The organism is Sphingomonas sp. CD22 (assembly GCF_034556155.1).
Taxonomy (GTDB): Bacteria; Pseudomonadota; Alphaproteobacteria; order Sphingomonadales; family Sphingomonadaceae; genus Sphingomonas.
Window position 1 is genome coordinate 339,231 of record NZ_JAYDYX010000005.1, and the last position, 51,751, is coordinate 390,981.

The 51,751-nt window shown below is 63.3% G+C and carries 52 protein-coding genes, 2 pseudogenes and 1 riboswitch (1 of these 55 running past the window's edge); of the genes and pseudogenes, 31 read left to right on the plus strand and 23 right to left on the minus strand.

The genetic code is table 11. The annotated features are described in order from the left end of the window. The 8 genes from SFC76_RS12335 to SFC76_RS12370 form a co-directional block, all read left to right on the plus strand. On the plus strand, window positions 1–1,172 hold the 3' portion of the coding sequence (locus tag SFC76_RS12335; RefSeq protein ID WP_322849757.1) for a copper resistance protein B. 49 nt of this gene lie to the left of the window's left edge; the window shows 1,172 of its 1,221 coding nt (coding positions 50–1,221); its start codon lies off the left edge, out of view; it ends in the stop codon at window positions 1,170–1,172. A 39-nt stretch (window positions 1,173–1,211) separates the two neighbouring features. Continuing rightward, on the plus strand, window positions 1,212–1,796 hold the full coding sequence (locus SFC76_RS12340) for a DUF305 domain-containing protein (RefSeq protein ID WP_322849758.1): 585 nt from the start codon (window positions 1,212–1,214) through the stop codon (window positions 1,794–1,796). Between the two features lie 77 nt (window positions 1,797–1,873). Then, window positions 1,874–2,248, plus strand: a complete 375-nt coding sequence (locus SFC76_RS12345; RefSeq protein WP_322849789.1) for a DUF305 domain-containing protein — start codon at window positions 1,874–1,876, stop codon at window positions 2,246–2,248. Between the two features lie 138 nt (window positions 2,249–2,386). Then, a complete protein-coding gene (locus SFC76_RS12350; RefSeq protein ID WP_322849759.1) occupies window positions 2,387–2,755 on the plus strand; it encodes a hypothetical protein in 369 nt (122 codons plus the stop codon). Window positions 2,756–2,845: 90 nt separating this feature from the next. After that, window positions 2,846–4,099 carry a TolC family protein gene (locus tag SFC76_RS12355; RefSeq protein ID WP_322849760.1) on the plus strand — a complete coding sequence of 418 codons (1,254 nt, stop codon included), beginning with the start codon at window positions 2,846–2,848 and terminating at the stop codon, window positions 4,097–4,099. Beyond that, window positions 4,096–5,310 carry an efflux RND transporter periplasmic adaptor subunit gene (locus SFC76_RS12360; RefSeq protein WP_322849761.1) on the plus strand — a complete coding sequence of 405 codons (1,215 nt, stop codon included), beginning with the start codon at window positions 4,096–4,098 and terminating at the stop codon, window positions 5,308–5,310. Before SFC76_RS12355 ends, SFC76_RS12360 begins: the two co-directional genes overlap by 4 nt. Then, window positions 5,307–8,468, plus strand: a complete 3,162-nt coding sequence (locus SFC76_RS12365; RefSeq protein WP_322849762.1) for an efflux RND transporter permease subunit — start codon at window positions 5,307–5,309, stop codon at window positions 8,466–8,468. The genes SFC76_RS12360 and SFC76_RS12365 overlap by 4 nt, the downstream gene beginning before the upstream one ends. Next, a complete protein-coding gene (locus tag SFC76_RS12370) occupies window positions 8,465–8,797 on the plus strand; it encodes a copper-binding protein (RefSeq protein ID WP_322849763.1) in 333 nt (110 codons plus the stop codon). Before SFC76_RS12365 ends, SFC76_RS12370 begins: the two co-directional genes overlap by 4 nt. 365 nt (window positions 8,798–9,162) lie before the next feature. Here the strand turns inward: SFC76_RS12370 and SFC76_RS12375 are convergent, their stop codons facing one another. From SFC76_RS12375 to SFC76_RS12390, 4 genes are all read right to left on the minus strand, one after another. Further along, complete coding sequence (locus SFC76_RS12375) at window positions 9,163–9,801, minus strand: MobA/MobL family protein (RefSeq protein WP_322849764.1); 639 nt, start codon at window positions 9,799–9,801, stop codon at window positions 9,163–9,165. A gap of 150 nt (window positions 9,802–9,951) precedes the next feature. After that, window positions 9,952–10,584 carry a hypothetical protein gene (locus tag SFC76_RS12380; RefSeq protein WP_322849765.1) on the minus strand — a complete coding sequence of 211 codons (633 nt, stop codon included), beginning with the start codon at window positions 10,582–10,584 and terminating at the stop codon, window positions 9,952–9,954. Window positions 10,585–10,690: 106 nt separating this feature from the next. Next, window positions 10,691–11,527 (minus strand): hypothetical protein, encoded by an 837-nt coding sequence (locus SFC76_RS12385; RefSeq protein ID WP_322849766.1) that lies wholly within the window; start codon window positions 11,525–11,527, stop codon window positions 10,691–10,693. Between the two features lie 254 nt (window positions 11,528–11,781). Further along, window positions 11,782–15,249, minus strand: coding sequence for a hypothetical protein (locus SFC76_RS12390; protein WP_322849767.1), 3,468 nt, complete (start codon window positions 15,247–15,249; stop codon window positions 11,782–11,784). A 530-nt stretch (window positions 15,250–15,779) separates the two neighbouring features. Between SFC76_RS12390 and SFC76_RS12395 the strand changes: the two genes are divergently transcribed. The 7 genes from SFC76_RS12395 (at window position 15,780) to SFC76_RS12425 (ending at window position 24,157) form a co-directional block, all read left to right on the plus strand. Further along, window positions 15,780–16,964 (plus strand): hypothetical protein, encoded by a 1,185-nt coding sequence (locus SFC76_RS12395; protein ID WP_322849768.1) that lies wholly within the window; start codon window positions 15,780–15,782, stop codon window positions 16,962–16,964. A gap of 76 nt (window positions 16,965–17,040) precedes the next feature. Next, window positions 17,041–17,997, plus strand: coding sequence for a hypothetical protein (locus SFC76_RS12400; RefSeq protein ID WP_322849769.1), 957 nt, complete (start codon window positions 17,041–17,043; stop codon window positions 17,995–17,997). A 69-nt stretch (window positions 17,998–18,066) separates the two neighbouring features. Next, the gene (locus SFC76_RS12405) at window positions 18,067–18,306 is read left to right on the plus strand and encodes a hypothetical protein (protein WP_322849770.1); all 240 of its coding nucleotides are present in this window, start codon (window positions 18,067–18,069) and stop codon (window positions 18,304–18,306) included. A gap of 1,513 nt (window positions 18,307–19,819) precedes the next feature. After that, window positions 19,820–20,257 carry a DUF202 domain-containing protein gene (locus SFC76_RS12410; RefSeq protein ID WP_056019268.1) on the plus strand — a complete coding sequence of 146 codons (438 nt, stop codon included), beginning with the start codon at window positions 19,820–19,822 and terminating at the stop codon, window positions 20,255–20,257. Between the two features lie 37 nt (window positions 20,258–20,294). Then, the gene (locus SFC76_RS12415) at window positions 20,295–22,070 is read left to right on the plus strand and encodes an SLC13 family permease (protein WP_322849771.1); all 1,776 of its coding nucleotides are present in this window, start codon (window positions 20,295–20,297) and stop codon (window positions 22,068–22,070) included. A gap of 25 nt (window positions 22,071–22,095) precedes the next feature. After that, window positions 22,096–22,377, plus strand: a complete 282-nt coding sequence (locus SFC76_RS12420; RefSeq protein ID WP_132833781.1) for a hypothetical protein — start codon at window positions 22,096–22,098, stop codon at window positions 22,375–22,377. A 1-nt stretch (window position 22,378) separates the two neighbouring features. After that, a complete protein-coding gene (locus SFC76_RS12425) occupies window positions 22,379–24,157 on the plus strand; it encodes a chloride channel protein (protein WP_082445489.1) in 1,779 nt (592 codons plus the stop codon). 28 nt (window positions 24,158–24,185) lie between these two features. Here the strand turns inward: SFC76_RS12425 and SFC76_RS12430 are convergent, their stop codons facing one another. The 3 genes from SFC76_RS12430 to SFC76_RS12440 form a co-directional block, all read right to left on the minus strand. Further along, window positions 24,186–24,407, minus strand: a complete 222-nt coding sequence (locus tag SFC76_RS12430) for a hypothetical protein (RefSeq protein ID WP_056019259.1) — start codon at window positions 24,405–24,407, stop codon at window positions 24,186–24,188. A 299-nt stretch (window positions 24,408–24,706) separates the two neighbouring features. After that, a complete protein-coding gene (locus tag SFC76_RS12435) occupies window positions 24,707–26,125 on the minus strand; it encodes a YncE family protein (RefSeq protein ID WP_056056390.1) in 1,419 nt (472 codons plus the stop codon). Then, complete coding sequence (locus SFC76_RS12440; protein WP_236698803.1) at window positions 26,122–26,697, minus strand: DUF305 domain-containing protein; 576 nt, start codon at window positions 26,695–26,697, stop codon at window positions 26,122–26,124. The genes SFC76_RS12435 and SFC76_RS12440 overlap by 4 nt, the downstream gene beginning before the upstream one ends. A gap of 65 nt (window positions 26,698–26,762) precedes the next feature. Between SFC76_RS12440 and SFC76_RS12445 the strand changes: the two genes are divergently transcribed. The 11 genes from SFC76_RS12445 to arsH all read left to right on the plus strand — a co-directional run bounded on the left by SFC76_RS12445 (window position 26,763) and on the right by arsH (window position 36,376). Further along, window positions 26,763–27,932: a YncE family protein gene (locus SFC76_RS12445; protein WP_056056388.1), complete on the plus strand. Its 1,170-nt coding sequence runs from the start codon at window positions 26,763–26,765 to the stop codon at window positions 27,930–27,932. 46 nt (window positions 27,933–27,978) lie between these two features. Beyond that, complete coding sequence (locus tag SFC76_RS12450; protein WP_056056386.1) at window positions 27,979–28,962, plus strand: malate dehydrogenase; 984 nt, start codon at window positions 27,979–27,981, stop codon at window positions 28,960–28,962. A gap of 88 nt (window positions 28,963–29,050) precedes the next feature. Further along, window positions 29,051–29,923, plus strand: a complete 873-nt coding sequence (locus SFC76_RS12455) for a LysR family transcriptional regulator (RefSeq protein WP_056056384.1) — start codon at window positions 29,051–29,053, stop codon at window positions 29,921–29,923. Next, entirely contained in the window at window positions 29,920–31,071 is a 1,152-nt protein-coding gene (locus tag SFC76_RS12460; protein WP_056056383.1) for a TDT family transporter, read from the plus strand. The genes SFC76_RS12455 and SFC76_RS12460 overlap by 4 nt, the downstream gene beginning before the upstream one ends. A 106-nt stretch (window positions 31,072–31,177) precedes the next feature. Next, window positions 31,178–32,422 carry a molybdopterin-dependent oxidoreductase gene (locus tag SFC76_RS12465; RefSeq protein WP_197983136.1) on the plus strand — a complete coding sequence of 415 codons (1,245 nt, stop codon included), beginning with the start codon at window positions 31,178–31,180 and terminating at the stop codon, window positions 32,420–32,422. A gap of 13 nt (window positions 32,423–32,435) precedes the next feature. Then, window positions 32,436–32,912, plus strand: coding sequence for a hypothetical protein (locus SFC76_RS12470; RefSeq protein WP_031439129.1), 477 nt, complete (start codon window positions 32,436–32,438; stop codon window positions 32,910–32,912). A gap of 331 nt (window positions 32,913–33,243) precedes the next feature. After that, window positions 33,244–33,576 (plus strand): ArsR/SmtB family transcription factor, encoded by a 333-nt coding sequence (locus SFC76_RS12475; protein WP_056056382.1) that lies wholly within the window; start codon window positions 33,244–33,246, stop codon window positions 33,574–33,576. Between the two features lie 10 nt (window positions 33,577–33,586). Continuing rightward, window positions 33,587–34,015 carry an arsenate reductase (glutaredoxin) gene (gene arsC / locus SFC76_RS12480; RefSeq protein ID WP_056056381.1) on the plus strand — a complete coding sequence of 143 codons (429 nt, stop codon included), beginning with the start codon at window positions 33,587–33,589 and terminating at the stop codon, window positions 34,013–34,015. Beyond that, window positions 34,015–35,301, plus strand: a complete 1,287-nt coding sequence (locus SFC76_RS12485; RefSeq protein WP_056056380.1) for an arsenic transporter — start codon at window positions 34,015–34,017, stop codon at window positions 35,299–35,301. The genes arsC and SFC76_RS12485 overlap by 1 nt, the downstream gene beginning before the upstream one ends. Continuing rightward, window positions 35,298–35,621, plus strand: coding sequence for a YnfA family protein (locus SFC76_RS12490; RefSeq protein ID WP_056056378.1), 324 nt, complete (start codon window positions 35,298–35,300; stop codon window positions 35,619–35,621). The genes SFC76_RS12485 and SFC76_RS12490 overlap by 4 nt, the downstream gene beginning before the upstream one ends. Beyond that, entirely contained in the window at window positions 35,621–36,376 is a 756-nt protein-coding gene (arsH, locus tag SFC76_RS12495) for an arsenical resistance protein ArsH (protein WP_056056376.1), read from the plus strand. The genes SFC76_RS12490 and arsH overlap by 1 nt, the downstream gene beginning before the upstream one ends. Before the next feature lie 100 nt (window positions 36,377–36,476). Here the strand turns inward: arsH and SFC76_RS12500 are convergent, their stop codons facing one another. The 12 genes from SFC76_RS12500 to SFC76_RS12555 form a co-directional block, all read right to left on the minus strand. After that, window positions 36,477–36,629, minus strand: coding sequence for a hypothetical protein (locus tag SFC76_RS12500; protein ID WP_156364448.1), 153 nt, complete (start codon window positions 36,627–36,629; stop codon window positions 36,477–36,479). A 69-nt stretch (window positions 36,630–36,698) separates the two neighbouring features. Beyond that, window positions 36,699–36,965: a PepSY domain-containing protein gene (locus tag SFC76_RS12505; RefSeq protein ID WP_056056375.1), complete on the minus strand. Its 267-nt coding sequence runs from the start codon at window positions 36,963–36,965 to the stop codon at window positions 36,699–36,701. A gap of 72 nt (window positions 36,966–37,037) precedes the next feature. Continuing rightward, window positions 37,038–37,424, minus strand: a complete 387-nt coding sequence (crcB, locus tag SFC76_RS12510; protein ID WP_056056373.1) for a fluoride efflux transporter CrcB — start codon at window positions 37,422–37,424, stop codon at window positions 37,038–37,040. A 3-nt stretch (window positions 37,425–37,427) separates the two neighbouring features. Beyond that, window positions 37,428–37,829 carry an undecaprenyl-diphosphate phosphatase gene (locus SFC76_RS12515; protein WP_056056372.1) on the minus strand — a complete coding sequence of 134 codons (402 nt, stop codon included), beginning with the start codon at window positions 37,827–37,829 and terminating at the stop codon, window positions 37,428–37,430. After that, window positions 37,826–39,127, minus strand: coding sequence for a phosphopyruvate hydratase (eno, locus tag SFC76_RS12520; RefSeq protein ID WP_322849772.1), 1,302 nt, complete (start codon window positions 39,125–39,127; stop codon window positions 37,826–37,828). Before eno ends, SFC76_RS12515 begins: the two co-directional genes overlap by 4 nt. Window positions 39,128–39,141: 14 nt before the next feature. Next, the gene (locus tag SFC76_RS12525; protein ID WP_056056401.1) at window positions 39,142–39,765 is read right to left on the minus strand and encodes a 2,3-bisphosphoglycerate-dependent phosphoglycerate mutase; all 624 of its coding nucleotides are present in this window, start codon (window positions 39,763–39,765) and stop codon (window positions 39,142–39,144) included. Between the two features lie 9 nt (window positions 39,766–39,774). Next, window positions 39,775–40,590 carry a universal stress protein gene (locus SFC76_RS12530; protein WP_107963384.1) on the minus strand — a complete coding sequence of 272 codons (816 nt, stop codon included), beginning with the start codon at window positions 40,588–40,590 and terminating at the stop codon, window positions 39,775–39,777. Window positions 40,591–40,750: 160 nt separating this feature from the next. Further along, window positions 40,751–41,329 carry a histidine phosphatase family protein gene (locus SFC76_RS12535; RefSeq protein ID WP_056056368.1) on the minus strand — a complete coding sequence of 193 codons (579 nt, stop codon included), beginning with the start codon at window positions 41,327–41,329 and terminating at the stop codon, window positions 40,751–40,753. Then, the gene (locus SFC76_RS12540; protein WP_107963383.1) at window positions 41,326–43,182 is read right to left on the minus strand and encodes an alkaline phosphatase family protein; all 1,857 of its coding nucleotides are present in this window, start codon (window positions 43,180–43,182) and stop codon (window positions 41,326–41,328) included. The genes SFC76_RS12535 and SFC76_RS12540 overlap by 4 nt, the downstream gene beginning before the upstream one ends. A gap of 22 nt (window positions 43,183–43,204) precedes the next feature. After that, window positions 43,205–43,642 (minus strand): EamA family transporter, encoded by a 438-nt coding sequence (locus SFC76_RS12545; RefSeq protein ID WP_056056364.1) that lies wholly within the window; start codon window positions 43,640–43,642, stop codon window positions 43,205–43,207. 8 nt (window positions 43,643–43,650) lie between these two features. Then, window positions 43,651–44,073, minus strand: a complete 423-nt coding sequence (locus SFC76_RS12550; RefSeq protein ID WP_322849773.1) for a DUF190 domain-containing protein — start codon at window positions 44,071–44,073, stop codon at window positions 43,651–43,653. Next, complete coding sequence (locus tag SFC76_RS12555) at window positions 44,073–45,473, minus strand: voltage-gated chloride channel family protein (RefSeq protein ID WP_056056360.1); 1,401 nt, start codon at window positions 45,471–45,473, stop codon at window positions 44,073–44,075. The genes SFC76_RS12550 and SFC76_RS12555 overlap by 1 nt, the downstream gene beginning before the upstream one ends. Window positions 45,474–45,496: 23 nt before the next feature. Next, window positions 45,497–45,574: riboswitch (Fluoride riboswitch) on the minus strand. Between the two features lie 161 nt (window positions 45,575–45,735). Between SFC76_RS12555 and SFC76_RS12560 the strand changes: the two are divergent. From SFC76_RS12560 to SFC76_RS12570, 3 genes and pseudogenes are all read left to right on the plus strand, one after another. After that, a pseudogene (locus SFC76_RS12560) lies at window positions 45,736–46,068 on the plus strand (chloride channel protein); the annotation flags it as partial. 104 nt (window positions 46,069–46,172) lie between these two features. Next, a complete protein-coding gene (locus tag SFC76_RS12565) occupies window positions 46,173–46,535 on the plus strand; it encodes a DUF190 domain-containing protein (RefSeq protein ID WP_082471096.1) in 363 nt (120 codons plus the stop codon). A 3-nt stretch (window positions 46,536–46,538) separates the two neighbouring features. Beyond that, on the plus strand, window positions 46,539–46,811 hold the full coding sequence (locus SFC76_RS12570) for a CrcB family protein (protein ID WP_201780755.1): 273 nt from the start codon (window positions 46,539–46,541) through the stop codon (window positions 46,809–46,811). A gap of 125 nt (window positions 46,812–46,936) precedes the next feature. Here the strand turns inward: SFC76_RS12570 and SFC76_RS12575 are convergent, their stop codons facing one another. The 4 genes from SFC76_RS12575 to SFC76_RS12590 are packed head-to-tail and all read right to left on the minus strand — an operon-like array spanning window position 46,937 to window position 49,845. Continuing rightward, window positions 46,937–47,062, minus strand: coding sequence for a hypothetical protein (locus SFC76_RS12575; RefSeq protein WP_258191424.1), 126 nt, complete (start codon window positions 47,060–47,062; stop codon window positions 46,937–46,939). A 52-nt stretch (window positions 47,063–47,114) separates the two neighbouring features. Then, window positions 47,115–47,612 (minus strand): MgtC/SapB family protein, encoded by a 498-nt coding sequence (locus tag SFC76_RS12580; RefSeq protein ID WP_051583498.1) that lies wholly within the window; start codon window positions 47,610–47,612, stop codon window positions 47,115–47,117. An 11-nt stretch (window positions 47,613–47,623) separates the two neighbouring features. Then, complete coding sequence (locus SFC76_RS12585; protein WP_322849774.1) at window positions 47,624–48,694, minus strand: sulfite oxidase; 1,071 nt, start codon at window positions 48,692–48,694, stop codon at window positions 47,624–47,626. 59 nt (window positions 48,695–48,753) lie between these two features. Then, the gene (locus SFC76_RS12590; RefSeq protein WP_322849775.1) at window positions 48,754–49,845 is read right to left on the minus strand and encodes a YeiH family protein; all 1,092 of its coding nucleotides are present in this window, start codon (window positions 49,843–49,845) and stop codon (window positions 48,754–48,756) included. A gap of 110 nt (window positions 49,846–49,955) precedes the next feature. On the opposite strand from SFC76_RS12590, the pseudogene SFC76_RS12595 reads away from it, so the two are divergent. Together SFC76_RS12595 and SFC76_RS12600 are read left to right on the plus strand one after the other, a co-directional pair. Then, window positions 49,956–50,833: pseudogene (locus SFC76_RS12595) on the plus strand (LysR substrate-binding domain-containing protein). Between the two features lie 611 nt (window positions 50,834–51,444). After that, window positions 51,445–51,751 (plus strand): hypothetical protein (locus SFC76_RS12600; protein ID WP_322849776.1); only part of this gene is annotated, 307 nt, incomplete at its 3' end.

The following is a 51,751-nucleotide window of genomic DNA, read 5'->3' on the forward strand; positions in this document are numbered from 1 at the left end:
CGGCTCCGGTCGCTGCGCAGTCGATGCAGGGCATGAACATGCCCGGCATGACGATGCCGGCTCAGAAGAAACCTGCGGCCAAGTCGTCCGCGCCAGCTAAGCGCGCCAAGGCGAAGCCCGTTGCTGCGAAGCGCAAGGCGCCCGCGAAAACCACGGCTGACCCGATGGCCGGCATGGCGGGCATGGACCATCCGGCGATGCCGGGCATGGCCATGCCCGGCGATGTCTCACAGCCAGCGCCGGGCGCGTCCCAATCCATGCAGGGAATGGAGATGCCCGCGAGCGGCCAAACGGCTCCACAGGGCGCTCAGCAGGCAATGCCGGGGATGAATATGTCCGGCGAGCAGCACAGCGGCCATGATATGCAGGCCATGCCGGGCATGGTCGGGATGGCAATGTCCGCAATGGAGCAGACCGGCACGGCGCTTTCCGCCGGGAACGCACCGGCTCCCGCGCCGCCGATGGATCATTACGCCGATCGTCAGTTCGCGCCGGCCGATATGGCCAAGGCGCGGCACGACATGATGTTCGAGCAAGGCGGCCAGCCCTTCTACCAGGTCATGTTCAATCTCGCCGAATATCAGGCACGCCAAGGCCGCGACGGATATCGTTGGGATGGCGAGGCGTGGTTCGGCGGTGACATCAATCGCTTGTGGCTGAAGAGCGAGGGCGAGGGCGCTTTACGCGAGGGTGTCGAAAGTGCCGAAGTCCAGGCGCTCTACAGTCGAGCCGTCGGGCCGTACTTTAACCTTCAGGCAGGCGTCCGCCACGACTTCCAGCCGTCACCCAACCGCACCTATGCGACCGTCGGGTTCGAGGGTCTTTCGCCTTATATGTTCGAGGTCGAGGGCGCTTTGTTCCTGTCGACCAAGGGGGATCTGCTCGGTCGCCTCGAGGGGTATTACGACCAGCGCATCACGCAGCGGCTGATCCTTCAGCCGCGGGTCGAGTTCAACCTATCGGCGCAGGACGTGCCCGAAAACCGGCTTGGCGCGGGGCTGACCGACGCCGAGCTGGGGCTCCGGCTCCGCTACGACATCAGGCGGCAGTTCGCGCCCTATATCGGCGTCTCCTATGTCGCACAGACCGGACGTACCGCCGATTTCACACGCGCCGAGGGCAAAGGTCCGACCACTACCAGCTTCGTGGCCGGTGTGCGGGTGTGGTTCTGACGATGAAAGACGCGGGGGCGCAAATAGGGAAACACGAAGATGGATAACCACGAGAAAAGTAGCGGAACGGGTTACGGTCGTTTTGCCGCGATGATCGCGACTTCGACCATCGTGATGTTCGGTCTGATGTATCTGAACACCTACACGTGGCGTCACGTCGAATATAGCCAGACCCGAATGTGGATGGCCGTCGTCATGGGAGCGACGATGGCCGTCATCATGCTCGGCTTCATGTGGTCGATGTATAAGAACCGGACCGTCAATTTGGCGATTCTGGCCGGTAGCGTCGTAGTCTTCGCGCTCGCCTTATGGCTGGTCCGGAGCCAGGAGACGGTCGACGACGTGAGCTATATGAAGGCGATGATCCCACACCACTCGATCGCGATCATGACAAGCGAGCGGGCGCACATCAAAGATCCCGAAGTTCGCCGACTGGCCGATGGGATCATTGATGCCCAGGTTCGCGAAATCACAGACATGAAGCGGATGATTGCGCGGCTGGAAGCGCACCCCACGCCGAACGGCGCGCCGGACCTACCGTCTTACCGCGACAAGCAGGTTCCCCCTCCCCCGCCCGAAACCGACAAGAGCGCCGGGGTGAACACCCTACAGCCGATCCACTGACGGCGTGAGGGATGCGATGCTTTGCCGCGTAGAAGGTTGAGTAATCACCGAGGAGATCGAGAATGCGTTTGATACCGATGTTTGCAGCCTTTGCGATCCTCGCCACCCCCGCGCTCGCGCAGCAGGGCGGGATGCAGGGCATGGATCATAGCCAGATGAAGGGCATGAACCACGACGACATGGCCACGATGATGGCCGGCAATCCGTACGGTCAGGCCGAGATGGACATGCACCAGAAGATGATGGCCGCGAAGCAGGGCGACCCATCGGAAATGTGGACCCGCAAGATGATCGAGCATCACCGCGGCGCGATCACCATGTCGCGTGTCGCGGTGCGCGACGCCAAGGATGCCGAGACGCGGCAGATGGCCCAGATGACGATCACCAAGCAGGAAAAGGATATTGCAGAACTACAGGCGTGGCTTCGCAAGCACGGTAAGCGCCCGCAATAACGGGTGTTGCCCCGCCCTGTTTTCCCAAGCACGGGCAACAGAGCGGGGCTTTCGATTTCATCATGTAACCAAATCGATGATCTCGCGAAGAAGACTTGGCCGATTGACAGGTTCAAAGGCGCCACGCAGGAAGTGCATGTGAAGCGCCTATTCCTTTTCCTGATGCTGATCGGCGTGATGGTCGGACTGGCTGTGCAGCAGTCGGCCGAAGCGCTTGCTGCCCCGGCAGGGGCGATGGACATGGCAGCGATGGCAACCAGCGACATGGCATCCATGCCGGACTGCATGTCGGCGATGGAGAAGGACGCAGCCCACAAGCCGTGCAAGTGCGGCTTGGCCGGCTGCATCGCTATGATGGCGTCGGGCGGATCGATGATGCTGTCCGACGCATCGATGGTTCTCCAGGCTGCGGCCCGCTCCGATCGTGATGAGCAAATCGGTATCTTCGCAGCCTTGCGGGGCCGTTCGACCGCCCCCGAGCCAGAACCGCCTTCGATCCCGATCTGATTTCAAGTCCGCGCGCGTGCCCGTCACGCGACCCGGCGCGCATGCGCCGGGTACGACGCGATGTGAACTCAAGGATCAGGATATGACGAAATGCGAACCTCCTTACGCCGCCGCGCGCCGCGCGCGCTGGTATGGCTCGCGCTCGCGTCGGTCAGTATGCCGGCGATTGCCGGACCGCTGACCTTCGACGCGGCGCTTCAGAAGGCGGCTGCCGACGCGCCGTCCATCAAGGCGAAGTCGCTCGGTGCCGATGCTATGCGTTCGGCGCGAAGCGCCGCAGGACAGTTGCCCGATCCCAAGCTCGCGCTCGGGATCGACAGCTTTCCAATCTCGGGACCGCTCGCGTTCGCGCCACAGCGCGATAATTTCACCTGGGCGCGCGTCGGTGTCTCGCAGGACATTCCCAATCTCGCCAAGCGTCGCGCGCAACGGGGTCGCGCCGAAGCGGACATTGGCGTCGCCGACGCAGAAACCGGCGTGGAGGCGCGCATCGTGAAGGTCCAGGCCGCGCTTGCATGGATCAGTCTCGCATATGCCGAGCGTCGACTTACGGCGCTCGACACGGTGCTCCAACGGCTCGACCGCCTCGTCAAAGCGTCACCCGGTGCGGTCGCGTCGGGTGCATCGCGGCCAGCGCAGGTGCTCGCCGGGCGCGAAGCCGTTGCGAAATTACAGGACCGGCGCGAAGAGTTGGTGTCGATGGTCGGCCGTGCGCGCGCCGACCTCACGCGCTGGACGGGGGAAGTCGACCCCGACATCGCAGGTCCGATCCCGGACTTCACGGTAGAGCCTGCACGCCTGCGCGCATCGCTTCGCGAGCATCCGACGCTGGTATTGGCGGGTGCCACGATCGGTCGCGCGGAAGCCGACCTCCGCATCGCCGAAGCAGAACGGCGTCCCGATTTCGGCGTCGATCTGTCCTACCAACGGCGCGATCCCCGGTTCGGCGATTACGTGTCTGCAGGCGTCACGATCGGCCTGCCGTTGTTCAAAAAGCGGCGTCAGGAACCGTTGATCGCGGCCCGCGCTGCCGACGCCAACAGTGCACGCGCCGGCGCAGATGCCAGTTTGCGCGAACTGACCGCCGATCTCGAAGCAGGTCTTGCCGATCACGCGATGCACCACGCACAATGGTCGCGCGCGCGCGACGTGCTGCAGCCGCTCGCCGAGCAGCGGGTGACGCTCGAGACCGGCAGTTACAGCGCCGGGCGCGCCACCCTCACCGACATCGCCGACGCGCACGCCGCGCTTGCCGACGCGGTTCTCACAATGCTCGATCGCGAGGCGACTGTCGCCGCGGATGGTGCGCGGCTGATTCTCCTGTTCGGGAGCGCCGACCAATGACCACGTCACTTCAACGGTCGCAGCTCGCGGCGACGCTTGCCGCTGTCGCCCTCGTCGCGGGTGCTGGAGGCTATTATCTGGCCGGCTCGCGAAATGGGGCACCTTCCGCAGGGACACCGGATACTCCTCGCAAGCCGCTCTATTATTACGACCCGATGGTACCGCAGGAGCATTACGACAATCCGGATTCCCTCTCGTCGATGGGGATGAAGACAGTCCCCAAATATGCCGACACGAATAGCGGCCCGACGGCAAAGCCAGGCGTCACGGTCGACCCTTCGGCGATGCAGAGCCTCGGCATCCGGCTCGCGACCGCGACCACAGGCACGTTGGCCGGCACGCTCGATGTGACCGGCGCAATCGACTTCAATCAGCGCGACATCGCAATCGTGCAGGCACGTGCCGCAGGCTTTATCCAGCGGGTCTATGGCCGCGCGCCGGGCGATATAATCCGTGCCGGGGCGCCGATCGCCGACGTGCTGGTCCCCGAATGGGGCGGCGCTGAGGGCGAATATGAAGCGGTGCGCAAAACCGGCGACCCGTCGTTGATCGCTGCCGCACGCCAGCGTCTGCGACTGATCGGCATTCCGGGCGGCGTGGCGGGCGGGCGCGGGATGACCACCATTCGAAGCCCGATCGGGGGCGTTATCCAGACACTCGATGCCCGCGCCGGCGTTACGCTCGCACCCGGTCAGACGCTGGCGCAGGTCAATGGCCTCGGCACGGTCTGGTTGAACGCTGCAGTGCCGGAGGTGCGCGCAAGCGCTGTCAAAGTCGGGCAGAACGCGAATGCCGAGCTGGCGGGGTTCCCTGGCGAGCGTTTCACCGGCCGCGTCATTGCCGTCTTGCCGACGACGCAGGCGGACAGCCGAACACTGACGGTACGGATCGAGCTGCGTAACCCCGGTGGTCGCCTGCGCCCCGGCATGTTCGCGACCGTCCATCTGGGCGGCACATCCGACACCGCGCTGCTGGTGCCGAGCGAAGCCGTGATCCGCACCGGCAAGCGCACGCTGGTCATGCTTGCCGACGGCAAGGGTCGTTTCCGACCGGCCGAGGTCCGTATCGGGCGCGAGGCGGGCGGCCAGACCGAAATCCTCGCAGGACTGGCGGCAGGGGAAAAGGTCGTCGCATCGGGCCAGTTCCTGCTCGACAGCGAGGCGAGCCTGACCGGCATCGCCGCGCGCCCGATCACGGGGGACACGAAGTGATCGCGCGGATCATCGAGGCGTCCGTCAAGGCGCGCTTCCTCGTCCTGCTCGCAGCCCTCGCGCTGATCGTCGTCGGGGTGGGCGCTTTGCGCTCGACTGCGGTCGATGCGCTGCCCGACCTGGCCGACGTCCAGGTCATCATCCGCACCACCTATCCGGGCCAAGCCCCGCAGATCGTCGAGAACCAGGTTACGTATCCGCTCGCGACGACGATGCTGTCCGTGCCGGGCGCGCGCGTGGTGCGCGGCTATTCGTTCGTCGGCGACAGCTTCGTCTATGTCCTGTTCGACGACGCGACCGATCTCTATTGGGCACGCAGCCGGGTACTCGAATATCTGAGCCAGGTGCAAAGCCGCCTCCCCGAGGGTGCGAAGGCATCGCTCGGCCCGGATGCAACCGGGGTGGGCTGGGTCTATGAATATGCGCTGGTCGACCGGACCGGGCGTCACGACCTCGCACAGCTCCGCAGCATCCAGGACTGGTTCCTGCGCTACGAATTGAAAACCGTGCCGGGGGTCGCCGAGGTCGCGAGCATCGGCGGGATGGTGAAAGAGTATCAGGTCGTCCTCGATCCGCAGAAGCTGGCCTCTTACGGGATCACCCACGAGGCGGTGACCGAGGCACTGAAGCGCGGCAATCAGGAGAGCGGCGGATCGGTCCTCGAGATGGCCGAGGCGGAATACATCGTCCGCGCGACCGGGTATCTGAAGACGCTCGACGATTTCCGCAGCGTGCCGCTCAAGACGGTTGGCGGCGTCCCCGTGACACTCGGCGACGTCGCCACAATTCAGATCGGTCCGGAAATGCGGCGCGGGTTGGCAGAGCTCAACGGCGAGGGCGAGGTTGCAGGCGGCGTCATCGTGATGCGTCAGGGCAAGAACGCGCGCGAGGTGATCGACGGGGTACGCACCCGGCTCGAGGAATTGAAGAAGAGCCTGCCACCCGGCGTGGAGGTCGTCACCACCTATGACAGGTCGGGCCTGATCGATCGGGCGGTCGACAATTTGCGCAGTAAGCTGATCGAGGAGTTCATCGTCGTCGCGCTCGTCTGCGCGCTATTCCTCTGGCACGTTCGATCGGCGCTTGTCGCCATTCTTACGCTTCCGCTCGGTATCCTCATCGCCTTCATTGCGATGCGCGTGCAGGGACTGAACGCCAATATCCTCTCGCTGGGCGGCATCGCCATCGCCATCGGCGCAATGGTCGATGCGGCCGTCGTCATGATCGAAAACGCGCACAAACATCTCGAGCATTGGGCGCACGATCATCCCGATGAGACATTGGCGGGTGCCGAGCGCTGGCGCGTGATCACCGCCGCAGCGGTTGAGGTCGGCCCGGCGCTGTTCCTCAGCCTTCTCATCATCACCTTGTCGTTCGTGCCGATCTTCTCGCTTCAGGGGCAAGAGGGGCGGCTCTTCGCGCCGCTCGCCTTCACCAAGACCTATGCGATGGCAGGCGCAGCAATCCTGTCGATCACGCTGATCCCGGTGCTGATGGGGTTGCTGATCCGCGGCCGCATCCCGTCCGAAAATGCCAATCCGATCAATCGCGTGCTTACCCGCATCTACCGCCCCGCGCTCGAATGGGTGCTGGCGCGGCCGAAACAGGCGCTGGTCATCGCCGGCCTCGTGTTTGCGACCAGCCTTTGGCCGATCAGCCAGCTAGGCGGCGAGTTCATCCCGCAGATGAACGAAGGCGACCTGCTCTACATGCCTTCCGCGCTTCCCGGCATTTCAACCGCCAAGGCCGGCCAGCTTCTCCAGCTCACCGACCGGCTCATCAAGACCGTACCCGAGGTGGAAAGCGTGTTCGGCAAGGCCGGCCGCGTCGACACCGCGACCGACCCTGCCCCGCTCGAAATGTTCGAGACCACGATTCGCTTCAAGCCCAAGGATCAGTGGCGCGCGGGCATGACGCAGGAAAAATTGATCGATCAGCTCGACAAGGCGGTAAAGGTGCCGGGCCTCGCCAATTTCTGGATTCCCCCAATCCGTAACCGGATCGAGATGCTGTCTACCGGCATCAAGAGTCCGATCGGTGTCAAGGTGGCGGGGTCCAACCTTGCCGAAATCGATGCGGCCGCGCGCGAGATCGAACAGGTCGCGAAAACGGTGCCCGGGGTCGGCTCGGCGCTGGCCGAACGGCTCACCGGCGGACGGTATATCGATGTCGATATCAACCGGGCCGCTGCGGCACGCTATGGCCTCAACGTCGCCGACGTGCAGTCGATCGTGTCGGGCGCGATCGGCGGAGAGACGATCGGCCAGACCGTCGAGGGACTCGCGCGTTATCCGATCAGCGTGCGCTATCCGCGTGAGCTGCGCGACAGCATCGAAGGCTTGCGAAACTTAGCCGTGCTGACGCCGGCAGGACAGCAGATCACGCTCGGCACCGTCGCCGACGTCCGCATCACTGATGGACCGCCGATGCTGCGCAGCGAGAACGGCCGACCGGTGACGTGGATCTACATCGATGGACGCGGCGCACCGCTCACCACCATCGTTCGTGATCTGCAGAACGTGATCGCCGCCAAGGTAAAACTGCCGCCCGGCGTCAGCGTGACCTACACTGGCCAGTTCGAGTATCTGCAGCGTGCGGTCGAGCGATTGAAGATCGTCGTTCCGGCGACCTTGGTCATCATCTTCCTGCTGCTCTACGCGACCTTTCGCCGACTCGATGAAGCCGCTCTGGTGATGGGCACGCTGCCGTTCGCGCTCACCGGCGGTCTATGGCTGCTCTATCTCCTCGGCTATAACCAATCGGTCGCGACCGGTGTCGGGTTCATCGCGCTCGCCGGTGTGTCGGCGGAGTTTGGCGTGGTGATGCTGATCTACCTCAAGCATGCGCTGGATGCTCGCGGCCCTACACCGGACGACGCAGAGGTCGCAGCGGCAGTGCGCGAAGGCGCCCTCCTTCGTGTCCGGCCAAAGGCGATGACGGTCGCGGTGATCCTGGCCGGCTTGTTTCCGATCCTGATCGGCACAGGCACCGGTTCCGAAGTGATGAGCCGGATTGCGGCTCCCATGATCGGAGGCATGCTCACCGCACCGTTGCTCTCGATGCTGGTATTACCGGCAGCATTCCTGCTGCTGCGGCGCGCCCGGCGTTCCCCTCACCCTTCAACCCCAGTCCCAACGCTGCAAAGGAATACGCTATGAAGAACACCCTGTTGGCACTCGCCATCCTCGCGGGCCTGACGACGACTACGGCATCGGCGCAGTCGAGCGCTTCCATGCACGGCATGCCGACGAAGGGGGCCGTCAAGGTCGGTCGCGGCAGTGGCGTCGTGACCGCGATCGATCCCAACGCCGCCAAGGTGACGATCCAGCATGGGCCGATCGCGGCACTGGGCTGGCCTGCGATGACGATGGCGTTCACGGCAATCCCACCGGCACTGCTCAAGACCGTGAAAGTCAGACAGCGCGTCGACTTCGCCATAAGAATGCGCGGCTCTGCGGCGGAGATCACAGCGATCCACGCGCATTAATTTTGGGTGCTGCGATCGTTTCCATCAGTACGCGGCGACCATCCCACCTTCCCGAACTCAGCCGGTCCCTGCCAAGTATTCGAATCCTCGCCGTAGCCGTGGCCGCCGCCGGCTCCTGAAGTATATACTCTTTTGGGGATACTCCTCGGCTAACCAAGAAGGGATCGCCACACTCTCGTTCAGCGCCTCCCCTCGAGTGGCCAATTTAGGAACCCGACCCCTTTAATTGATCGCTAGACTCCGTTCTTCCGGTCACCGGAAATATGCTGATGATGAATATAGACTTGGCTCGCTCTGTTTGCGTGGTGAGCAGCGGGGCGGCGGATGTTAAGCCCACCGTCCGCATGAGGCGGTGGGCTTCATCATCAGGCCGCCAATTTCCGCAAAGGTACTCCCATCGCCCCCGGATAAAGATCAACAAGCGGATACCATTTATCTGCAAGTGACTTGCACGCGTTGGACGTACGCAACCAGTTCTGCCGACGCCGCCCGAAATCGGCGTGCGTGCGATCATACACGCGCGTCGTGATCAGCATGTGGACATGCGGAAGGATCTCCCGTTTGCCCTCACTTTCTGACTGCGCGTGGATTGCCCAATCCGTGATCATCCCCTGCGTCGAAAGATGATCGTCGCAGAACCCCTCGACGATCTCGCGCCAGGTGGCGGCCGTCTCGTGGATCGGCAGCGAAGCGACACAATGGGCGAGCGTCGCTTCGGTCGGGCGATAGATCTTGGCAACCTGATCCATCATCTCCCACAGCTTGATCCCCTGGAGCGCCGGGTCGTTGGCACGGCTAGGTCCGCAGCGACCGCGATCTACGAGATCCTGCCGGGCAGCGTAATTCGGCGTCGGTCCCACCTCGTCGATCCCGTGCATCCGATTGATGTACCAGTACGAGCATTTCGCGGTGCGATGCGTCGAGCGCATGTCTTCGCCGTAAGCGTTGACGGTATTCCAGATGACGTAACGGGTGTTGAACGGACGATCCTGATGGATGCTCATTGATAGTTTCCTTGGTTTGGCCAGAAGACGGCCGGTGGTCCAGCGGCGACCTGCCGCGGGATATCGAGATTGGGATTTTGAGAATTGGCGGCGATTGCGACCGTCCGGACGCCGCTGACGTCCGGACGGGTTAGCGTATCAAATACTGGCCTACGGGTTAGCTCGCGCGGCCAGCCAGGAAGCGAACGCCTTGCTCGCTGCCACGGCCTTGCCACTGCTTTCGGCCAACCACAGCTGCCACACCGCAATGGCTTCCCGCGCGACATGGGCATTCAGCGACGGAGGATCGCCGAACGCCCAGGCGCTTTCGATCTCCCCTGCCGACAGTGGTGTGAGAACGATGCCCTGCTCAGCGCAGACGCTTGCAAGGTCGGGCGCACCGGCGCCACCATGGTGGACAGCCAGATCGATGCTCGGAATGGTAACGAGCGTCATCAACCGGTCGAGAAAGGCGCGCCCGATCTCGGGGTCGCCAATCGTGCCGGCATCGAGCAGCGGGGCAACGATACGATCGGCAAGCTGCCAGCCGAGCACGGTGCCAGCCGTCGGCATTACGTGCGTCGCCCATTTGAGCAGGGCGTCCTCGCCGTCACCGGCCGCGATGGCATGACGTTCGAGCAAGAAGGTCCACGCCCCCTCGCCATCGCGCTCGGCGATGAGCATGGCGAGCCCAGCCAGATGCGACATGGGTGGAAACGTGCAGACACGGGCGGGAGGCGCATCGACGGTCGCGACCGCGAGGGTCACGAAACGGCAGGTCTTGGTCATGATGATGTCCTTCATTGGACGCGCGTCGACACACCGCCGGCAAAGACCGGCAGTGCGAGACGAGCGATGGTGGGATTTTGGTTGGTTGAAATCGACCGGAGATCCGGTCGGAGTCAGACGATCAGAAGATCGGACGTTCGCCGCTGAACGCGCGTTCGTCGGCGGCAATCTGAACGCGGCGTTCCGCCGCTTTCAGCGCGACCGCCACGTCGAACGCGACCGCGCGCGGCCGTGCCCAGGCCGCGCTCGGACTTGCCGCAAACGGCATCAGGTGTGCACGCTCGGGTGCCGCCTCGATCCAGTGCGCGAAGGCTGCGAGCGGTCTGCTCATCAGCGCCTCGTCGCTGTGTCGCCAGGCGTGCCACGCCAGCCAGCTGCAATAGGTCGCCGCTACATCCTCCTCGCAGTAGCGCGCGATCGCATCGACGTCGCCCGCTCGCCACAGCGCACCGACATCGCTGCCATGGACGCTGGTCTTGACGGGAATGCTCAATCGATCGCAGATTTCGGCAAGGCTCGGCCGCTTGGTGCCACCGTAGAGCGAGTACATTTCTGCCAGGTCGCAGTGCTCGCGACCGAACCGATGCGCCCGCGCATGATGGGACAGCCCGCCGAGATCGAAGCGCCGCTCGGCAATCGCGCCGAGTTGCAGCGCCGGCAGATCATAGCCACGCGAATTGAAACCGATGCTCGTCACCCCGATCGGGATCTGGGCATCGACCGCCGCATAGAACGCGCTTTCGTTTCCCGGCTCGCACACGATGCTTGTCAGCTCAAACGCGTACTTCGCGTCGCGTAGCGATGCGGACAGAAAGGTCGCCACCACCGGACGGTGTAGCGGCCATTTGGGGAAGCTGCCGTCGGCGGGTTCATCTTCGACGATCGATTCGATGTCGAACACGACGACATGGTCACCCAAATGCTCGTCACTCGGGCGCTGCGGATGGAAAGAGCGCATGATACATCTCCTTAAGATGGACGTGCACGCGGTCGCGTGCACGGATCGAAAGGATGAAAAGAAAACTGCCTTGGCGCCTGTCGGCGCCTTTCCAATTTTCCTCTTCACCCCTTCAATCACCCCTGTTCGCTTCTGCTCCGCTCTTCACGCTGTGCGTGCGCATCCCGCTGCCGCGGGCGTTTTCCGACGACTGTCACAGACGGGCCGGTTCGTGGGGATTTGGCGAGGTGCCCAGCGACCATGCCATTGCGACGTCAGCTCGACGGATCGAGACGCCCGGGATGAAGGGGCAAGCGACTGCGCGGACCGCGACGTTTACGAGTGGGCGAGATGACGGCGGGCGGCGGCTTCAGCAGTACGCCGAGCGCGCGCGCATCCGCATCGATCATGCCCGGCGTGCCCACCCCGCCTGCAAGCGCGCGGACCTGCCGGGCGAGTAGATCGACAACTGGCGTGACCGCGCCATCGTCCCTGGCGGCGAGCCATGCACGCACAACGGCATTGTCATGCCGCAGCGCGGGCGCGGGCAATCCGGCAACCGCTTCCCTGCTGCGGAAATAGAAGCCGGGATCGAACTGCCGCAGACCGACAAACGTGCGGTCTTCGGACGTTCCGCCGACCAGTCTCACATGCGTGCTCACGTCGAGGGACCGGGCGTCCTGCTTGATGCCGGTTTCGATCCTGAGAGTGCCGGTTCGAACGCGAGACAGGATTTCACGCTCGACTTCGGTCTGTATCCTGAGCTGAACATCGAGCGCGTGCTGGATCTCGTGATGCAGGAGCCCGAGATAATTATAATTCGACAGCCGCAGCACATCGCCGTCGTGGAAACCGACGAGCCCGTCCCGCCGGCTAAGCGGTATCTCTCGCTCAGCAATGACCGCAACCGTGTCCCGGGCCCATTCCAGCGGCGTGCGCAAGTGGGTCTGAGTACCCGAAGCAGGGGCCGCGACCGCACCGAACCGGATTCGGCCGTGTGTGACCGCGACCCTGCCGAGGAAATCAGGACCGGTTGTCGCAGGCGGCGCGGCGGCGATGAGCCTTGCGATCTTCGGCTCGGACCGACGAACAGCCTCGAGGTACCCGCGAAATCTGGGATGATGCGACAGGACCGCCATCTCGGCGGCATCGCGCTGATCAAGGGCCTGACCGACGGGGCCGATTCTGCTGCCAACACGCGCCGGATCAAAGCCCTTGCCGACCTTCTCGATGAGGCGCGCCACATAGGGCATGATCGCATCGCTATCGCCGATCCGCTCGATCAGCGCCCGGTCGATCTCCCGGGCAACCTCCACCCGACGTCGCTCCGCGCGCCATGCGATGTGATCGCGGTGATCTCGCTCGAGCTGCGTCCAGACGATCGCAGGCCTGGACGGCGGAGGAGGTGCGGATGGCTTGTCCTGGGCCGCTGGTGCTGGAGCCGGCATATCTTCGGTAGGACCTCGAACGACGTGTTCTTCGCGCAGACCCGTCGGTTCGAGGCGGTCAACGCCGATATCCCAGATGTCCGCCAAGAACGGAACGTCAAGCAACGACGGCAGTGCGTCGAGATCGTCCATTTCGCTGGCAGCGCGTGCAGTGCGGCGTCCGTATCGCTCGCGGCCATCGACCTGACGGTCCTGCGTGATCCGCGCATCGAGTTTGGCGAGATGCCGGTGCATGACCGGCGTATCGCGCCATTTGCGCAGCGCCTGCCCGAACCACGCGCTGTGGGTATCGCACGTCTCGTCGAACAGCGCCGCGGCTCCGTGGCGCCGGGCCAAGGCTTGCACCTGTGCAAGCTCGCGCTGCTGCGCGGCGCGAATACCGGCCAGACGCCGCTGCTCCCGGCCACCGCCGAGATCGACGCCGCGAACCAGATCGTCCGGGTCATCGCGTGGATCGACCAAGAGCCCGTGTTCGCCTTCGCTTACGAGCAGAGGGGCCTTAGCGATGAGGTCCAAGGCCCGATGGGTCCGGGTCGCGCTCGGCACGGAGATACGCTCGCGCGCGCCGACAGCCTCTGCGCCCGTGGCAAGGTCTGTCGATGGCGCGCTTCTGGCCAATAGCGCGGTCGCCTCGATGTCCAGCCGCGCCGCCTCAGCCACGCGGTCCGCCACTGCGTCGTGCTCCAGCCCCAGTTCGACATCGAGCGCCTGCAGATGCCGCTCCGCCTCCCTGCCCCGCACCGTCCATCCGGCGACCGCTCGCGGCGACGTTGCCGCCGCGGCATATTCGGGGGCGAAGCGCGCAGTTCGCGCGGCGCGGCTTCGCGACATGTCGATCAGGATCTGGATCTGGGCCGCCTCGTGCCGCAGGTTAGCCGCCTCGATCTTTGCCGCACGTGCGCGCTCGTGGTCCGGGTCCGAGGCCGGCAGCGCGCGATCGATCGCGCCCAGCTCTGCGTCATGGCTGGTGGCGGCAGCCGCGAACACGCGACGCCAGCCTTCGACGTCGTTGGAGAGTCCCCGCTCGGTGCTGAATCCTGCTCGCTCCAGCACGGTACGCCGGCCATGCATCTTGCGCTGCGCGGTCGCATCGATGCCCATCTCGGCCAAGGTGCCCGGATGATATCGGACATCGGCATCGATCGCGGCCAGTTCGATGTTGGTCAGGCGCGCAACCTCCTCGCGCATGACGTCGATCCATCCGTCGCGGGTGATAGCACCGACCTTGTTCGCTTCGAATTCGAGGCTGCCGTCTTCCAGATAACGAGCCCGCCTCGTCCCCATCAACCAGTGGAAATGGTCGTTCAGCGGATCGTTGAGGCCGTCAGGCGTATGATCGCAGATCGTCATCGGCATGAACCAGCCGGGCTCGTCCGTGCTGGCCGGATTGCGCTGGCGCTGGACCAGGTCGATCATGCCGGCCTGTATCCGGATGCGGGCATCCGCGCCCAGATCGGCATGATACTCGCCTTCGCCCGCCAAATGAGTCTGGACCGCGCGGCCTTCCGACACCCGGGCCGGCCGCGTGGTCTTGTCGACCGCGTCCGGCCAATGATCTTGGGTCTTGATCCAGGCATAGACGTCGAACGCCCGCGCATCGATCCACCGGACACCGTCGCGCGCCTTGCGATCCGATAGCGGTCGGCTCGCCGCGACACGCTTCTGCTCCCTTGCAATCGTTTTCCGCAGGCCCGCAGGGCACTCGGCATCTCGCGCGATCTCGTCGAACAAGACCGGCGCGCGCTCGTAGAAGACGCTGATCCCGGGCGGGTTGCCGTCCGGCTGCAGACGACGGTCACGTTCGAACGCCTCGACAACAGTCCAGTCGGCCGGATCGCGCAGGTTGGTCCAGCCATCGGCGGGTCCGCCGTCCCGGCCACCATGCCCGCGCATATAGGCGTCCTTCGCCGCGCCATCGATCCCGACGTCGACCGCCTTCACCAGCCCCTCGCCCGGCGCATCCGGTTCGGCACCCTGCCCCTTGCCGCGCGCATACGCGTCGAACGCGTGCGCGGTTCGGCCCTCAACCATGTTCTTGGCGAAGTGGAACGGGATGTGTCCGTCAGCCGAGCGTAATCGCGACACGGGCGGCGAGCCGGGAATCGAGAAGAAGGGTCGAGAAGTATAGGCTGGCCCACGCGCATCATCGTATCGGGCGATGCCGTCGATGAGCCTTGGAACATGGTGGCGAAGAACACCCAGCGGATCCTCGCATGCCATCGCTTCCAGGTCGGCCGGCATGTCCTGGATCACCCGCCTGCAGAACCGCTTGCTGAATGCACTGAGCGACGCCACGTCCCTGCCCTTCTCCCATTTCCGACACCTGTCGGCATGAAGCCCGCGGCAGGCGCCCACGCATCGACCGATGCGTGACTTCACTTCCGTTGTTGTAGAATACAACGCGCCGCTAACACGAGCAATCGTGTTAGCGTCTTGCGCCTAAAAATACTTCCTCGTTATCTTATCGATATGCAGGCTTGGGAATGCCACACCTTACATATCTGCTGCAGCCATTGCGAGGTTGCGACAGAGTAACCTTGATCAGCTAGTCTTGACCAAATTTTATTATGCAAGCTGGATTTCATTCGACCTCGCATCGTGTTGTGACACTGTCGGTTCCACCCGATGCGAGGTTAGAACTCCCCGCCCTTGCAACTAGCGCGACACGGTTGACCATGGATGCGAGGATGGGCATCGCGGACATTTCCGCTAACGCAAGTATTCTTTGGCTGGACCGCCTATCGGCATGCCTATAGATGGTATCCCCTTCGAGGGACCCGGGCACATGACGTGACCATTTAAGCCGCCCTCGGCACGAGGACGGTATGCTTGAAGACCTTGTTCATGACCTGATCGAATCGTTTGCCGATGCCATCGTCGGCGTCGCTGTGACGGTCGCCGAGGATCATCAGGCGCGCCGCGACAAGCTCGCCGATTATGAGGCCAAGGCAAAAGGCAATGCGAACGCTCTGGGCCATCATGTCGCGGGCGCGGTTCAAGCGGTCGTGCGAAATCGCTACAAGGACTGGCTGGCCGATCCTCGACTGGGCCACGAGCAGCCGGCAGCCGAGCTTCGCGCCGCAGAGATCGGCCTGAATGAAGCGGTCGTGGCGCTGAAGCGAAATCGGTCCGTGATCAATCGTGCGCTCGCGATCGGCGCCAGCATCCGTATGATGGCCATCACCGAGGTTCTGGGCGTCGCGTGCATCTACGACAAGGCCGCGACCCGGCCCGCTCCGATCAAGACGAAACGCGTCGTCAAGCCGGCCCGCGCCAGCGACAAGCGAATGAACCGCCGCGCGATCTCCATAGCCGACATACCGCCAGCGCTGCTGCCTCTGGTTGCCCGACTTCGCACGTCCGATCCCGACCACCTCACCGCGCTCGGCGATCTGGAAGCGCAACGCGGCGGGTCAAACGATATCGATGGCATCGCAACCAAGCTCGCCACACTGGCATCGTTGGCAGAGCATCAAGAATTCATCGACGAACTGGCAACGCAAGCGGGTGCGGCCCTGACGCAGGCGGAGCCCACGCCACTGCCGCAGATTGATAAGCCCGTCGTTCCGCCAGTACCTGTGATGTCGTCGGAATCCGCGCTGAATTCCGTTCCGACATCGACGAAGCCTTCGAGCATACCTCCCGTCGGGGGCAGCGACCAGGTGAGGCCAGCGAAGGGCAACGCAGGGCACGCTGCGGGTTCTGTGGTTAACGCGAGGCCTGTGTATGGCGCCAAACCGGCGGACAATGTCGCACCCGCGAAGTCTCCTGTGATCCCGGCGACCACCGCGCAACCTGCGGCGATCACGCCCGAGATCACGGCGACGATCAAAGCGATTTCGGACTTTGTGAATTGGAACCGCTGGGCGCTGCGCGAGAAGGACGGCCAATACAGTCTCGGCAAGCTCGGGAAGCGCGCCGACCTCAACACCGCCTTCGACCCCATCGCGAAACTACCCGCCATGCAGGAGGCACTCGCCCGCGTCGCGGCTTCGCCGGCGCCGCGATAGCCCTGACCAGCGTGGCCAGTGCGCGGCGCGCTGGCACCAAAACACTCGCTCACGACGCTAGATAAGCTTCGCTAGCATGCTCGACGACCTACCTTCACTGCCGATGGATCTGCCCGAGGTGTCGTCGCCGGCGATGCCGCGCAAAGCCCGTCGCCCTACCGACGTCGCGCCCGGTCCGGATACCGCGCAGATAAGTCCAACGATGATCATGGTGGATGCAACCACGCTCTCGATCGACGATCGGTTCGGGCTCGACATCGATGCGCTCTCGGCCCGGTATGCCGATCAGATCGCCGACGCGCGAGCGCGACTCATCAATGCCCGCCCTCAGATCATGCATCCATTGGTGCTGCGCACCGAGGATGATCGCTACACCGCGTTCAGCGGCATGCCCGTGGTCATCGCCGCGATCGAACTGGCCCGGGCATCCAACGCCGCCGTGACCGTGAACACGATCCTCCATGAGGCGATCGATGGCGAGGCGCTGCTGCGCGACGTCTTCGAGAATCCGCGCGGCAAAAGCCTGTTCGAGAAGGCACGCTACATCGCGGGCTGCGAAGCGAAATATGGCACCCGGCGCGCGTGGATGCGGGCGGAGGGCATCGCTCAAGAAAAATGGGAGCCGCGTTTCAGCAAGATTGCTAAGATAGCAAAGCTCGACAAGCGCGTTCTTGCCCGGATTGACCCGCACACCATCTCGAACGCCGAAATCGCAAGCCGGATCGTCGATGCGTGCAACGACGCGGTCACCCGCCGGATCGTGATCGAGATTACCGAAGCCGCCGCTGCGACCGCCAAAGGGCCACTGAACGCGGCCCTTCTGTTCAAGCGGATCGATGCCGTGCTCCGTCCGACCGTGACAGCCTTCGCAACCGGCAGTTGGGAGAACGGCATCTGTGAACTCCGCGGTGCCGACGGTACGGTCGTTGCGACGCTGACACGTCACGACGAAGGCTGGTCGATCTCCGGCGCCGACCTGGTCGGCATCAGCCGCGCAATGCTGAACACGGCATTCGACGCGCTCAAGACCTGACGCAAGGAGTGCGACTTGCACCGGTGCAAGTCGCACACACGACTACAACTATCCGACGAGGAGAATCCCGTGACGCAAGACGATGACGGTTCGATCGAACGCTATGTTGATGAGATGATCCGCTCGGTTCCTGAAGTAAACCGCCCTGATCCGCAGATCAGCTGCCGGCAGGGATGTCCGAAGGCGAACTGGCTGCGGGAGAAAGAAACACTCCGCTGCTACTGCCATGCGATGGGGGTGTTCTCTTGGCCCAGGCTCAATCTTGAAAGGTGCACCGACCGCCAGCGGGCGCTGCGACCCCAATCATAATATGTTCCGGGATTGATGGGGCTCTCGGTTTTGTGCCCATAGGTCGGTGATCTCGGCGTGACCGCAGATTAACAAAACGACCCACATCCGGCCATTCAAGGCGCGCGAGGCGCTTCCCAGCTTCGGTCATTCGTTCATGTCGATCAATCGGGTCTTCGGCATCGTTGGCTCGGCGGTCGGAACGGCAAGGTTTGGGACGAAGCAGTCGTTCGGGCAATCGGCCGGGAATGTCGGGTTTCGGATGAATCGGCCATTCGCGGGGCTTCCGAGATTTGCTCGGCATCGCGCCAGCCTGCACGGTAGCGACTCCGCGGGGCTTCGATCTCACGCCAAAATAACAGCCGCGGCTCCCCTAACGAAAAACCCCGCCTCCGAGGTTGTCGCGCACTTTCTCCATCCGACAGGGTATCTCGCGCAATAGTGCGAACCTAGAGCACGTGCGCCACCGCCCCACGCCGCAATTCTCCAGAATTTGCGGTGCTCTGCGTCGCCTATCATGTGTTTTCCGACACTGGCGGGGCTAGTCGGCGCTTAAAAACGGCAGGGCCGTTCACGCCCACACCCGGACGCTCGGGTTAGTAATTCGGAGTCCCGGTAGTAGTCATTCGTTCAGTGGGATTATGGGGAACTTTCCAGACATGAGTTGCAATCGGGGCGCTCGGGATTGGTAAAGCTGTCTAGTTACGGCCAATGGGCAAGCGCGGTAAAATGGATCGCAAAAGCGATTACGCTGATATAATCTGGTATCGGAGGTAAATGCAGAAATGGAAAGTAGCCGTCAGCTGGAGAGCATCGCCCTCGCAATTGCTCCAATGCTAGCGGCTTCTGTATCCGAAGTATGGATCGTGGCAGAAGTTCATGACGACTGGATACAGAGGCGCTACGATGTCGTGTGCAACGGTAAGCTTGTTGAGGGGGTGGAAGGTGAGAGAACCATGAACCGATCCGTCAATGATGCTCTATCCGCCCTAAGGCGTGACATGCTTAAAGAGAGTCAGGAAGATTGGCATCATTGCACCTATGTTTTGAGGTCTGACGGAATCTTCAAAATGGAGTTCGATCGTAGCAGACCGCCGAGCGTGTGAATGTAACGATAGATACTCCTGTAAAAGGAGGCAGCGCCACAGAATGTCGGCCATCGCCAGCACCTTCCCGAAAGCCGCCGTTCCGCTTTCCTGCCCAACCCGGACATTCCCGAAATTCGATCCAGACCGTGCGAAAACTCACCGCCGCCCCCGATACAGACGTGATGCTCGAAACATAACGTCGCCAGATATGGCTGCGACGCAAGATAGCCAATCACCTGGCAACCGACACGCAGCTATATTAGTACGCTACATTCGGGGTTGGAGTTTTCGCACGGTCTGGATCGTTTTCGAGAAAGGTTTCGTGCCGCAACCAGCCGGTTTTGACACCTGTGAAGGCGGGGGATCTGCTAACCTCGATAACTTATTCGGCATGATCCTTTTTAACATTCGATGTGCTGAAAGCGTGTGGGTATCGTTGATCATCCATGGCCAACGAACGACTGTCATTGACCCGTGATTTCAACGGCCCATTCGTTCACGGTGCGGACCGGTTGGAGCATAGCGCCAAGCAGCAAGCAGATAGCGCCGATCGGCGCACGGAGCTTGCTGCCGATCGAACAGTCATGGCAGCGGAGCGCACCTACGCAGCCTGGGTCCGTACCGGGCTTGCCGCTCTAGCCGCAGGAATTGGCGCCCGCGCATTGCTTGAGAACATCGTGCCCGGCTGGCTTGCCGGTGCGACCGCAACCGTCCTGATCCTGTTCAGCGGCTTCTGCTTCGTTGCAGCGGTCTGGCGTGAAATGATTCCTATCGCCCCACCGCGGCCCGACACTCAGCGACTGCCGGCTTGGTTGCTGATCTCTGTGAACGGCTTCCTAGCGATTGCCGTCTTGGCGGCACTCGTCGGGATTTGGCTGCAATAACCGGCGTGACTATCGCCATTTTACGGATTCTGCTTGCATGACCACGCCGCAACTTATGTCGATTGGCCTGCTGATTGGCATGATGGGCCTCTTTCTTTGGGGCCGATTTCGCTATGATGTCACGGCCATCATCGCCCTGCTTGCCGGGCTGTCGCTGGGATTGGTGAAGCCCAAAGCGGCATTTACTGGCTTTTCCGATGACATCGTTATCATCGTTGGATCGGCGCTGGTGATCTCATCGGCAATGCAGCGTTCCGGCCTAATCGAGAGCGCGCTCGGGATACTGGCGCGGCGCGTGACACGCGTCCGGTCGCAACTCGTGGTGCTGACTACGGCAGTCGGGGTATCGTCCGGGCTCGTAAAGAACGTCGGTGCCTTGGCTATGCTGATGCCGGCAGCCGTGCAGACGGCGAAGAAATCGGACACTAGCCCCTCGGTGTTCCTGATGCCGATGTCGTTCGCTTCGCTCCTTGGCGGGTTGATGACCCTCGTTGGTACGTCGCCGAATATTATTGTCAGCAGAGTACGAGAGCAGATGACCGGTGAGCCGTTCGGCATGTTCGATTATCTGCCAACGGGGCTGGGCCTGCTTGTGGTCGGCCTCATTTTCCTGCGTTTCGGCTACCGCCTCCTGCCCAGGGAACGCCGCGCAGCGCCGACCATGGGCGAAGCTCTAAACATCACGGACTATGTCACTGAGGCGACCATCCAAGACGGATCGCCCGCTGTCGGCGAAACGGTTGAGTCCTTCATCGACCGTCATGATAATGAGGTGACGATCGCCAATGTTGTCCGTGACGATGTGCGCACGAGCATTACGGCCGAGTTCCTTCTGGCTGCCGGCGACACGCTGATCTTGGGCGGTGACCCGGATACGCTTGAGCGTGTCATTGCGGGTGACCACCTAGCACTTGCCGGACAGCATCGTGACCTACCGGAAGGCAGCGAAGATGATGAGGCTGGCGTCATTGAGGCGGTCATCACCACCGGCTCCGTGTTGGTCCGCCAGTCCGCTGGACGACTGCGGCTTCAGCAACGCTATGGCGTCAATCTCATCGCGGTATCGCGCGCCGGCAAACGGCTGACCAAGCAGCTCAGCGAGACCGTCTTGCGCGCCGGCGATGTCATTGTTCTTCAAGGACCCCTCACACTCTTGCCGGAACGCATGCGTGACCTCGGTACGCTGCCGCTGGCAGAGCGTGCCCTGCGTCTGGGAAGTTCGAAGCGTGGCTTCCTACCACTTATCATCCTCGCGGTGGCGATGACCGTAACCGCGACCGGCTATGTGCCTGTGGCCGTCGCCTTCTTCGCCGCTGCCGGTCTAATGATGGCGACCGGAGCGCTACCGCTGCGAGATGCCTATGATGGCGTCGAATGGCCAATTCTCATCATGCTGGGCGCGCTCATTCCGGTCAGTGAAACCCTGCGCACCACCGGCGCGTCGGATGTACTCGCGACCTCGCTTGCCCATCTGGCGGCCTCCTTGCCGCCATGGGGCGCGGTCGCCCTGATCCTCGTAGCGGCGATGGCTGTGACGCCGTTTCTCAACAATGCCGCGACGGTCTTGGTGATGGCGCCAATCGCGGCGGTGTTCGCGCATGACCTCGGATATCGCCCCGAAGCCTTCCTCATCGGGACCGCTATCGGGGCAGGATGCGATTTCCTGACGCCGATTGGGCATCAGTGTAACACCTTGGTTTTTGGTCCTGGGGGCTACCGCTTCAGCGATTACGCCCGGCTGGGCGCACCACTATCGGTTCTGGTGGTCTTGGTTGGTACGCCTCTAGTGATGTGGACTTGGCCACTGCACTGATCGCCGGGTACTGTTGATGGGCAGCATGGCCAAGCCGCAGGCGTTCGAAGATACTGAATGGCGTCCGTGGCGAGGAAGCGTACCGGGCGGCTCGGAAGGTTGTGGCACCGCAGATGTAGCAGGCGTAGGCGGCTTCATGCGTTTTTTCCACTCGCGGGCAGCCATGCCCGTTCTCATCGTCCTACTGCTTGCAACAATCACGGCAGCTGGACTGGCGACGTCTTGGACGCTGTCGATTGTGATGTGGCTTTCGAGCGCCGTTCTCGCCGCAGCCCTGTTTGCAACCTTGATGCAGGACGCCGACTGACATGGCTTCAGCGCCACTGATCGATAGCGCAGCTAGTCCACCTGGATCTGGTCGGGTGGCGCCATCGTGGCTCCGTAAAGCTTTTCGATCCAGCGAAGCTGCACTCATCGTGCTGGCCATCATGATCGGCAGTGCAGCCGGATTGCTCAGTGTCGTCCAGGGTACGCTCGCACAGGCGATGCAGCATCTGCTTTATGCCTTGTCGCCGGATGAAAGGCTGAGTGCGGCCACGACGATCCCTTACCTTGCTCTACTTGCCCTGCCGGCTGGTGGAGCCGTCCTCGCACTCTTCTCTTGGGTTACTCATGCTCGCCGGCGCCGGATGGTCGACGCTGTAGAGGCGAACGCCCTTCATGGTGGTCGCATGTCATGGTCCGACAGCCTCGTTATCTCCGGGCAAACGATCCTTTCCAACGGCTTCGGTGCGTCTGTGGGGCTTGAGGCGGCGTATGCGCAGTTGGGAGGGCTCGTCGCCTCGCTCAGCGGCAACTGGTTTGCGTTACGCAGGTCCGATCTGCGCATCTTGGTCGGCGCCGGAACGGGCGCCGCCATCGCAGGTGCATTCGGGGCTCCATTAGCTGGGGCCTTCTATGCCTTTGAGATCGTAATCGGGGCCTATACGATATCAGCGCTGGCACCTGTCGCTGCGGCGTGCCTGGCGAGTGTCCTTGTGGCGCAGGCGTTTGGTGCTCAACCGTATCTGGTTGCGGCTAATGCAGGCGAACAGATCGAGACGTTCCACTACCTTCTCTACGCCGGTCTTGGGGCCTGTGCCGCTGGCGCTGGTATACTGCTGATGCGGGCTGTTGCGGAGATGGAAGCAGCTACACGCAAACTGCCGATACCCTCGATTTGCCGGCCGATATTGGGCGGTCTTCTGCTCATCCCTCTGGCGATGCTCACGCCGCAAATTCTCTCTGCTGGTCACGGCGCCCTCCACCTCAATCTTGAAGCCGAGGTATCGCTGCGCTTCCTCGCCGCCATCTTCGTCGTCAAGTGCGCGGCCTCCATCATCTCACTTGGCTTTGGCTTCCGCGGTGGCCTGTTCTTCGCATCCTTGTTCTTGGGCAGCCTGCTGGGTCACCTGTTTGCTGGTTCACTCGAATGGATTGTCGGATCGCCTGTGATCGACCCGCACAATGCGGCCCTGGTGGGGATGGCCGCATTAGCGGTCGCCGTAGTTGGCGGGCCGATGACGATGGCGATGCTAGTCCTTGAGGCGACCCACGACTTCTCCCTTGCCGGCGCGGCCATTGCAGCATCGCTGGTCTCGTCCACCATCGTCCGCGAGCTGTTCGGCTATTCCTTTTCTACGTGGCGCCTGCATCTCCGGGGCGAAACCATCAAAAGCGCCCGCGATGTCGGCTGGGTCAGAACGCTTACAGCGGGCAAGATGATGCGACGTGTCGAAAGGGCTACGCCGTGCAACACGACGATCGCCGAGTTTCGTCGGGCGTTTCCGCTTGGTTCCACAAGTCGGGTCCTACTAGTCGATGACCACGAAAATTATGGCGGTATCGTACAGACTGCCAGTGCATTTGCCGAAGAGGTCGATCAGAAGGCACCGATCGGGTCGCTGGCGATCCACACGGGTCTCGCCCTTACGCCGGATTCAGACATCAGAAGCGTCATGACTACGTTCGATACCGAAGGTGCGGACGAACTGGCGGTAGTTGGAAGCGACGGGGCAGTTCTCGGCATCCTCTCCGAGAGCTATGCGCGACGCCGCTACGCAGAGGAATTGGACAAGGCGCAACGTGAGTTGTTTGGAGAAAGCTGACCAGCCGGCACGCAGCAAACGCTTCGTCCTACCGGTCTCGCTTAAGCCGGGCTTCGATTTTGACCCAGAACATGCCGCATCGCAGACCCATTCCGGCGAGTTGGGCGCCATGTACTGACATCAGCTCCGCACCGCGGCGAAACTGTTCAACCGGCACGGATATGGCGACGAACAGCCCGGCGTAGAGCAGCTGCGACATGATCGAGTGGATCACGACGGCGACCCCCAGCACTATCAGGCGGGCAGGCACGGAAGGCCGATGCGGCGCCGGATCGGGGCCTGTAATGAGCTAGGCGTAAAGGCATCCTGCTGCGACGAAATGGAAGTGCACCAGGTAGTGGAGCGCACCTGCCCTCTCTAAAGCAGCCAGTCCGCTTTCCTTCCCATTGTCGGCATTCAGCGGCCCGATATGTAGAAAACCCAGTCGTAATCACCATTGTGCGACAAACAAGTGCTTTCCGACACTCTCGAGACGTCGTGTCGACCTAGCCCAGCGTCATGCCGAATATACCGGACACGGACAGCGGGGCGCAGGTTTCACCGGAATCCTCATTTTTGCACCTGAACGACAGCGCCCGGCATCATCGGGTCGCCCGGAGCAATGACGAGGTAACGGCGCATGTCGCCTTTCGCGTCGCTGACGATCTGGCGGAGCGGTCCGAGCGTGTTTACTATCGCGCCGCCCGCCGGATTGGTCATGAACTTCGCCAGAGGCTGGATCACGCCGCTGCCGTCAGCGTGGGAGGATAATCCAAGGACATAGGGCATCTTTGGGCTGAGGCCCGCAACCGCCGCCTGCAAAATCTGGACCTGGCCTTGATCGAACAGCGTGACCTGGCTGCGCCCAGTCCCGGATAGAGTCAGCTGGATCTTCATGCCGGCCTGCGCGAGCGGCACCAGGTTTGCACGGCCATCGCCTACCGGCACCGCGCCGGGAACATATGCCACGCCTTGCGGCCCCTGACCGATTGGAATCGTCGCGATGACGGTGTTGCTTGCTGTGTCGATCGCCGCGACCGCATCGGCGTTCTCCAGCCCGACATACATCCGCGTGCCGTCGCCCGACGGCCATAGGCCGTGCGGGAGCGCGCCGACCGGGATGCTCGCCACCTGCACGAAGTCAGTGGTGCGGAACACCTTCACGACATTCTCGGTGCCGACCGTCACAAAGGCGAACTGGCCATTCTTATTGCGGGCGATATTGACGTGGTTGGTGATCGCGCCGGTATCGAACGTCTTGAGCACTGCGAAGGGTGGCTTGGCGTCGAACACCATGACCTTGCCGACGTCCTTGAGCGTCAACCAGACCTGCTTACCGTCGGGCGTCGCGGCGATGTCAGGGCAGAACGGGCTCGCCTGCTTGACGCGACCGACGATCTTCTTCGAGGCGGTGTCGATCACAACTGTCTCGGGCGAGAAGCTCGAACAGACGTAACCGTATTTCCCGTTTGGCGAAAAGATCGTCATGCCGGGGCCATTAGGAACGGGGATGCGCGTGGTCGGCGCGAAGGTCTTACCGTCGAGCACCTGGATATAATCCTCGCCGCGCACCGCGACCCAGACTTCGCGACCGTCGGGGCGGAAGAACGCTTCGTGCGGCGATCGGCCCACATAGGTCGTGTGCTTCACGGCATTGGTCGCAGTGTCGATGAACGTCACCGAGTTCGAGCCGATCGATATTACCGCCAGCGTCTTGCGATCGGGCGAGAAGCCCATGCCGTGCACGAGCAGCTGCCCCTTGTAGAGCGGGCTGAGATTGGCCGGGGTCTGGTCGCCGAGCTTGATGACGCCGAGCAGCGTGTTGGTCGACGGATCGATCACCGACACGGTGTTGGAGAACTGGTCCGAAGTGTAGAACCGGTCGTGCGCGCTAACAGGGATGTCGGGGGTCGCGTTCGGTACCTGCTGCGCAAATGCCGGGGCCGAAAAAGACAGGGCAGCACAGGCGGTTAAGGTAAAACGCTTCATGGACGGTCTCCGTGATGGGGGTGACCGGTCGCGGTCGGTTCGGTGTGAGGCAGCAACGCGCCGCCTTCGGATAGGATGCCCTGCATCACCGCGATTTCCTGACGCTGTTCGACGATGATTCCCTGGGCGAGCCGGCGCAGGCGTTCATCCTTGCCGAACCGCAGTTCGACTTCGGCCATGTCGATCGCGCCCTGATGATGCGGGATCATCATTTTGGCGAAGTCGCGATCGGGATCGCTCGAATAACCGGTCATCATCGCGCCGTGCATCCGCGCCATCGCCGCATCCATTGCGGACGCGAAACCGTCCGTTTGCGCTAAAGCACCCGTCGATACGGACACGGCTATCGCCGTTAGCAAAGCCGTGCGAAATTTCATCGTCATGCCTTTAGTGTTCCCATTTATGACACGCGAGCGATCAACGCCGAGCGTGACAGCGTAATGATCGCGGCGCAGCCGTCGATCCAACGCATAAGCATGGTTGTTCTGATCATCTAACAAGAACGGTAGGCGATCTATGATCGCGTTTTCGTATTGAAACCATCGCGACCATGCGTTGGACGCAGGGGACATATCGGTCGATCTAACGGCATCGGACTGGCACGATCACCCGCCGGATCCGCGATAAGGATCAAACGATGAAAGCTGCGATCGTTTTGGTTGCCGCGATGTTGGCCTCCGTAGCGCCAGTCCCGGTGATCGCTCAGGCCTATTGGGCTGCACCTGCGGCGGACGACTTTCCCTACGATATCAAGGCGGTTCAGGCACCGTGGTCGAAGGCTGATATCGACCTCAGCCATCATGACCGGATCTATGTGTCTGACCCTACATCGACGAAGATCGTTGTCATCGATCCTGCAGCGGGCAACGAACTGGGACGCATCGACCTCGCCAAAAGCGCGATAGCTGAGCCCAGCTTTTCCAGCCCCAGAGTCCAGCACCTGGCTGCAACGCGTGACGGGCGGACCCTGGCGGTATCGGCATCAGCGCAGCACAGTGTGACGCTCGTAGATCTGGCCACGAACACGGAACGAGGCCGGACCGTGTTCCAGACGTCGCCTACCGCCGTCGCGTTTACGCCCAATGGGCACGAACTCTGGGTTTCGCTCGGCGATGAACATGCCATCGCGGTCGTGGATCCTAAGACCGCGCGGGAGATCACCCGCGTACCAGCAAGTGGCGGAGCGGGCGCGACCATCCTGTCGCCAAACGGACGCTATGCCTTTGTATCGCTTACTGAAAGGCCGTCCATCCTGGTTGTCGACGTCGAGGATCGGCGCGTCGTCGGACACGTTGCCAGCAACGGTGCAGGTGCGGGAGCAATCGCGGTCTCGCCAGATGGCAAACAGATCTGGGCAACACGCCGCGAGAGCGGCACGACCACGGTCTTTGCTGCCAAACCGCCGTTTGCGGTACACGAAGTGATAAACACTGGTCCAGCGACGGGCGCGGTCAACTTCGCCCAGCGCGCAGACGATTCCTTTGCCTATGTCAGCGTTGGCGGCGATCAACCTGCAATCAAGGTCTATAGAACCGACAGCCTGGAGGCTGTGGCAACCGTCCCGCTACAAGCGGCTCCGAGTGCGGTTTGGCCGTCGGGCGATGGTACGAGGATCTATGCCAGCCTGGCCGGAACCAACAAGGTCGCTGGGATCGACACGCTGACGTACACCACCGTGTCGACGATCCCGATCAGTACGGATGCGCAAAGCCTGATCTACGTTCCTGGTGCCGTAAGATCAGGAAAAGGTCTCGCCAATCTGGTGCCATCCGGGCGCGATGCGGCGCTTGCCCTGGCGGCGCGTTAATCGGTCTCACACCGTCTGTAATCTTCCAACGAAAGCCCTTTCCAAAATGACCAAGCCCCCCGTCAGGATCGCGATCAGCGGTGCCGCAGGACAAATTTGCTATTCGCTGCTCTTCCGGGTCGCGCAGGGTGACGTGTTCGGACCGGACCAGCCCGTTATCCTTCAACTGCTCGACGTGCCGCAGGCGCTGGACGCAGTACGCGGCGTGGTCATGGAACTGGAGGATTGCGCGTTTCCGCTGCTGGCAGATGTGATCATTACTGATGATCCGATGGTGGCTTTCAAGGACATCGATGCGGCCATGCTGGTCGGGTCTCGTCCCCGCTCGAAGGGCATGGAGCGCCGTGATTTGCTCGCTGCCAACGCAGCGATCTTCAAGACGCAGGGCGCAGCGCTGGACGCAGTGGCCAAACGCGACGCCAAGATCCTGGTCGTCGGCAATCCCGCCAACACAAATGCCTGGATCCTTGCGCAAAGCGCGCCGGGTTTCCCTGCCGAAAACATCACGTCGATGATCCGCCTCGATCACAATCGCGCGCAGGGACAGCTTGCGGCCAAAGCGGGTGTCGGTGTCGATGCGATTACAAAGCTCGTCGTCTGGGGAAACCATTCGCCGACGATGTTTGCCGACTGGGGGAATGCCGAACTCGATGGCCAAAAGCTTGCCGACCGTATCGGAAACGAGGCCTGGTACCGCGAGACCCTGATCCCCACCGTTGCGCAGCGCGGCACCGCGATCATCGAAGCACGGGGTGCGTCCTCGGCCGCATCGGCCGCAAATGCGGCGATCGACCATCTGCGCGATTGGGTGCACGGCGCAGGCGACAATTGGGTGTCGATGGGCGTGGTGTCAGACGGCTCCTACGGTATCCCGCAAGGGCTGGTGTGCGGCGTGCCGGTGCTCTGCAAAAGCGGTGGCTATGTGCGTATCGAAGGACTGATCCTCGATCCATTCCAGCGAACGATGCTCGATCGCACGATTGCCGAACTGGTCGATGAACGTGAGGCGGTTATCGACATTCTGAAATGACCAATCTGTAATTATGATTGAAACGACCATAATATTTGGTTGGTGCGATTGATCTCCTTTCCCTATCATTGGGGCAAGGAGATCGGGCATGACCCTGGAACAACTCAGGATTTTCGTCGGTGTCGCAGAGCGCGAGCACATGACGCGCGCTGCCGAAGCGCTCAATGTGACGCAGTCGGCCGCAAGCGCTGCCATCGCCGCGCTAGAAGCGCGGCACGGCGTGCCGCTGTTCCACCGGGTCGGCCGTGGGATCGAACTGTCCGAAGCGGGCCGTATGTTTCTGGTCGACGCACGCGCAGTGCTTGGCCGTGCTGCCAGTGCAGAACTTGCATTGGCCGAATATGCCGGACTGGAGCGCGGCACACTGCGGCTGGTCGCGAGCCAGACGATCGCGGGCTATTGGCTACCCCGCCAGCTGGCGGCGTTTCATGCGCGCTACCCGTCCATCACGATAGAACTGGCGATCGACAACACGGAAGGGGCCGCGGCGCGCGTGCTCGACGGTGCAGTCGAGCTTGGCTTCGTCGAGGGTGTGATCGACGAGCCCGCGCTCGCGCATTGGACCGTCGCGAACGACCGCATGGTGCTGGTGAGTGACCGCGCTGCCGACACGATCGACGAGGACTGGATCCGGACCGCGCGCTGGATCGTCCGCGAGCAGGGATCGGGCACGCGCTCGTCGTTCGAGGAGGTGTTGCGCCAGCGCGGCGTCGATCCGTCGGACCTTACCATAGCGCTGACCCTGCCATCGAACGAGGCGGTCCGCAGCGCGGTCGAGGCCGGCGCGGGCGTCGCGGTGCTGTCGCAGCATGTCGTCGCACCTGCAATCGCGGCCGGCACGTTGCACGATCTGCCGCTCGGTCTGCCGCGGCGTCCATTCTACGCGCTGCGGCACAAGGAGCGCTATCGTACCCGGGCGGCCGACGCGCTGACCGATCTCATCAAGGAGACTGGGAAGTGACTGCCGATCTGAAACCCGTTCTCGATGGTCTGAAGCCGCTCAGCCGGCTTGATTCTCCGCGCGAGATGATCCGCCAGTTCACCCCCAACTGGTTCGCCGCTACGATGGGCACGGGCATCCTCGCGCTGGCCTTGCCGCAGGTGCCGGGCGTCGGCGCATCGCTGCACCCGGTCGGCGAGGCGTTGTGGTATTTCAACATCGCGCTCTTCACGCTGTTCGCCGGGCTCTACACCGCGCGCTGGACGATGTTCGGGCACGAGGCGCGTCGGATCTTCGGGCACAATACCGTGTCGATGTTCATCGGCACGATCCCGATGGGCCTCGCGACGATCATCAACGGGTTCCTGGCGTTCGGCCTGCCGCGGTTCGGCGCCGGCGTTATCCCGATCGCCGAGACATTGTGGTGGATCGACGTCGCGATGTCGCTCGCCTGCGGTGTAGCGATCCCCTACCTCATGTTTACCCGGCACGAACATTCGCTCGACGGCATGACCGCGGTGTGGCTCCTGCCAGTGGTCGCGGCCGAGGTCGCAGGCGCGAGCGGAGGCCTGCTCGCACCGCATCTGGCGGACGCGCACCACCAGTTCGTGGTGCTGGCGACCTCCTTTGTCCTCTGGGCGTATTCGGTGCCGGTCGCGTTCGGCATCCTCGCGATCCTCATCCTGCGGATGGCGCTGCACAAGCTGCCGCACGAGAGCATGGCCGCATCGAGTTGGCTCGCACTAGGCCCGATCGGCACCGGTGCGCTCGGGATGCTGGTGCTCGGCAGCGACGCGCCCGCGATCCTCGCCGCCAACGGCCTCGGCCAGATCGGCGCGGTAGCGCAGGGGATCGGCACGATCGCCGGGCTGCTGCTCTGGGGCTTCGGCCTGTGGTGGCTGGCGCTCGCGACGCTGATCACGATCCGCTACTGGCGCGCGGGCATTCCGTTCAACCTCGGGTGGTGGGGCTACACCTTCCCGCTCGGCGTCTACACGGTCGCCACCTTCAAGCTCGGCACGACGCTCCAGCTCGGCTTTTTCGGGATCGTCGGCACCGTCCTTACCATCGCGCTCGCAGCGATGTGGCTGCTGGTCGGCGCCAAGACGGTCACAGGCGGCTGGCGCGGAAACCTGTTCGTGTCGCCCTGCATCGCCCAAGCCAATTGATGGGCCGAACTGATCGTCCTGCCGGATCGAACCGGCGCATCCGATCGACCCGTACCGGGCAGACCGTCGGACGGATCGCGCATAAGAGCATGACATCGAAGGGAGAATGCTGGTGGACAGCCTGGATATGAAACTGGCGCAGGCGACGAACCGCCGTCGCTTTCTCGCAGAGGCTGCGATCGGCAGCGGCGCGTTGATCGCCGCACCCGCGCTGGCGCAGAGCATTGTCGATCTGCACCTGCCTGGCGGTCCGTCGGAACGACCGATGACCAGTGCGTTCCCTGGCAAGGGCAACATGATCCTCCAGCGTATCCACCCGCCTTTGCTGGAAACGCCGATGAGCGTGTTCAATGGTGACGTCTTCACGCCAAACGACCAGTTCTTCGTCCGCTGGCACTGGGCTGACATCCCCACCGCGATCGATGTCGAGGCGTTCCGGATCAAGGTGCACGGCGCGGTCACGCGGCCGCTGTCAATCTCGCTCGCGCAACTGCTGAAGTTGCCACGCGTCGAGCTGGCGGCGATCAACCAATGCTCGGGCAATTCGCGTGCGCTGTTCCAGCCGCCCGTTGCCGGTGCGCAGTGGCGTCACGGGGCCATGGGCAACGCCAAATGGCTCGGCGTGCGCCTGCGCGACGTGCTCGACATCGCCGGCGTGAAGCCGGGCGCGGTTGCAGTGCGGTTCGGTGCGCTCGACCAGCCGGTGGTCGCGGGTGGACCGGATTTCGCCAAGTCGCTGTCGATCGACCACGCACGCGACGGCGAAGTGATGCTCGCCTTCGGGATGAACGGCGAACAGATGCCGCTCCTCAACGGCTTCCCGGTCCGGCTGATCGTACCCGGCTGGTATTCGACCTATTGGGTCAAGATGCTGAACGACATCGAGGTGCTCGCCGCGCCCGACGACGGTTACTGGATGGCCAAGGCGTACAAAATCCCTGACACTCCAGGCGCGAACGTGCGGCCGGGCCAGAAGGATTTCCCGGCCGTTCCGATCAACAAGATGATCCCGCGCAGTTGGGTCACGAGCCTCGACGAAGGGCAGGCGATCGCGTTCGACCGGTCGATCCCGCTGGGCGGCATTGCGATGGGGGGCGATTGCGGCGTCGCCAAGGTCGATGTGTCGACCGACAACGGCAAGACCTGGTACAAGACGACGCTCGGCCCCGATCACGGCAAATACAGTTTCCGCCGCTGGGACGCGCAGGTGCCGCTCACGCATGCGGGCCCGACCAGGCTGATGTCGCGCTGCTGGAACACCGCCGGCATCGCGCAGCCGATGACGCCGATCTGGAACCCGGGCGGGTTCATGCGCGGCAACATTGAAACCACCAACATCGTCGTCGGCTGAGGAGCGCTCCCCCATGAAAACGCCTTCCATCGGCACGCTGTCGTTTGGGTTCGTCGGCGCGACCGTCGTTCTGCTACTTGCGATCGGTGCCCCGAACAGCCGCATAGCCCCGCCGCCTGCCGCCCCGGCCGCACCACCGCCGCCAAGCGTTTCGGCGCGCGGCTTCTCGCTGGCGTCCACCTCGGTCGATCTCCCGACCGACGAAGGGCAATATCCGGCTGGTCCGCATGCGGACGTCATCAACGCCAACTGCACCTCGTGTCATTCGGCGAGCATGGCGCTGAACCAGCCGCCACTCTCTTCCGACCAGTGGACCGCGGAGGTCACCAAGATGCGCGAGGTCTACAAGGCTCCCGTTGCACAGGCTGACGTGCCGGCGATCGTCGCTTATCTGACCGCCATGAGCGCAAAGCAGCCGGGTGCCGCGAAGGGCAAGGCGCAAGACCCCGATCCGAAGGCTGCGCCCGACGTATCGGGGGGATCAGGCTAAGCCCATCAACTCACGACACGCGGTTCTGCGCGCGAAGTGCTGTGCGGCGTGGCCTCCGGGGGAGGGCGTCGACGCCAATCGAAACACTGCTCGCGCCCTGCGCGTTCGCAGGTGTGCCATGTGGCACACCTTACGCGAGAATCGTCACCGGCAGGGCCGAGACGCCGGCACGATGGCTCGGTCGGCACGCCCAGCGGGCCGATAGAGCCGTGCCCGCGGGGTCCCGCCCCACTCGTTGGGGACTTCGGAAAAGAGCGTAGGGTGCCGACTGCCTGCCTACTTGGTGCTATCAACGTCTGGACCGAAACCATATAGCTGCTATCCTGGATATATGGAAAACAACACGGCAATTTCAGCGCTCGGCGCGCTCGCACAAGGAACACGCCTCGACGTGTTCCGCCTGTTGGTGCGGCACGAACCGCATGGCTTGGCTGCCGGCGAAATCGCCCGTCAGCTCGACGTACCGCAAAACACGATGTCCGCACACCTCGGCATCCTCGCCCGTGGCGGGCTGGTGCGATCCGAACGTCATAGCCGCTCGATCATCTATCGTGCCGATCTCGACGGCCTGCGCGCGCTAACGCTCTTTCTCGTCAAGGATTGCTGCGCCGGCAACGCGGAGCTGTGCGCCCCGCTGATCGCCGAACTCACCCCATGCTGCTGAAAGGACGCCCGTGGCCGTCGATATCGTGATCTATCACAACCCCGTGTGCGGCACGTCGCGCAACACGCTAGGCCTGATCCGCAATGCCGGCATCGAACCGCACGTGGTCGAATATCTGAAAACCCCGCCCTCGCGCGCGCTGCTGGTCGAGCTGATCGACCGCGCCGGCATAACGCCCCGCGAGCTGCTACGCGAAAAGGGTACGCCCTATGCGGAGCTCGGCCTGGGCGACACATCGCTGTCCGACGACGCGCTGGTGGATACGATGATGACGCACCCGATCCTCATCAACCGGCCGATAGTCGTCTCACCGCTCGGCGTGAAGCTCTGCCGGCCGTCCGAAGCCGTGCTTGATCTGCTGCCGGGCGATCAGCGCGGCGCGTTCGCGAAGGAAGACGGACAACAGGTGGTAAACGCCTCGGGCCAGCGCATCGCCTGATGCTTCTTGCCGTCCTGATCTTCGTCGTCACGATCGTGCTCGTCATCTGGCAACCCAAGGGGCTCGGAATCGGGTGGAGCGCGATCGCCGGGGCCGTCTTGGCGCTGCTCGCGGGCGTCGTCACGCTGTCCGACGTCCCGGTCGTTTGGGGCATCGTCTGGAACGCGACGGCTGCATTCGTCGCGATCATTGTCATAAGCCTGTTGCTCGATGAAGCTGGATCCTTCGAATGGGCGGCGCTCCACGTTGCGCGCTGGGGCAGGGGACATGGGCGCCGACTCTTCGTCCTGATCGTGCTGCTCGGCGCGGCGGTGTCGGCGTTGTTCGCCAATGATGGTGCGGCGCTGATCCTCACGCCGATCGTCATCGCCATGCTGCGCGCGCTGGGGTTCAAGGACAAGGCGACGCTGGCGTTCGTCATGGCGGCCGGGTTCATCGCCGACACGGCCAGCCTGCCGCTGGTGGTCTCGAACCTCGTCAACATCGTGTCAGCCGACTTCTTCAAGATCGGGTTCGGCACATATGCGTCCGTGATGGTCCCGGTCGATCTGGTGTCGATCGCCGCCACGCTGGGCGTGCTGCTGCTGTTCTTCCGGCGCGACCTCCCAGAAGACTATGACGTGGGGGCGCTCCGCGCGCCGCGCGATGTCATCCGAGACCCCGCGACCTTCCGTGCCGGCTGGATCGTCCTCGCGCTGCTGCTCGCTGGCTTCTTCCTGCTCGAACCGATCGGCGTGCCGGTCAGCGCCGTTGCCGCTGCCGGCGCGATCCTGCTGCTGGTAATTGCGGGACGGGGCCATGTGATCCAGACCGGCAAGGTGCTGCGCGGCGCACCGTGGCAGGTCGTGATCTTCTCTCTCGGCATGTACCTGGTCGTCTACGGGCTGCGAAACGCGGGCCTGACCGACCATCTCGCCGCGCTGCTCGATCGCACCGCTCAGGGCGGCGTGTGGGGGGCGGCGTTCGGGACAGGCGTGATCGCGGCCATCCTGTCGTCCGTGATGAACAACATGCCGACCGTACTGGTGGGCGCGCTGTCGATCGACGCGACCCATGCCACTGGCGCCGTGCAAGAAGCAATGATCTACGCCAATGTCATCGGCTGCGATCTTGGCCCCAAGCTGACGCCGATCGGCTCGCTCGCAACGCTGTTATGGCTCCACGTCCTCGGCCAGAAAGGTGTTCGGATCGGATGGGGCTATTATTTCCGTGTCGGTATCACGCTGACTGTGCCGGTATTGCTGGTCACGCTTGCCGCCTTGGCATTGAGGATCACGATCGGATGACAGCCCTGATCTACATCGGCGCGGCGCTTGCTGAAATTGGCGGATGCTTTGCCTTCTGGGCCTGGCTTCGCATGGCGAAGTCACCCTTGTGGCTTGCTCCGGGCGTCGTCTCATTGATCCTGTTCGCATGGCTCCTCACCCGCGTGGACAGCGATGCCGCGGGACGAGCGTATGCCGCTTACGGCGGCATTTACATCTGTGCATCGCTTGCTTGGCTCTGGACCGTCGAAGGCGTGCGGCCCGATCGCTGGGATGTGAGCGGCGCGGCGCTCTGTCTGATCGGCACCTGTATCATCCTCTTGGGACCACGAACCGCCTGATGCCTGTTCGAACGCTCTCCGACCCCGACCATCTGCCCGCGCTCGATCGAAGCTATGCGATCGAACGACCTGCTCATGGCCTCGGCGCGGGTGCTCCGCCGCCACGAATCCTTCTGCTCTACGGTTCCTTGCGCGAGCGGTCATTCTCGCGGCTGTGTGTCGAGGAAGCGGCGCGACTACTGCAATTCTTCGGATGCGAAACGCGCATTTACGATCCCTCGGCGCTGCCGTTGCCCGATCAGGTCGTCGGCGACGACCATCCGGCCGTCCACGAGCTGCGTGAACTGTCGTTGTGGTCGGAAGGTCAGGTGTGGTGCAGCCCTGAACGGCACGGCCAGATCACCGGCATCATGAAGCTCCAAATCGATCATCTGCCGCTCTCGATGGGCGGGATGCGACCGACGCAGGGACGCACGCTGGCAGTCATGCAGGTATCGGCGGGTTCGCAGTCGTTCAACAGCGTCAACACGCTGCGCGTGCTCGGCCGCTGGATGCGAATGGTGACGATACCGAACCAGTCGAGCGTCGCCAAGGCGTTCGCCGAATTCGGCGAGGACGATCGCATGAAGCCGTCGAGCTATTATGACCGCATCGTAGACGTAATGGAGGAACTGGTGCGGTTCACGGTGCTGCTGCGCCCGCACGCGGCACAACTCGTCGACCGCTATTCCGAGCGCAAGGAAGTTCGCGTAGGGATCGACCTGACGACAGACTTGTCGACTATCGCGACCACGGCACCCCCTCGAGGTGTTTGACCTCGCCCCGACGCGATGGAAGATCAGAGCGGCTACTGTGCAATACCAGCCAATGGCCTGCTGGGCTGTTAGTCGTCGACCGTCGAAACCGACTACGTGATCAGTCTTCGCGACGTTCGATGTTGTCCCCTAGCCCCGGCGCTTCTGGAGACGATCGGTCGTCTTTACGCTTCTCCGAGGCGACCATTTCGCCAACTTCGACCATCTCCGCGGTTTCCTGCGTGGTCGGCTCATCCTTGTCCGTCTCGGCCATATGCGTCTCCTTTAAAGCATCAACGCCAAAGGCTCGCTATTAGATGCGAGGAGACGCGCAGGCGTCGGATCAGTCGTCGTCGCGGTCCTGCTTTTCGCGGGAAACGACCTTGAAGTTGCGGTTTAGCTTGATGTCATAGCGGCCGCCACGGCAGCGTGCGTCGTCGACCTCGAAGCCACCATCGTCGCGCTCGATCGAGCGTGGCGCAGTGCAGCCGATCCGCTTCAAGGCGGTAAGCGTCGAGGCCCGCTGGCGCGGGGTCACCCGATCGTCGTCAGCGAGGGCGGGGGAAGCGATGACGAGTGCCAGCGCGCCGGCAGCGAGATATTTGAGCATGGAAAAGACGTCCGATTAAAGGTCCATGGAAACTCTGAATCCAATGCGGCCCGCGCGCCGATCGTTCCGAAATCATCCCCACCGTCGGGTGATAACGAGAGCAATCGCCAGAACGACGACCGAGAGAACAAGACTTGCCAGCACATAGCCGATCGCGGCGCCGGTCTCGCCGCGCTCCCATAATGTCACGGCATCGAGCGAGAAGGTCGACCAGGTCGTAAATCCGCCGATAAGTCCCGTCGTCACGAACAGGCGCAACTCCGCATTTTCGATGCTCTTGGCGGCAAACAGGCCGATCATCATGCCCATCAGCGCCGAGCCGACCACGTTGATGGCCAAGGTTCCCCAAGGGAAGGTTGGCCCCATAAGACGTAGTGCCACGATGCCGACGCCGTGACGCAGCATGCCGCCCACGCCCGAGCCCAGGAACACGACCAGAAAGCCAAGCCAGATCGGCATCGTTCACCCCGTCACTATCATCTGAACTGCCGTCACCGAGAGGAGAGCGGCGACCAACAATTGGAAACGGTGCACCGAAAGGCGCTTGATGAAATCATGCGCCAACGCGCCGACCACGACCGAGGGAAGGAAGGCGACCAGCACGTTTCTCGAGAAGCGGCGGGCGTCGGCATCGGACGACAAGCCGGAGACGACCGACCAGAGCCGCGCGCGGTACAACCAGCAGATCGCGAGGATCGCCCCGACCTGAATGACGACATCGCTGATCCCGGCTTGCCGCCCTTCGTAGCCGATCAGTCGTTCGGTCAAAATGAGATGGCCGGTAGAGGAAACCGGGATGAACTCGGTCGATCCCTCGACGATGCCGAGGACGATCGGAGCGATCAGCGAGGGTAGATCCGTCACGTCCGGGGCTTCGGTCGCGACACGAAGGGATTGGTGAAACGTGCTTTGGCGCCGAGCTCGGCTTCGATCTCGATCAGTCGGTTGTATTTGGCCAAACGCTCACCCCGGCAGGGTGCGCCGGATTTGATTTGCCCGGCGCCGACCGCAACCGCGAGATCGGCGATAAAGGCGTCCGTGGTCTCGCCCGACCGGTGCGACACCATCGTTCCCCATCCCGCAGCGTGGCAGATGCGAACCGCCTCGATCGTCTCCGTGACGGTGCCGATCTGATTGGGTTTGATGAGGGCTGCGTTGGCAGCTTTTCGAGCGATGCCTTCCCGGATGATCCGGGGATTGGTGACCAGGAGATCGTCGCCGACGATCTGGATCCGGCTACCCTGGCTTACGGTCTGGTCGATGAACCCTTGCCAGTCCTCCTCACCGAACCCGTCCTCGATCGAAACGATCGGATACGCATCGATCCAGCGCCCGTAGAGCGCGAGCAAGCCTGCGCGGTCGAGCAGGCCCGTTCCCGACCGCGCAAGATCGTATTGCTCCCCATCCGATAAGGACGATGCGGCTGGATCGAGCGCGATGGCGATGTCTGTACCCGGTCGATAACCCGCGGCTTCGATCGCATCGACGATCAACTCGCAGGCGGCCTCGTTGCTTTTGAGGTTCGGGGCAAATCCGCCTTCGTCGCCGACTGCCGTCTTGAGGCCGCGACCATGGAGGAGGTCGCGCAATGCGGCATAGGTTTCCGCACCATAGCGCATCGCTTCGGCGAAGCTGGAGGCTCCCACCGGAACGATCATGAATTCCTGAAAGTCGAGGCTGCTATCGGCATGCTTGCCACCATTCAGGACGTTCATGCACGGCATCGGAAGGAGGTAGTCGGTCGTACCGGCGAGCGTCTCGTAAAGCGGCTGCGCGAGCACCGATGATGCGGCGCGCGCGACCGCCATCGAAACACCCAGAATCGCATTGCCGCCAAGCCGCGCCTTGTTCGGCGTGGCATCGCGTTCGATCATCACCCGGTCGATGTCCGGCTGCGCGCAGACATCCATTCCGATGATCGCGCCGCCGATCTCGCCTTCGACGTTCTGCAGGGCTTGCCGAACACCCTTTCCGGCGAAACGATCGGGGTTGTTGTCGCGGAGCTCGACGGCCTCATGTGCGCCTGTCGACGCACCCGACGGCACCGATGCCGATGCTGTGATGCCGTTGTCCAAGGTCACGGTGACGGACAAAGTCGGATAGCCTCGGGAGTCGAGGATCTCGAGGGCACGGAGGCTGGTGATGTGGCTGCTGGCCGGCATGGTCGGAGTCCTTGTCACTGAAGGATAGCGCGACCGATGATCGCGGTCGTGTAACTGAAATCGTAGAGGATCGCGCCTCCGGTCGGGATATCGAGGGTCTCGACCCGGGCGGCATCAAGGCCGTCGAGCGCCATAACCAGCGCCCGCAACGCGTTGCCGTGGGAGACGACGAGTGTCGTGCCGCCACTCATCACGGCAGGCAGCATCGTCCGAACGTAATAGGCGAGCACGCGCGCGACGGTGTCGCGCAGGCTCTCGCCGTGTGGCGGGGCAGCCGCATAGGAGCGTCGCCATTGGCGGACCTGATCTTTACCGTAGCGATCCGACGCCTCGGTCTTGTTGAGACCAGTGAGCGCACCGTAATCGCGCTCGTTGAGCGACCGGTCTACCGTGATAGGGACATCTGGTGCCCCCATCACGGCAGTGACGATAGCCGTCGTGTCCGCGCAACGCCGAAGGGTAGAGCGGAAAATCCGTGCAGGCCGAATGCCTTGCGCGATCAGGCGGTGTGCGATCGCCTCGGCCTGACGGTGCCCCAGAGGCGTTAGCGCCGGATCCGCAGAACCAGTAAATCGGTTGGCTGCGTTGGCTTCGCTTTCGCCGTGTCGAACGAGGACCAGACGCGCGTGCGGGAGCATCGTCACCCCTCAGTGCGCCATCAGCAGGGGTATATCGGCAGCGGCGAGGATGTGGCGCGTCGTGCCGCCCATGAACCACTCGATGATCTGGTTGTGCCGATAGGCGCCGGTCACGAGAAGCTCGGCGCCGATCGCTTTCGCTTCGGCGACGAGCTGGGCACCCAGATTCTCGCTGGAGCGCGGCACCACATGCAATTCGTGACGAACACAGATTTCGTCGAGCAAGGCTTCCAAGCCCAGCGCCGGATCGGTTTCTTCACCGATGCGGATTGCCGTGACACGCTTGGCGACACGAAGCCACGGGGCTGCCTCCTCAATGGCGTGGCACGCCGTGTCACTGTCGCTGAGCCCGACGGCCATGTGCTCGAAGCCGGTTCGCGCGCCGGCTCTCCACCCAGCCGGGACGATGAGGACGGGCTTGTCGGTCGAAAAAATTGCGGCGTGCAGGGCGTCGCCGCCGTCCATCGTCTGCTCGCGCGCGATGACGATCAGCGCATCGACATTTGCCGCCTCCTGTTTGACCGTCGCTTCTTCGGTGCCGACGATCGAGCGCCAGGCGACCTCGGGTGTGTCATCGCTGGTAGCTGCGGTCCAGGCAACGAAGGCGGCCCGCGCCGCATCCGCGCGCTCTTGGGCTGTCCCCTCGTCGCGCGCGCGTAGGCGTTGAAAGTCGATCTCCTCGCTCGCAACCGCGATCTGCTCGGGATCGACGACAACATTGAGGGCCTCGATCGATGACTCGCCAAGAGATCTGGCGGCGAGAACCGCCGCATCGAGGCAGGCGGCAGCGCTGTCGGCACCGACAATCACGGCAAGCAGTCTCATGGCATCGTCTCCCGGGCGGGGGTGAAGGCGTGTGTGAAGTTTCCGGAATGCTGGGCACCGGATCGTTTGAACCCTTGCGACGGCGCAGGATGGCTCTTCCCCGCCCATCCCATCCAGGCACCCTCATTTGGATACGCGAAGTACCGCGTCACAAGGCGCATCATGACTGGTTCCACGACCGAATGACCGGCTCGTCGCCATCATGTTCGTACCCGAGGACGCTGATGCTGGCCGTATCGAGCAGGAAATAGGCAGCGGCCCCGACGGGTAAGCCGAGCCAGCGCGCTGTCAGCACGCGGAGAATATGAGCGCTCGAGAAGATCAGGACATCGGCGTTGCGCCCACGCAGCGATGCGATGACGCGATCGGCTCGGGCTGCGACCGCCTCCGGAGTCTCTCCTTGCGGGCAGCCGTCGCGGAACAGGTTCCAGTCCGGGCGGTCGGCGAGGATCTCCTTCCTGGTTCGTCCCTCGTAGGCGGCGTAATCCCATTCCGCGAGATCGTCGGCAGGCACCAGGCGGGTCGCGAAACCGGTCAATTCCCCGGTCCGGCGCGCCCGTATCGAAGGGCTCGACCAGACGGCGGTAAAGTCCAAGCTTGGCAGACGTTCGGCTATTCGTTTCGCCGCGGCTTCTCCTGCCTCGGTCAGCGAGATGTCAGTCCGTCCCGTATGCTGCCGCGAAACGCTCCAAGCGGTTTCACCGTGACGGACGAGCCAAATCTGTGGGAGCCGGTTCATCGCCGCATCGCCTTTTCACCCGATGGGACGGATGCTGTTCCTATACCGAGCGTCCGATCGGGGAAGCCGCCGGCATCGAGATAGCGGATGCCGCCCAGCTGCTGATATTGCAGGACGGTCGCGAGGCCGTTGGCAGCAGGCTGCGAGCGCTCTTCGCGACCCTCGTAGCGCGGCACCGTTCCACCCGGCATCGCCTCGCGCAGTACCCGGCCGGTCAGATGGCCGCGCGGGGTGGGGAGGAGATTCAGCAATGCCATCATGGTGCGGCCCACGTCGACATTGCTGACCGGTGCTGGATCGACAAAGCCGCGCTTGAAGTCCGGGCCGGTCGCTGCGGTAAAGTTCAATGTGTCACCGCGGCCGAAGCTGCCGTGCATGCCCTGCCCCTGCTGGAGGGTCGTATCGGAGACTTCGATCTGGCAGTTTGTCGCAATCGCACACCCGGTGTTGGCGGATCGGAAGTTGACGACGATCGACGGCACCGGCGGGAGTGCCTCGCCCTTCAAATTGATCGCGGAAAGCGGCAGTGTTCCGGCGATTGCTCCCAGGCGGTCATCGACGAAGATACCGCTGACATAGTCCTGATCCAGCAGTGCGGAAACGACCCGTGCCGCTAGGGCAGGATCGCGGGTCGGTAGATAGAGGAGGTCGGACCCGCCATTTGCCGCCACCACTACGTCAGGTCTCGTCGCATCGGCACCGAGCACCGCGTTGCCGCGGCTCGGATGCTTGCCGTCCGCGACCCGCGTGTTGCCCGCTTCTGGATCGAATACGGGCATGTTCAAGGCGGACGCCAGATCAAGCGCAAGGAAGCCGGGCGGTAGGAAACCTTCGGGAACATCGACATAGCGCCCGCGTGCTGCGGAGCTGGTCCGGCTTTCTTTGGAGATCGTAGAGAAGCCGTGATCCGACGTGACGATGATGTCGGTCGTCTTCGCAAGACCCAAGCGATCGAGTGCTGCGCGCAGCTTCGCTAGATCATAGTCGGCATTGCGGATCGCGGCGAAGGTCGTGGGACCGTTGATGCCCGGCGTCAGCTGATTGAGGCTGTCGCCCTGATTGTGCTGCGTGCCATCGGGATCGCGCGACCAGAACACCATGGCGAACGGCCGGTGCTGCTTTCGGAAGACCGGCAAAGCGACCCGGGTCGCGACGTCGATGAGATAGTCCTGCTGCACGCGGTTGGCACTCGTCGTTCCGGGGATTCGGGCATCCCCGGACCGTCCGTTACTGCCGCGGTCCGGTGCTTGCAGCGCAAGCCCTGCCTGCGTGAGGCGAGCGGCAACGTCGGCAGACAGCGGAATCCCGCCGGGACGCCCGGTTGAATCGTCGATGATGAGTGTGGTGGCTCCGTCGCGTGCACGATGGTCCTGGATCAATGCGGGACCGAGCTTGCCGATCGCGGCCGTGCCGTACCCTGCTTGCCGCGCCGCTTCGAGAACGGTGGTCTCGTTGAGGTAATTGCCCCCGAAATGCTCGTCGACCTCGCCCAGAACAGCATCGTTCTCGAGGAAGGGCGTCACGCTGCCGGCAGCTGCAGCAATCGGCGCACGAGTCCATATCGTGTTGCTGAAGTCTCCGGTGTCGCCGAGCTGGTGACCGGTTGCGAGCGCCGACGCATTGGCGGTGGTGAACGTCGGGAAGACCGAGTGGCTGTTGGAAAAATAGGTGCCGGTGTCCCGCAATTGCGCGAGCGTCGGCGCGCTCTGGGATGTGACGATCTTGCCTCGCAGGCCGTCGATCACGACAAGAATGACATTGTGGGGCGCCGGGTGGCGCTTTGGCGTGCGCGCCTGAACCGTGGGCGAGACCGTGAGGACCAGGGTCGCAGAGAGTGTCGCAAGGAGGCGCATCGTTGGGTTCCGGTTTCGAGGTTCAGGCAAGGGCGACGAGCACGGCTCCCGCACCGATCAGGACGATCCCAAGCCAGCCGCGGGTGGAAAGATGCTCACCGAGAAACGCCACGCCGAGCACCGCGACGAGGACGACGCTCAGCTTATCGATCGGTGCGACGCGGGCGGCATCGCCGATCTTCAAGGCGCGGAAGTAGCAAATCCAGGAGGCACCCGTCGCAAGGCCCGAAAGGGCAAGGAACAGCCAGCTTCGCGGACTGATCGCATCGAGTGGCTGAAATTTGCCCGTGACCGCAAGAAGGATGGTCAGCACGGCAACTATCACCAGCGTCCGAAAGAGCGTGGCCAAATCGGAGTCGATCCCTTCGACGCCGATCTTCGCGAAAATCGCGGTCATCGCGGCGAAGCCGGCGGAGCCCAATGCCCAGACGAGCCAGGACGCTGAAGCGGTGCTTCTCATCCTCGCGCTCACTCCGGCTCTGCCGCGAGGATCGCGGGCGCGGCATCTTCGTGACGGATACCGGCAGAGCCAATGCTCCAGTGTTCGAGATGCTTGTAGACGATAACCTTGCCACCAAGGATCTCGCCATGTGCTTCGCAGAAGCGTTCCAGTTCGTGGCGCTGCCCGATCAACTCGACACACATGGTCAGGTGCGGATCGGCGATTTCGGAACCATTTTCGCGCACCGGGCCGTGATTGCTGTAGCCGTAGTGCGTGTTGTGAGCGACCGCGTTCATGATGCCGTCGCGCTCCGCTTGCGCGACAAGCTCACGGTAGAGCGGCTTGCGCGACCAGAAGCTGCGCGATCCGGTCGCGATCTTGTCGGATGGCTTTAGATAGATGCGGATCATACCGATCTCGCTCGGCGTCACCTTATGCTGTTGAGACATCAGTCATGCTCCTTGGTGATGACGGGGGTCGGGGATGGACGGGGGCCGCGCCGTGACGCACGAGCATCGCGCAGGGTCGCAGCCCCGGTATGCGCGCGAGACGCGCGCTTTGGCACCGCGATCCGCTGCGACAGGTAGATGCCGTTATGGCCCGAGCAGATGTAGGCGATGAAACAAGCGACTGCGATTGGGACGGCGTGGGCCGCTCCGAACAGCTCGATCCCCATGATCGTGCAGGCGAGCGGCGTATTGGCCGCGCCAGCGAACACCGCAATGAAGCCTAGTCCCGCGAACAGATCGAGCGGTGCGCCAAGCAGCCAACCGAGCGCATTACCGAGCGCTGCGCCGATGAAAAATAGTGGGGTCACCTCGCCGCCCTTGAAGCCGGCGCTAAGCGTCACGACCGTGAACAGCATCTTGAGCGCCCAGCTCCACCGATCGGCAGGGCCGGTGAAAAAGCCGGCGATCGTGGGATCACCGGGAATGGCCGACCATACGCCTAGGCCGAGATAAGCGCGTGTACCAACGATCCAGACCAGCGCGATGACCAGCACCCCGCCCAGCGCCGCACGCGCAGGGCCGTAAGGGATATGGCGCTTCAAAACTCCGCCGAAGGCGTGGTTGGCTTCTGCAAACACAAGTCCGGCGAGACCAAACGCTACGCCGGCTATTGCCGCCTTGAAGAGCAACACCGGCTCGACGAACAAGGCACCGCTCGCGGAGGCCACATAGGTGATGTGGTAAGGCGTATGATGGATGCCCCAGGCGTGACATGCCCAGTCGCCGACCAGCGCGGCTAGCAGACAGGGGATGATGCCGCCGTATTCGATACGTCCGACGGCCAGCACCTCGAGTGCGAACACCGCCCCGGCGAGCGGGGTCCCGAAGACCGCACCGAAGCCGGCTGCGACACCTGCCATAAGCAGAATGCGGACGCTGGCAGGATCGAGCCGGAAGAGGCCGGCAACGGCGCTGGCGAGACTGCCGCCGAGCTGGACCGCAGTGCCCTCACGCCCTGCGGAACCGCCAAAGAGATGAGTGGCGATCGTGCCGATGAAGACCAACGGTGCCATGCGCAGCGGAACGCCGCCTCCGGGCTCGTGTATCTGCTCGACGATGAGATTATTGCCCGCTTCGACCGAACGGCCGGTCAGGTGATAGAGCAACGCGACCGCCGCTCCGCCTAAGGGCAGGAGGTAAAGCAGCCAGGGATAGTCGAACCGCGCCTGTGTCGCGGCGTCGAGGCTCCAGAGGAAAGCCGCGCAGAGTGTTCCCACCAGCGCCGCCATCGGCACGAGGATCAGCGTCCAGCGCAACACCGACAGGGCATGGTCATGGCGATCGCGAAAAAAAGCGGCCAAATTTAATTCGTTATAGAGATTGCGAAACGTCGCGCGCACAATTCCTCCTTGCTGCCTTGCGGCGCCCGGTAGGAATCATCGGCCCTTGCGAGGGCGGTTCGGCCAACATAGCCAGGCGGAAATCCATCGCCTTCGGCCGCTATATGTCGCCGCGGTGCGGCAACGTCAATCCGATGTAGAAATGAAACTGTATGGTTGCCGGATGACAGGCCCGAAACGGCAGGATAACTGACGGACCGATACTGTTGCTCGCAGCCATCCGATTGCTGTGGCCGGCGGAGCAGGCGAAGAGCCGCCGCCCAAGGGCGGCGAGGTCACGCCGCTGTTCTTCATCGGCGCGGTGCTGGGTCATGCGCTCGCCGGCCCGATCGGTGTCCCCGTCGACCTCCTTGCCGCGCTCGGTTTCGTGGCGGTGTTCGCGGGCGCGGCCAATACGCCGCTCGCCTGCACGATCATGGGCGTCGAGCTGTTCGGCGCCGAGACCGCAGTGCCGGTCGCGGTCGCCTGTTTCGTCGCTTACGCCTGCTCCGGGCATAACGGCATCTACCTGTCGCAACGGGTGGCGGTGCCGAAGCGGGCGGGCAGCACCCTGCCGCCGGACCTGACGCTGCGCGATGCGCGCGCGCTCCGTCCCGTGTCCGACCTTTCAGACCTGTTCGCTCCTTACCTCACGGAAGGCTTATCCATGTCCGACGCCCACCACGTGTCGCAGACCGAGATCGGCTGGTCCGCATCTACATGAAGCTAGCCGATAAGGCGGTAAAGCCGGGCACGCGCTCACGCTGGGCTGCCAAGCCGCTCGACCGAACGCTCGTCGCGCAGGCCAAGGCGGACGGAATCATGAACGCTGTCGCCCACTATACCCACTACGGCTACAGCAACCACGGCCCGGTGCATGAGAACGGCGCCGAGATCGCCGATCCACACCTCACCATGTGTGTCGAACTGATCGGCCAGCGCGAGCAGCTCGAAGGCTTCTGCCGGGCGCATGGCGACCTGCTTGCGAACAAGGTCATCGTCTACAAGCACCTGGAGCATTGGACGGTCAGCCCGGCGGGCTTGCGCCAGGAAGATGCGGATACGGCCGAGCTGGTTGGCTGAGGCATGGGGCCATACCTGATTGTGTTCGCCGGGGCTGGTTCCGACGGCATGCTGCGGTATGGGCTGAACGGCCTCAGCCTGCGCCTGTTCGGCCCCGACCTGTCGATCGGAACGCCCATCATCAACGTGCTCGGCTCATTCCTTATGAGTCTGCTGGGGGGCTGGTTCTTGTTGCGAAGCGGATCGAGCCCGGGATGGCGATTGTTCCTCACCACCGGCGGGCTGGACGGCGTCACGACCTTCTCGACCTTCTCGCTGGAAGCGGCCTTGCATTAGGAGAGAGCCGAAGTCGGGCAAGCTGCCCTTTATGTTGTCGGATCGGTTGGGCTGGGCGTGCTCGCGCTGTTCGGCGGCCTCGCTCTCGTTCGCTCCTTCAGCCCGGCTTAGCGGCGCCAACCGGCTCAGAAGCGATCATCTTCCTTGACGTTGTCAACCTTCGCCTTGTGTTTGGCGCGGACCGACTCCTCCAGCTCCAGAATCTCGGCCGATTCTTGCGTGGTGGGCTTCTTCTTGTCGATATCGCTCATGAAGTCCTCCGTCTGCAAAACTACTGGTACACCGTTTCGCGCCAAGGATTATTCAGGGTTTCTGCTCGGCGTCCCGCCGGTCCGCTTCGGCCGGGGTCTGCCGGGCGCGTTCGCGGATACGGCGTTCGAGCGGTGCGCCGACGAACAGCACGAGCATCGCCAGCAGCAGACCGCCCACAAGCAGTGGCCACACCGCCAATCCCGCTGCCGCTCCGAGCGTCGCTGACACCCAGATGCACGCCGCCGTTGCCAGCCCATGCACCTCCTGCCCGCTGCCGACGCGCAGGACCGCGCCCGCGCCGATGAAGCCGACGCCGGATAGGATGCCCTGCATCACCCGACCTGCTGCATCGGCGTTCACGTTCGGCAAGCCGCTGTGGACGATCGCCTGGACGGCGATGCAACTCGCGAGCCCGACCAGCCCTAGCGTCCGCAGACCCATGATCTGTCGGTTCTCGCGTGACCGTTCCCAGCCGAGCGTCATGCCGGCCGCCGTCGCCACGATCATCCTGCCGATCGCGTCGACCCAGAAGGCGAGATCGACCGACAAAGGCGGCGGATTCACTCGACCAGCACGTGGACGTGGTGCCAGGCCGTGCAGAGGTATCCGGCGAAGTTCCACATCGTATCGGGTAGTTCGGGCTGACCCTGGCCCGCATCGTCGAACGCGCGCACCACAAGGTGCTGGCGCCCCTTGGGCAGTTCCGCATCTAGCGACCAGCGCTGCCAGCTCCACTGCCCGTCCGGATCGTCGGAGAAATCGACCTGCCGCCAGTCTCGACCGCCGTTCAGCGACACCTCTACCCGCGACACGCCGCGCTCATAGGCGACGGCATAGCCCTCGATCCGGACCTTGCCCGCGGGCAGGCTCTCGCCCGAACCAGGCGAGCAGATCGCGGCGTTGAGCGGCATGGCGTTGATCGTCAGCCCTTGCGTCCAGTCCGCCGTCTCGCTGGTCACGTCGGCCGGAAAAAGCTTGTAATCGTGCGCCTGGATCGGCGCCTCGGAGGGCGTGTCCTTGACCTCGATCCGGGTCAGCCACTTGGCGCTACGCACGCCAGCATAGCCTGGCACGACCAGACGCAACGGCGCACCGTGCTCGGGTGCCAGCGGTTCGCCGTTCATCGCCCAGGCGAGCAGCACGTCGGGCGCCCGCGCCTTGGTCATAGCGATCGAGACGCCGAACGGTGCCACCTCGCCTTCCACATCCACCTCGTCAGCGCCGGTGAAGCAGACGAACAGGTTGGACGCGTCCGATGCTCCAACTGCATCCAACAGGTCTGCGAGCCGCACGCCCGTCCACTCGGCATTGCCGATCGCGCCTATGTCCCATGGATCGCCTGAAGTCTTGCCCACCTGTTGGAGATCGGTCCGGCGGTTGCCGGCGCATTGAAGCACAGCCGTGACAGTCCGGACCGGAAAGCGCGCCTTCAACTCCGCAATCGAGATGGAGCACTCGCCCACAATGATCCCGCCCACCTCAATCCGGTGATCGGCCGGCAGGTCCGGCACGGGCCCATGGCTGCGCACATAGAACAGGTTCTGTGGCGTCAAAAACCGCTCGATCAAGGCGCCGGGCACCGGCTCGGCGTTGTAGGGCTCGGGGTTCCGCTCTATCATCAGCTCGCTCATGCTATTGTAACGCCTGACAATCGGTTTGGCCTCGGCCTCATCCTCACTATCTTGCCCGATCATGCGATGTGCAGCGCGGCCAGCAGCGTCAGGCTGATCGCGGCCAAGCCGAGCAACGACAACACGACGGCCATGGTCACGCGGCCCCCGGCCTTGGCGACGGTGCGGACGTCCACGCCGAGCCCGAGCGCCGCCATGGAAACGACGGTCAGCAGCGTGGCGCTCCGGCCGATCGGCGCGATGGCGACGGTCGGCACCAGACCTAGCGAGCGGCAGGCGACCAGTGCGAGGAAGCCGATGATGAACCAGGGCACGAGGTGGGCGAGGTCCATCCGCTTGGCCGTAGGCGCACCGGCGACGAACTCGCTTTCGGGAACCGACTGCGGCGCGAGACGAGGCGCCACCAGCGACAGAACAAGGCACACCGGCCCGAGCATCAGCACGCGCACCAGCTTGACGAGCGTACCCATCTGCACGGCGGTGGCGCCCAACGGCGAGGCGGCTGCGATCACCTGCGGCACGGCATAGACAGTGAGCCCGGCGAGCGCCCCGAAGGCGAGCCCGCCCATGCCGAGCGCAATCGCGAGCAGTGGCAGGCCAAGCACTACCACCACACCCAGTACCGCCGTGAACGCGATCGAGGCAGCTACGTCGTCGCTGTCGGCGCCGATTACCGGTGCCACGGCCGCGATGGCGGAGTTGCCGCAGATTGAATTGCCGCAAGCCACCAGCAGCGCCATCCGCGTTGGCAAGCCGAGCAATCGGCCGATCCCAAAGCTGAGCAGGATTGCGCTCACGACCACGCCGGCGATACCGGCGAGGAGCGGCAGCCCGGCCGCCAAGATGGTCGCGGCACTGACCGAAGCACCGAGCAGGACGACCGCCACCTCCAGTAAGTATTTGGCGCTGAATGCGATGCCTTCGTGCCACCTTTCATCCGGGGTCCACAGGCTGCGCACGGCGGTGCCGATCAGGATGGCGAGCACCAGCGCCTCCAGCCACGCCTTGCCGGCCAGTGCGCGCTCGCCCACCTCCAGCGCGTAGGCCGAGCCGGTGACGGCGAGGCAGAGGCCGACGCCGGGCAGCAGCGCGGGCAATCTGCTAGTCTGGACGGTCGGGAATATACGATCGGGATAGGCAAAACTGGCCACGGCGGTGTTCCTTCCGTCGCACGATCTAAACCCTGCCTACCGATCGCTCCAACTTAGCCTTGTTGTCATTCCGATCGTCAATCGTGATCGGTTTCTATATCAGGTGCGGTGTGACACTGGAGCAACTGCGCATCTTCGTCGGCGTGGCCGAGCGCAAGCATATGACCGTCGCGGCGCGGCCTTAAACGTCACGCAGTCAGAGGCTTCCGCAGCCATCGCCTCGCTTGAGGAGCGACACGCAACCAAGCTCTTCCACCGCGTCGGGCGCGGCATCGCTCTGACAGAGGCCGGACGGCTGTTCCTGACCGAGGCTCGCGGAGTTCTTGCGCGGGCCGACGCGGCCGAGACGGTGCTGGAGGAGCTTGGCGGACTGAAGCGGGGCACGCTGCGCCTCGTCGCCAGCCAGACCATCGCCGTCTGCTGGTTGCCGCCCATCCTTTCAACTTTCCATGAGCGCTATCCGGCGATCAGTATCGAACTGTCGATCGGCAACACCGGGCAGGCCGCGGTACACGTCAATGACGGCAAGGCCGATCTGGGTATTGTCGAGGGCGAGATCGAAGATCCAGCGTTGGCGCATTGGCCGATCGGCGAAGACCAGCTGTTGCTCGTCGGAGCACAACCTTTCGCCGACATCGACATCGACGCGACATGGCTGCGACGAGCGCGCTGGGTGCAACGGGAGCCTGGATCAGGCACGCGATCGACGTTGAATAGCGAGTTGCGCGGCTTGGGGGTCGATCCGGCTGCCCTCGACGTGGCGCTGACGATGCCGTCTAATGAAAGCGTCCGAACGGCCGTGGAGGCTGGGGTGGACGTTGCTGTCCTGTCGGCGCTGGTGGTCGACCCGGCCATCAAGGCAGGTCTGTTGCACGTCGCACCGATCACATTCGCTCCTCGCCCCTTCTTCGGGCTGCGGCATAAGGAACGCTATCGCACGAAAGCCGCGGATGCGCTGTTGGACGTGATCGGGTTGCAGCGGCGGTAGGTACGCATCGGCATTCTCAAAACGCCATCCTTTGTGGGACCGCCCGCGATCGCCATCTCCTTGCTGAAACCTGTCTGACCGCACTCCACCAGATTTGCGCCATAGTAGGACGGGACATCGCCCACGAGCGGCCGGATCTGGCAGTAGCTGTTGTTCAGCAGACCGTGCCGGGACGACGCCTTTGTCCCTGAAGGCATCGATTACGGCGGAAAACCCTGTCGCCATCCTGGATGCACGACAAACGGGTGTTTTCCGACATGGCAGGTCAATCGCCTCTCACTCAACAGGGGGATGGCTGGGAGGGGTCGCGAAGCCGAACATCGTGTTCGCGTAGGGTGAGTGGCAGGTTTTGAGAGAAGCCGCCATTTACCCCTTTGCTGAGGAACGGCGTGAGTTGGTCGGAAGCTGCCGCCCGCTTAGCTATCCAACTTTGGCAATCGATCGTTTTAGATCCTAAGCGGAAACATCATGGCCTACGTGGCGGCGATCCTCCGAACGGTGATGCGAACCTGAAATCTCCACAGCCGACGCTTGACCCATAGCGCGTTCCGTGTTTGTTCTAGGGCGACATCTGCCCCTGAATTTTCGAACGGCATTGATGAGGAGCCGCGATGGAGATGGTCGCACCTAGCATGCTTGACACCCAGTCCTTTTCTTGGGAGCCAGAGATAAGGCGATTGGGGGCTGGCGCTTTTCTTGATGCAGCAGGTAGTCAATCTTTTAGACCCGGGCTTCATTGTCTTCGTTCGATCTGGTCAGCGGCATTTCGCCGGATGACCGGTATCGTCTTCGAGACAATCATAGACGAATCACTTTCGAAGATCACGAATGTCACCCAGTTGAAGGTGATGTTGAACAAGCGCGTCCTGAGCTTAGTAAACGACTTTGAGGACGGAAAATGGCTCGGCAGTCGTTTCC

What these genes read in the sequence shown, in the direction of transcription:
- SFC76_RS12400 (WP_322849769.1), top strand. Translation starts at nt 17,041, where the DNA reads ATGCTCGACGACCTACCTTCACTGCCGATGGATCTGCCCGAGGTGTCG.
- SFC76_RS12435 (WP_056056390.1), bottom strand. Translation starts at nt 26,125, where the DNA reads ATGAAGCGTTTTACCTTAACCGCCTGTGCTGCCCTGTCTTTTTCGGCC.
- SFC76_RS12575 (WP_258191424.1), bottom strand. Translation starts at nt 47,062, where the DNA reads ATGAGCGATATCGACAAGAAGAAGCCCACCACGCAAGAATCGGCCGAG.
- SFC76_RS12535 (WP_056056368.1), bottom strand. Translation starts at nt 41,329, where the DNA reads ATGAACCGGCTCCCACAGATTTGGCTCGTCCGTCACGGTGAAACCGCT.
- SFC76_RS12550 (WP_322849773.1), bottom strand. Translation starts at nt 44,073, where the DNA reads ATGTCTCAACAGCATAAGGTGACGCCGAGCGAGATCGGTATGATCCGC.
- SFC76_RS12380 (WP_322849765.1), bottom strand. Translation starts at nt 10,584, where the DNA reads ATGAAGGACATCATCATGACCAAGACCTGCCGTTTCGTGACCCTCGCG.
- SFC76_RS12410 (WP_056019268.1), top strand. Translation starts at nt 19,820, where the DNA reads ATGGCCAACGAACGACTGTCATTGACCCGTGATTTCAACGGCCCATTC.
- SFC76_RS12490 (WP_056056378.1), top strand. Translation starts at nt 35,298, where the DNA reads ATGACAGCCCTGATCTACATCGGCGCGGCGCTTGCTGAAATTGGCGGA.
- SFC76_RS12465 (WP_197983136.1), top strand. Translation starts at nt 31,178, where the DNA reads ATGCTGGTGGACAGCCTGGATATGAAACTGGCGCAGGCGACGAACCGC.
- SFC76_RS12375 (WP_322849764.1), bottom strand. Translation starts at nt 9,801, where the DNA reads ATGAGCATCCATCAGGATCGTCCGTTCAACACCCGTTACGTCATCTGG.
- SFC76_RS12370 (WP_322849763.1), top strand. Translation starts at nt 8,465, where the DNA reads ATGAAGAACACCCTGTTGGCACTCGCCATCCTCGCGGGCCTGACGACG.
- SFC76_RS12485 (WP_056056380.1), top strand. Translation starts at nt 34,015, where the DNA reads ATGCTTCTTGCCGTCCTGATCTTCGTCGTCACGATCGTGCTCGTCATC.
- SFC76_RS12420 (WP_132833781.1), top strand. Translation starts at nt 22,096, where the DNA reads ATGGCCAAGCCGCAGGCGTTCGAAGATACTGAATGGCGTCCGTGGCGA.
- SFC76_RS12540 (WP_107963383.1), bottom strand. Translation starts at nt 43,182, where the DNA reads ATGCGCCTCCTTGCGACACTCTCTGCGACCCTGGTCCTCACGGTCTCG.
- SFC76_RS12355 (WP_322849760.1), top strand. Translation starts at nt 2,846, where the DNA reads ATGCGAACCTCCTTACGCCGCCGCGCGCCGCGCGCGCTGGTATGGCTC.
- SFC76_RS12450 (WP_056056386.1), top strand. Translation starts at nt 27,979, where the DNA reads ATGACCAAGCCCCCCGTCAGGATCGCGATCAGCGGTGCCGCAGGACAA.
- SFC76_RS12545 (WP_056056364.1), bottom strand. Translation starts at nt 43,642, where the DNA reads ATGAGAAGCACCGCTTCAGCGTCCTGGCTCGTCTGGGCATTGGGCTCC.
- SFC76_RS12475 (WP_056056382.1), top strand. Translation starts at nt 33,244, where the DNA reads ATGGAAAACAACACGGCAATTTCAGCGCTCGGCGCGCTCGCACAAGGA.
- arsH (WP_056056376.1), top strand. Translation starts at nt 35,621, where the DNA reads ATGCCTGTTCGAACGCTCTCCGACCCCGACCATCTGCCCGCGCTCGAT.
- SFC76_RS12570 (WP_201780755.1), top strand. Translation starts at nt 46,539, where the DNA reads ATGGGGCCATACCTGATTGTGTTCGCCGGGGCTGGTTCCGACGGCATG.
- SFC76_RS12500 (WP_156364448.1), bottom strand. Translation starts at nt 36,629, where the DNA reads ATGGCCGAGACGGACAAGGATGAGCCGACCACGCAGGAAACCGCGGAG.
- SFC76_RS12360 (WP_322849761.1), top strand. Translation starts at nt 4,096, where the DNA reads ATGACCACGTCACTTCAACGGTCGCAGCTCGCGGCGACGCTTGCCGCT.
- SFC76_RS12385 (WP_322849766.1), bottom strand. Translation starts at nt 11,527, where the DNA reads ATGCGCTCTTTCCATCCGCAGCGCCCGAGTGACGAGCATTTGGGTGAC.
- SFC76_RS12470 (WP_031439129.1), top strand. Translation starts at nt 32,436, where the DNA reads ATGAAAACGCCTTCCATCGGCACGCTGTCGTTTGGGTTCGTCGGCGCG.
- crcB (WP_056056373.1), bottom strand. Translation starts at nt 37,424, where the DNA reads ATGCCGATCTGGCTTGGCTTTCTGGTCGTGTTCCTGGGCTCGGGCGTG.
- SFC76_RS12345 (WP_322849789.1), top strand. Translation starts at nt 1,874, where the DNA reads ATGTTTGCAGCCTTTGCGATCCTCGCCACCCCCGCGCTCGCGCAGCAG.
- SFC76_RS12585 (WP_322849774.1), bottom strand. Translation starts at nt 48,694, where the DNA reads ATGAGCGAGCTGATGATAGAGCGGAACCCCGAGCCCTACAACGCCGAG.
- SFC76_RS12425 (WP_082445489.1), top strand. Translation starts at nt 22,379, where the DNA reads ATGGCTTCAGCGCCACTGATCGATAGCGCAGCTAGTCCACCTGGATCT.
- SFC76_RS12530 (WP_107963384.1), bottom strand. Translation starts at nt 40,590, where the DNA reads ATGAGACTGCTTGCCGTGATTGTCGGTGCCGACAGCGCTGCCGCCTGC.
- SFC76_RS12395 (WP_322849768.1), top strand. Translation starts at nt 15,780, where the DNA reads ATGCTTGAAGACCTTGTTCATGACCTGATCGAATCGTTTGCCGATGCC.
- SFC76_RS12455 (WP_056056384.1), top strand. Translation starts at nt 29,051, where the DNA reads ATGACCCTGGAACAACTCAGGATTTTCGTCGGTGTCGCAGAGCGCGAG.
- SFC76_RS12445 (WP_056056388.1), top strand. Translation starts at nt 26,763, where the DNA reads ATGAAAGCTGCGATCGTTTTGGTTGCCGCGATGTTGGCCTCCGTAGCG.
- SFC76_RS12340 (WP_322849758.1), top strand. Translation starts at nt 1,212, where the DNA reads ATGGATAACCACGAGAAAAGTAGCGGAACGGGTTACGGTCGTTTTGCC.
- SFC76_RS12505 (WP_056056375.1), bottom strand. Translation starts at nt 36,965, where the DNA reads ATGCTCAAATATCTCGCTGCCGGCGCGCTGGCACTCGTCATCGCTTCC.
- SFC76_RS12415 (WP_322849771.1), top strand. Translation starts at nt 20,295, where the DNA reads ATGACCACGCCGCAACTTATGTCGATTGGCCTGCTGATTGGCATGATG.
- eno (WP_322849772.1), bottom strand. Translation starts at nt 39,127, where the DNA reads ATGCCGGCCAGCAGCCACATCACCAGCCTCCGTGCCCTCGAGATCCTC.
- SFC76_RS12440 (WP_236698803.1), bottom strand. Translation starts at nt 26,697, where the DNA reads ATGTCCCCTGCGTCCAACGCATGGTCGCGATGGTTTCAATACGAAAAC.
- SFC76_RS12525 (WP_056056401.1), bottom strand. Translation starts at nt 39,765, where the DNA reads ATGCTCCCGCACGCGCGTCTGGTCCTCGTTCGACACGGCGAAAGCGAA.
- SFC76_RS12565 (WP_082471096.1), top strand. Translation starts at nt 46,173, where the DNA reads ATGAAGCTAGCCGATAAGGCGGTAAAGCCGGGCACGCGCTCACGCTGG.